General features: G+C 70.0%; 47 protein-coding genes and 4 pseudogenes (1 of these 51 only partly in view). 30 read left to right on the top strand and 21 right to left on the bottom strand.

Annotated features, from left to right (window positions below):
• From ACFV9H_RS12330 to ACFV9H_RS12275, 12 genes are all read left to right on the top strand, one after another.
• Window positions 1-2,003, top strand: partial view of a DUF4157 domain-containing protein gene (locus ACFV9H_RS12330; protein ID WP_385396781.1) — the 3' portion only. It extends 4,474 nt beyond the left edge of the window; only the last 2,003 of its 6,477 coding nucleotides appear in the window; the start codon falls outside the window, past its left edge; the stop codon is at window positions 2,001-2,003.
• A gap of 1 nt (window position 2,004) precedes the next feature.
• Window positions 2,005-2,769 (top strand): hypothetical protein, encoded by a 765-nt coding sequence (locus ACFV9H_RS12325; RefSeq protein ID WP_385396779.1) that lies wholly within the window; start codon window positions 2,005-2,007, stop codon window positions 2,767-2,769.
• Between the two features lie 17 nt (window positions 2,770-2,786).
• Window positions 2,787-3,062, top strand: coding sequence for a hypothetical protein (locus ACFV9H_RS12320; RefSeq protein ID WP_385396777.1), 276 nt, complete (start codon window positions 2,787-2,789; stop codon window positions 3,060-3,062).
• A gap of 26 nt (window positions 3,063-3,088) precedes the next feature.
• Window positions 3,089-4,135 carry a phage late control D family protein gene (locus ACFV9H_RS12315; protein WP_385396775.1) on the top strand — a complete coding sequence of 349 codons (1,047 nt, stop codon included), beginning with the start codon at window positions 3,089-3,091 and terminating at the stop codon, window positions 4,133-4,135.
• Between the two features lie 13 nt (window positions 4,136-4,148).
• Window positions 4,149-4,724, top strand: a complete 576-nt coding sequence (locus ACFV9H_RS12310; RefSeq protein ID WP_385396773.1) for a phage baseplate assembly protein V — start codon at window positions 4,149-4,151, stop codon at window positions 4,722-4,724.
• 1 nt (window position 4,725) lies between these two features.
• The gene (locus ACFV9H_RS12305; protein ID WP_385396771.1) at window positions 4,726-5,067 is read left to right on the top strand and encodes a hypothetical protein; all 342 of its coding nucleotides are present in this window, start codon (window positions 4,726-4,728) and stop codon (window positions 5,065-5,067) included.
• A gap of 31 nt (window positions 5,068-5,098) precedes the next feature.
• Window positions 5,099-5,491: a GPW/gp25 family protein gene (locus tag ACFV9H_RS12300; protein WP_385396769.1), complete on the top strand. Its 393-nt coding sequence runs from the start codon at window positions 5,099-5,101 to the stop codon at window positions 5,489-5,491.
• A gap of 1 nt (window position 5,492) precedes the next feature.
• The gene (locus tag ACFV9H_RS12295; protein ID WP_385396767.1) at window positions 5,493-7,943 is read left to right on the top strand and encodes a hypothetical protein; all 2,451 of its coding nucleotides are present in this window, start codon (window positions 5,493-5,495) and stop codon (window positions 7,941-7,943) included.
• Between the two features lie 94 nt (window positions 7,944-8,037).
• Window positions 8,038-10,656 carry a hypothetical protein gene (locus tag ACFV9H_RS12290; protein WP_385396765.1) on the top strand — a complete coding sequence of 873 codons (2,619 nt, stop codon included), beginning with the start codon at window positions 8,038-8,040 and terminating at the stop codon, window positions 10,654-10,656.
• Entirely contained in the window at window positions 10,653-12,881 is a 2,229-nt protein-coding gene (locus tag ACFV9H_RS12285; protein ID WP_385396763.1) for a hypothetical protein, read from the top strand. The genes ACFV9H_RS12290 and ACFV9H_RS12285 overlap by 4 nt, the downstream gene beginning before the upstream one ends.
• A gap of 18 nt (window positions 12,882-12,899) precedes the next feature.
• Entirely contained in the window at window positions 12,900-17,012 is a 4,113-nt protein-coding gene (locus ACFV9H_RS12280) for a DUF6519 domain-containing protein (RefSeq protein ID WP_385396761.1), read from the top strand.
• A gap of 159 nt (window positions 17,013-17,171) precedes the next feature.
• On the top strand, window positions 17,172-17,867 hold the full coding sequence (locus ACFV9H_RS12275; RefSeq protein ID WP_385396759.1) for an SMI1/KNR4 family protein: 696 nt from the start codon (window positions 17,172-17,174) through the stop codon (window positions 17,865-17,867).
• A gap of 104 nt (window positions 17,868-17,971) precedes the next feature.
• Here ACFV9H_RS12275 and ACFV9H_RS12270 read toward each other — a convergent pair whose 3' ends face one another.
• From ACFV9H_RS12270 to ACFV9H_RS12245, 6 genes are all read right to left on the bottom strand, one after another.
• The gene (locus ACFV9H_RS12270) at window positions 17,972-18,376 is read right to left on the bottom strand and encodes a DUF3052 domain-containing protein (protein ID WP_385396757.1); all 405 of its coding nucleotides are present in this window, start codon (window positions 18,374-18,376) and stop codon (window positions 17,972-17,974) included.
• A gap of 499 nt (window positions 18,377-18,875) precedes the next feature.
• Window positions 18,876-20,123 (bottom strand): hypothetical protein, encoded by a 1,248-nt coding sequence (locus ACFV9H_RS12265; RefSeq protein WP_385396755.1) that lies wholly within the window; start codon window positions 20,121-20,123, stop codon window positions 18,876-18,878.
• A gap of 916 nt (window positions 20,124-21,039) precedes the next feature.
• On the bottom strand, window positions 21,040-21,429 hold the full coding sequence (locus tag ACFV9H_RS12260) for a hypothetical protein (RefSeq protein ID WP_385396753.1): 390 nt from the start codon (window positions 21,427-21,429) through the stop codon (window positions 21,040-21,042).
• A gap of 403 nt (window positions 21,430-21,832) precedes the next feature.
• A complete protein-coding gene (locus tag ACFV9H_RS12255; RefSeq protein WP_385396751.1) occupies window positions 21,833-22,225 on the bottom strand; it encodes a hypothetical protein in 393 nt (130 codons plus the stop codon).
• Window positions 22,226-22,231: 6 nt separating this feature from the next.
• Window positions 22,232-25,798: a polymorphic toxin-type HINT domain-containing protein gene (locus ACFV9H_RS12250; RefSeq protein WP_385396749.1), complete on the bottom strand. Its 3,567-nt coding sequence runs from the start codon at window positions 25,796-25,798 to the stop codon at window positions 22,232-22,234.
• 193 nt (window positions 25,799-25,991) lie between these two features.
• Window positions 25,992-26,141, bottom strand: coding sequence for a hypothetical protein (locus tag ACFV9H_RS12245; protein ID WP_385396747.1), 150 nt, complete (start codon window positions 26,139-26,141; stop codon window positions 25,992-25,994).
• Window positions 26,142-26,323: 182 nt separating this feature from the next.
• Here ACFV9H_RS12245 and ACFV9H_RS12240 point away from each other — a divergent pair, with 182 nt between their 5' ends.
• On the top strand, window positions 26,324-26,983 hold the full coding sequence (locus ACFV9H_RS12240) for a hypothetical protein (RefSeq protein ID WP_385396745.1): 660 nt from the start codon (window positions 26,324-26,326) through the stop codon (window positions 26,981-26,983).
• Window positions 26,984-27,892: 909 nt separating this feature from the next.
• Here the strand turns inward: ACFV9H_RS12240 and ACFV9H_RS12235 are convergent.
• Window positions 27,893-29,086, bottom strand: a complete 1,194-nt coding sequence (locus ACFV9H_RS12235; RefSeq protein ID WP_385396743.1) for a hypothetical protein — start codon at window positions 29,084-29,086, stop codon at window positions 27,893-27,895.
• A complete protein-coding gene (locus ACFV9H_RS12230; RefSeq protein WP_385396741.1) occupies window positions 29,083-29,421 on the bottom strand; it encodes a hypothetical protein in 339 nt (112 codons plus the stop codon). Before ACFV9H_RS12230 ends, ACFV9H_RS12235 begins: the two co-directional genes overlap by 4 nt.
• 276 nt (window positions 29,422-29,697) lie before the next feature.
• Between ACFV9H_RS12230 and ACFV9H_RS12225 the strand changes: the two genes are divergently transcribed.
• From ACFV9H_RS12225 to ACFV9H_RS12215, 3 genes are all read left to right on the top strand, one after another.
• Window positions 29,698-34,548: an RHS repeat-associated core domain-containing protein gene (locus tag ACFV9H_RS12225; RefSeq protein ID WP_385396739.1), complete on the top strand. Its 4,851-nt coding sequence runs from the start codon at window positions 29,698-29,700 to the stop codon at window positions 34,546-34,548.
• Between the two features lie 17 nt (window positions 34,549-34,565).
• A complete protein-coding gene (locus tag ACFV9H_RS12220; RefSeq protein ID WP_385396738.1) occupies window positions 34,566-35,054 on the top strand; it encodes a hypothetical protein in 489 nt (162 codons plus the stop codon).
• A 166-nt stretch (window positions 35,055-35,220) separates the two neighbouring features.
• The gene (locus tag ACFV9H_RS12215) at window positions 35,221-35,382 is read left to right on the top strand and encodes a hypothetical protein (RefSeq protein ID WP_385396736.1); all 162 of its coding nucleotides are present in this window, start codon (window positions 35,221-35,223) and stop codon (window positions 35,380-35,382) included.
• Here ACFV9H_RS12215 and ACFV9H_RS12210 read toward each other — a convergent pair.
• Window positions 35,334-35,702 (bottom strand): hypothetical protein, encoded by a 369-nt coding sequence (locus tag ACFV9H_RS12210; protein WP_385396734.1) that lies wholly within the window; start codon window positions 35,700-35,702, stop codon window positions 35,334-35,336. The two genes, ACFV9H_RS12215 and ACFV9H_RS12210, sit on opposite strands and share 49 nt — an antisense overlap.
• Before the next feature lie 100 nt (window positions 35,703-35,802).
• Here ACFV9H_RS12210 and ACFV9H_RS12205 point away from each other — a divergent pair, with 100 nt between their 5' ends.
• The 6 genes and pseudogenes from ACFV9H_RS12205 (at window position 35,803) to ACFV9H_RS12180 (ending at window position 39,367) form a co-directional block, all read left to right on the top strand.
• Window positions 35,803-36,015 (top strand): hypothetical protein, encoded by a 213-nt coding sequence (locus ACFV9H_RS12205; protein WP_385396732.1) that lies wholly within the window; start codon window positions 35,803-35,805, stop codon window positions 36,013-36,015.
• Between the two features lie 42 nt (window positions 36,016-36,057).
• A pseudogene (locus ACFV9H_RS12200) lies at window positions 36,058-36,126 on the top strand (hypothetical protein); the annotation flags it as partial.
• Entirely contained in the window at window positions 36,126-36,575 is a 450-nt protein-coding gene (locus tag ACFV9H_RS12195; RefSeq protein ID WP_385396730.1) for a polymorphic toxin type 27 domain-containing protein, read from the top strand. The pseudogene ACFV9H_RS12200 and the gene ACFV9H_RS12195, both read left to right, overlap by 1 nt.
• A gap of 9 nt (window positions 36,576-36,584) precedes the next feature.
• Window positions 36,585-36,953: a DUF6193 family natural product biosynthesis protein gene (locus ACFV9H_RS12190; protein WP_385396728.1), complete on the top strand. Its 369-nt coding sequence runs from the start codon at window positions 36,585-36,587 to the stop codon at window positions 36,951-36,953.
• Window positions 36,950-37,534 (top strand): SMI1/KNR4 family protein, encoded by a 585-nt coding sequence (locus ACFV9H_RS12185; RefSeq protein WP_385396726.1) that lies wholly within the window; start codon window positions 36,950-36,952, stop codon window positions 37,532-37,534. Before ACFV9H_RS12190 ends, ACFV9H_RS12185 begins: the two co-directional genes overlap by 4 nt.
• A 1,293-nt stretch (window positions 37,535-38,827) precedes the next feature.
• Complete coding sequence (locus ACFV9H_RS12180; RefSeq protein ID WP_385396724.1) at window positions 38,828-39,367, top strand: SMI1/KNR4 family protein; 540 nt, start codon at window positions 38,828-38,830, stop codon at window positions 39,365-39,367.
• A 122-nt stretch (window positions 39,368-39,489) separates the two neighbouring features.
• Here the strand turns inward: ACFV9H_RS12180 and mobF are convergent, their stop codons facing one another.
• The 5 genes and pseudogenes from mobF to ACFV9H_RS12155 form a co-directional block, all read right to left on the bottom strand.
• Window positions 39,490-43,401: a MobF family relaxase gene (mobF, locus tag ACFV9H_RS12175; RefSeq protein WP_385396722.1), complete on the bottom strand. Its 3,912-nt coding sequence runs from the start codon at window positions 43,399-43,401 to the stop codon at window positions 39,490-39,492.
• Between the two features lie 180 nt (window positions 43,402-43,581).
• On the bottom strand, window positions 43,582-44,400 hold the full coding sequence (locus ACFV9H_RS12170) for a hypothetical protein (protein ID WP_385396815.1): 819 nt from the start codon (window positions 44,398-44,400) through the stop codon (window positions 43,582-43,584).
• Window positions 44,397-45,266 carry a hypothetical protein gene (locus ACFV9H_RS12165; RefSeq protein WP_385396813.1) on the bottom strand — a complete coding sequence of 290 codons (870 nt, stop codon included), beginning with the start codon at window positions 45,264-45,266 and terminating at the stop codon, window positions 44,397-44,399. The genes ACFV9H_RS12170 and ACFV9H_RS12165 overlap by 4 nt, the downstream gene beginning before the upstream one ends.
• Before the next feature lie 37 nt (window positions 45,267-45,303).
• Window positions 45,304-45,714 (bottom strand): annotated as a pseudogene (locus tag ACFV9H_RS12160) (AAA family ATPase); the annotation flags it as partial.
• On the bottom strand, window positions 45,715-47,295 hold the full coding sequence (locus ACFV9H_RS12155; protein ID WP_385396720.1) for a Mu transposase C-terminal domain-containing protein: 1,581 nt from the start codon (window positions 47,293-47,295) through the stop codon (window positions 45,715-45,717).
• 263 nt (window positions 47,296-47,558) lie between these two features.
• Between ACFV9H_RS12155 and ACFV9H_RS12150 the strand changes: the two genes are divergently transcribed.
• Together ACFV9H_RS12150 and ACFV9H_RS12145 are read left to right on the top strand one after the other, a co-directional pair.
• A complete protein-coding gene (locus ACFV9H_RS12150) occupies window positions 47,559-48,230 on the top strand; it encodes a recombinase family protein (protein ID WP_385396718.1) in 672 nt (223 codons plus the stop codon).
• An 8-nt stretch (window positions 48,231-48,238) separates the two neighbouring features.
• Window positions 48,239-48,400: a hypothetical protein gene (locus ACFV9H_RS12145; protein ID WP_385396716.1), complete on the top strand. Its 162-nt coding sequence runs from the start codon at window positions 48,239-48,241 to the stop codon at window positions 48,398-48,400.
• An 83-nt stretch (window positions 48,401-48,483) separates the two neighbouring features.
• Here the strand turns inward: ACFV9H_RS12145 and ACFV9H_RS12140 are convergent, their stop codons facing one another.
• Together ACFV9H_RS12140 and ACFV9H_RS12135 are read right to left on the bottom strand one after the other, a co-directional pair.
• On the bottom strand, window positions 48,484-48,912 hold the full coding sequence (locus ACFV9H_RS12140; protein WP_385396714.1) for a hypothetical protein: 429 nt from the start codon (window positions 48,910-48,912) through the stop codon (window positions 48,484-48,486).
• Window positions 48,913-48,944: 32 nt separating this feature from the next.
• Entirely contained in the window at window positions 48,945-49,244 is a 300-nt protein-coding gene (locus ACFV9H_RS12135) for a hypothetical protein (RefSeq protein WP_385396712.1), read from the bottom strand.
• A 1,040-nt stretch (window positions 49,245-50,284) separates the two neighbouring features.
• On the opposite strand from ACFV9H_RS12135, the gene ACFV9H_RS12130 reads away from it, so the two are divergent.
• The 3 genes and pseudogenes from ACFV9H_RS12130 to ACFV9H_RS12120 all read left to right on the top strand — a co-directional run.
• A complete protein-coding gene (locus ACFV9H_RS12130) occupies window positions 50,285-50,440 on the top strand; it encodes a hypothetical protein (RefSeq protein WP_385396710.1) in 156 nt (51 codons plus the stop codon).
• A 123-nt stretch (window positions 50,441-50,563) separates the two neighbouring features.
• Window positions 50,564-51,526 carry a prolyl aminopeptidase gene (gene pip / locus ACFV9H_RS12125; RefSeq protein ID WP_385396708.1) on the top strand — a complete coding sequence of 321 codons (963 nt, stop codon included), beginning with the start codon at window positions 50,564-50,566 and terminating at the stop codon, window positions 51,524-51,526.
• Between the two features lie 94 nt (window positions 51,527-51,620).
• A pseudogene (locus ACFV9H_RS12120) lies at window positions 51,621-51,839 on the top strand (IS982 family transposase); the annotation flags it as partial.
• A 16-nt stretch (window positions 51,840-51,855) separates the two neighbouring features.
• Here the strand turns inward: ACFV9H_RS12120 and ACFV9H_RS12115 are convergent.
• Window positions 51,856-51,981, bottom strand: a complete 126-nt coding sequence (locus ACFV9H_RS12115; protein WP_385396706.1) for a hypothetical protein — start codon at window positions 51,979-51,981, stop codon at window positions 51,856-51,858.
• A gap of 321 nt (window positions 51,982-52,302) precedes the next feature.
• Entirely contained in the window at window positions 52,303-54,081 is a 1,779-nt protein-coding gene (locus tag ACFV9H_RS12110) for a pentapeptide repeat-containing protein (RefSeq protein ID WP_385396704.1), read from the bottom strand.
• Window positions 54,082-54,326: 245 nt separating this feature from the next.
• Between ACFV9H_RS12110 and ACFV9H_RS12105 the strand changes: the two genes are divergently transcribed.
• Both ACFV9H_RS12105 and ACFV9H_RS12100 read left to right on the top strand, forming a co-directional pair.
• Complete coding sequence (locus tag ACFV9H_RS12105) at window positions 54,327-54,497, top strand: hypothetical protein (RefSeq protein WP_385396702.1); 171 nt, start codon at window positions 54,327-54,329, stop codon at window positions 54,495-54,497.
• A gap of 184 nt (window positions 54,498-54,681) precedes the next feature.
• Window positions 54,682-55,401, top strand: coding sequence for a DUF2625 domain-containing protein (locus ACFV9H_RS12100; protein ID WP_385396700.1), 720 nt, complete (start codon window positions 54,682-54,684; stop codon window positions 55,399-55,401).
• Between the two features lie 6 nt (window positions 55,402-55,407).
• On the opposite strand, the pseudogene ACFV9H_RS12095 reads toward ACFV9H_RS12100, so the two are convergent.
• The 3 genes and pseudogenes from ACFV9H_RS12095 to ACFV9H_RS12085 all read right to left on the bottom strand — a co-directional run.
• Window positions 55,408-56,015 (bottom strand): annotated as a pseudogene (locus ACFV9H_RS12095) (IS5 family transposase); the annotation flags it as partial.
• Window positions 56,016-56,211: 196 nt separating this feature from the next.
• On the bottom strand, window positions 56,212-56,469 hold the full coding sequence (locus ACFV9H_RS12090; RefSeq protein WP_385396698.1) for a hypothetical protein: 258 nt from the start codon (window positions 56,467-56,469) through the stop codon (window positions 56,212-56,214).
• Complete coding sequence (locus ACFV9H_RS12085) at window positions 56,466-56,774, bottom strand: DUF6247 family protein (protein WP_385396696.1); 309 nt, start codon at window positions 56,772-56,774, stop codon at window positions 56,466-56,468. The genes ACFV9H_RS12090 and ACFV9H_RS12085 overlap by 4 nt, the downstream gene beginning before the upstream one ends.
• Before the next feature lie 533 nt (window positions 56,775-57,307).
• Between ACFV9H_RS12085 and ACFV9H_RS12080 the strand changes: the two genes are divergently transcribed.
• Window positions 57,308-57,487: a hypothetical protein gene (locus ACFV9H_RS12080; protein WP_385396694.1), complete on the top strand. Its 180-nt coding sequence runs from the start codon at window positions 57,308-57,310 to the stop codon at window positions 57,485-57,487.
• Window positions 57,488-57,671: the final 184 nt, after the last annotated feature.

The raw sequence follows: 57,671 nt of genomic DNA, 5'->3' as shown, positions 1-57,671 counted from the left end.
TACGCGAACCCGGCCAGGTGGCGATCGAGGACGTCGACGCGGGCATGGTCGACACCGCTGAGCCAGCCCAGGCCGGGGCCCCGGAGGCGGCGCCGCGGCCGACGGGCCGGGGCCTGTCGGCCCGCCCGGGTGACCCGGTGCGGCTGCCCGCCGAGACCGGCCAGCCGCTGCAACCGCCGGTCCGGCGGCGCTACGAGCAGTGGTTCGGCCAGGACCTGCGCCATGTTCGGGTGCACACCTCACCGGCTGCGGCCCGTGCGGCCGGCGAGCTGGGGGCGCTCGCGCTCACTTCCGGCAGCCACGTCTACTTCGCTTCGGGCCGCGGGCTGGGCGGCGGCGGTCTGCTCGCGCACGAGCTGACGCACGTACTCCAGCAGACCGGCCCGCACCCGCTCGGCGTCCGCGCCGCCCCCCGGCCCCAGCCCGGCACCCCTGGCCGCGGCCTCACCCTGGACCCGTCCAAGGAATCCGCCGCCTACGCTTCCGAGCGAACCCCCGGCCCCCTCACCGCCGAGGCGGCATCGGGCGTACAACCCAAACTGTCGGCCGACGTCATCGAGAACCTCTTCGCGATACTCACCAGTCCGATGGAATTGGAGAAGTCCGCGCTCAAGACGGCCGCGCTGAAAGGAGAGGAGGATATCCCGCCGGAGATTCGGGCGCTTGTGCCGGAAACACACCTGCGCGCCGAGCTCGACCGGGGGATCGCGCACCTGAAGTTCTCCCACAAGCGCTTCAAAGAGCCGGATGTCTCGGAGGCGATCCGTCGGCACTTGGCACGCAAGACGAAGGACGAGGTGGACCGATCGCTCGACCGTATCCTGCGTGACTCGATCGTCGACAAGTCGAAGAAAGGCGCCCCCAAGCCCCAGTACGAGGTGGACGAAGCCAGGCTGGCGCAGGCCTTGGCCCGGGTTGTCTTCGGCCTCCGCGGTGTCCATCTGGACATCAAGATGGCCGACAAGGTAAGCGGAAAACCGCCTCGGATCACCACCGTGACGTGCCAGTTCGTCCACCTGGCACTGGTTCACGGCAATTCCGACCTGTGGCGCATCGCGCTGAGCGAGGTCGCGGATGCCAAGAAGCGCGCGATTGTGCTGCCGAGACTCAAGGCCCGTTTGGTCAATGTCCCCTTGACGGACATGTGGGAAGGGGGTCGATTCCGTATCAAGGCATCGCTGATTCAGGACGTGCTCAAGCGGGCGGAGGATAAGGGAGTCGTACTGACCCCGGCCGAACTTCCGAAGAAGGACGATTACCTGAAGACGGAGGGCGTCGACTCCAACGTTGGGCTCCGGCTCGCGACGTACGCGCAGCAGAGCCCACCGGGCAGGGACCGGGACTCGCATCACATCACCCAGTACCTGCTCCTGGAGTACTTCACACACAAGACCACGGATAACACCCAGCGGCCCTTTCCTCTGATCGGCAAGGGACCGGACGAGATCTACCCGGGACTGGCAGTGCAGCAGGGCGAACCCGTCAGGATGAAGGCCCGGAGCGACATGAACCTCAATCTTCTGGCGGACAAACGGGGTGCTCGGATGCCGACGATCAGCCTGGCCCGCGAGACACACCGCTCGGCGCGCCTGCACATCAGCGTCAAGGACGGAGACGAAGAGAACATCAAGGCGGAGTCTCAGAGCGATCTGGTGCACCAGGTGTTCCAGCAGGCCCTCGGGGGAGATTCATCCGAATACCTCAAGCGGCAAGCAAGCGGCCGTGCCGGGTTCGAGGCATACGTCAAAGGCCACCCCGGCGGAAAGCCGGGCGTGGCCGCGCATATCCAGGACGCGATGATCAAGACTTACCACTGGATGCGCGGGAAGATGGAGGAGCGCCTGCTGGGCGGACTGGTCGGCGCCGAGCGGCTCTACTTCAATGAGCTCGCCAAGCAGAAGTCCTCCCAGGAGGAGATCACGCAGAACGAGATGGTGTTCCGGGTATACGGCAAAGCCGTGGCGCACGCTCGGCGTGAGATGAAGAAATGGGGGTGGGAATGACGTGCCCGAGACCGGATACACCCGTACCCCCAAGCTCCTCAAAGGCGCGCTCATCCAGTTCTCCGCTCCGCTGCTCGTACCCGTGCCCAGTCTCATCGTCTTCCAGTACAACCCCGAGTCCCTGGCCCGCACCCTGCGGCCCTGGGCGCCGCCCGAGGCAGGGCCGGACGGAGCGGCCGCCTCGGGGCAAGGGCAGCAACAGCAGGCCGGGCTGGCTCAGCCGTACGACCCGCAAGAGGAGTTCACGGTCGTGCTGGAGCTGGACGCGGCCGACGCTCTGGAGTACCCGGAGTCGCATCCCGTCGCCGCGCTGTCCGGTGTCGCCGACCGGCTGGCAGCGCTGGAGATGCTGCTCTACCCCGCCCCTGACGCCGCAGACGGGCTGCTCTCCGGGTCCCTCGGCGTGTCGGTGTCCGTCTCGGTGGGCGGGCTCGAGATCGGTGCCTCCGCCGAGGTGGAGATCGTCCCGAGCCCCGAGGTGCCGGTCGTGCTGTTCTTCTGGGGGCCGGGCCGGATCGTGCCCGTGCGGATCACCAGCTTCGCCGTCGAGGAGCAGGCCTTCTCGCCGCTGCTCTACCCGATCCGCGCGAAGGTCTCGATGGGCATGCGCGTGCTGACTCCGGCGGCCCTCGCGGACCGCGAGGAGACCACGGCCGTGAAGATCGCGAAGACCGCGTACGAGTTCACCCTCGCGCAGAAGCAGTTGCTGGCCACCGCCAACCTCGCCAATTCCGTCGAGTCCGTCGCCGGGATGCTCCCGCTCTAGGCCCGAGAGAGCCGCCCATGTTCGAACCACCCAGCCGGTACGCCACCGTCGAGACCTACAACGTGCCCGACCACCGCGGCCGCCTGGTCCAGGTGGTCGCGGTGCCGCCCGCGCCCGCCACCCCCTCGGCCGGCATCCACCGCACACGGCAGGGCGAGCGCCTGGACCACCTCGCCGCCCGCTACCTGGGCGACGCCACGCTGTGGTGGCGTATCGCGGAACGCAACGACGTGATGCTCACGGCCGCGCTCGCGGAAGCACGCGAGATCGACATCCCGGTGCGGAGGGGATAACGGTGGCCCACGGGGCGGCCGTTCTCGTGAACGGTGCACGCGACGACGAGCTGACCGCGGCGGCCGTGATCGAGGTCGACCAGCGGTTCGGTGAACCCACCGTGTTCACCCTGGACCTGCCGCTCACCGTGCGCGGCGGCGACCTGCCCCTGCTCACCGACCCCCGGGTGGGCCCGGGCGGCGAACTGGCGGTGGTCGCCGCGGCCGGCGGACAGCGCGCCTGCCTGGTCTGGGGCCCTGTCACCGGCCAGCGCATCACTCTCGTGCACGGGGGCACCGGCTCCCGGCTGACCGTGCACGGCGCGGACGCGTCCGTCGTCATGGCTCGCGAGGACCGCGCCGAGGTCTGGGCCGACGGCAGCGACAGCGCCGCAGTGGCCACGCTGGCGGCCCGGTACGGCTTCACCGCCGACGTGGCGGCGACCGCCACCGTACGCCCCGAGACCGGCCACGCCCTGGTCCAGCGGGAACCGGACCTCGCCCTCGTCCGGCGCCTGGCCCGGCGCAACGGCTACTGCGCCTGGCTCACCTCCGCCGAACAGGGCACGCACACCCTGCACTTCCGGCCGCCACCCGTCGACCAGGACTCCGCCGCCGAGCTGAGCATCAACACCGACCCGCCCTCGGTGGAGTCCCTGGAGATCACCTGGGACACCGAGCGCCCTGCCGCGGGAGCGGCGGCCCAGCTGGACCCGCGCTCCAAGAAGCTGCTGCAGGGCCGGGTCGCGCAGTCCCCGCTCGCCGTGCTGGGCGCCCGCCCGTACGCCGAGATCGCGGCCGACGCCGCCCGTCGCACAGCCTGGCTCCCCGTGACCGCGGACGACTCCGCCGACCTGCACGGGCGGCTGACCGCCGAAGTGACCGCCAACTCCTTCTTCGCGCGCGCCACCGGCACCACCACCGCCCGGCTCGTCGGCGGCATCCTGCGCGCCCCTTCGGTCGTACGGCTGCGCGGCGCCGGATCGCGGCACAGCGGTCCCTGGCTGTGCGCCCGGGTGCGGCACCGGATCGACGAGACCGCGCACACCATGCAGTTCGAATTGGTCAGAAACGGATGGGGACGGAAGACATGAGCGGACGGGCATCGTGATCGGGCAGCGGGAGCCGCTGGAAGAGGTCTTGGAATTCCTGTACTCGCACTTCTTCGGGAAGTACCGGGGCACGGTCGTGAACAGCAAGGACCCGACGGACCGCGGCCGGATCCGGGTGAAGGTCCCGGCCGTGCTCGGCGACCAGCAGGTGTGGGCGCTGCCGTGCGTGCCGTACGCGGGGGCTGGCGTGGGGCTGTACGCACTGCCCGAGCCCGGCACCGCCGTGTGGGTGGAGTTCGAGGCGGGTGATCCCTCGTTCCCGGTGTGGACCGGCTGCTTCTGGGCGGACGGCGAGCTGCCGCACACCTCCGGCCCCGGCGTCAAGGTCCTGCGGACCGGCCGGACGACCCTGCGACTCGACGACGGCAGCGGCGAAGTGCGGCTCGCGAACGACCTGGCCGCAGCGGTGGCCCTCGGCGCCCGCGCCACTGTCGAGGCCCCTGCTGGCCTGGCGCTCGCCCGGCACGTCGTCGGTGGCACCGGAGTACGCAGCGAGTCCGGGAGCGGCGGCACCGTCGAGGTCAGCGGCACCGGAGTGGCCCTGAACGACACCGCCCTTCGGGTGGGCTAGCGTGCCCGGCCACACCCTCACCACCGCGTCCGTACTGGTCTGCCCGCACGGCGGTCAGGTACGGATCACCGCCGCGGCCGCGCGGGTCACGATCGCCGGGGCTGCCGTCGCGACCACCGCCGACACGTTCGCCGTGACCGGCTGCCCCTTCCAGATCCCGGCCGTCGTACCGGTACCCAGCCCGTGCGTACGGGTCCAGTGGCTGGTCCCCGACCTCACCGCCCGGGCCGGCGGCGCCGCGACGGTGTCGCGCGGATCGGCGGGGGTGTGCCTGGCCGCGACCGGCGCGCCCCAAGGCCCCGTCGGCATCGTCGCCGTCCAGCCACTGGTCAGCACTGCCTGAACCCGCCAGATCCCAACGTGAGGAGGCCCGTATGGCCGCCGAGTCCGTCCCCGCGCGGTTCACCGCGCTGCGCTGGCCCCTCGGGCTCAACGCCGCCCTGGGTGCCGTCGCGCGCGAGGACGACTACGCGCGGCACGTCGAACAGCTGATGCGGCAGGTTCTCCTGACCGACCCGGGCGAGCGGGTCAACCGCCCCGACTTCGGGTGCGGTGTACGTCGGATGCTGTTCGCGCCCAACGACCCGGCGGGCGCGGCGCTGGCCCGGGTCACCGTCGCGGAGGCGCTGCGCCGCTGGCTGGGCCCCGTCATCGAGGTCGACGACGTGGCCGTGCAGGCCGTGGAGGATCGCGTGGAGATCACCGTCGCGTACACGCTGCGCGCCAGCGGCGAGCGCCGGTACCTCAACGAGCAGACCGGTCTGTGACATGGCCGCCTCCGACCGAACCTCCGCGCCGGACCGGCTCGCCGCGCTGCTCGCCCAGGACAAAGTCACCGGCATCGACTTCGTCCATGTCCATCCGGCGCAGACCGTGCTCGACGTCTATTTCCTGCGGGACCCCGACACCCTCGCCCCGCCTCTGCCCGGCGCACTGCCCGCGAAGGCCGTCAGCGTCTACGACACCGACCGGCACACGCTCGTCCCCGTGAACGTGGTGTCACCCTGGCCACAGGGGGTGCAGGACCGTACCGTGCTGCGCCTCACCCTCCCCAGCCCCGGCCGGTTCGGACCGCACCGGCTGACCCTCGACAGTCCGCGCATCGACCCCTTCCACAACAGCACCGTCTTCTCCTTCAAGGCCGCCTGCCCGACCACCCTGGACTGCGACCCGCCGCATGCCGCGGCCCCGCCGTCGGCCGACGGCGACTTCCCCGTCGACTACCTGGCCCGTGACTTCGCTTCGCTGCGCCGGGCGTTGCTGGACTTCGCCGCCCGGCGCCACCCCGACTGGGAAGACCGGCTGGAGGCCGACGTCGGCGTGATGTGGGCCGAGCTGGCCGCGGCGGTCGGTGACGACCTCGCCTACACCCAGGACCGCTGGGCCCGCGAGGCCTTCTGGTCCACGGCTGTACTCCGCCGGTCTGTGCGCGGCCATGCCCGCCTCATCGACCACCACCTGGACGACGGCGAGAGCAGCACCGTCTGGCTGGACGTCACCGTCGCACCGGGTCCCGCCACAAAGGTGACCGTCGACGCCGGGACCGTCGTCACCAGCGCGGACGGCGGCGCCGTCTTCGAAGTCGGCCGGGGGCTGCACGACCCTCAGCCTGGCTACGAGGTACACCTGGCCCGCAACGAATTCCGCCCCCACGTGTGGGACAAGGACGCCGTCTGCCTGCCCTGCGGGGCCACGTCCCTGCACCTCGCGGGCAAGCACGCGAAGACGCTCGCCTTCGACGACGTGCCCGACGGGCGCCCGGCCGGCACCTGGCTGCTGTTGCAGCACACCCCTCCTGCCGGCTCCGCGCTGCCCGCTCGAGCCTGGCCCGTACGCGTGGTGGCGGCGGCCGACGCCCACGACCCGGTCCTGGCCACGAACGTCACGGCGATCCAATGGGAGTCGGCGCAGGCGACGCCGTACGAACTGGACCTCACGGCCCTGACCGTGCGCGGCAACCTGATCCCCGCCACGGCCGGAGAGAAGCGCACAGCAGACTTCCGCGTAGGGCCATCCGCGGTCGGCGGGACCGCTGTCGCTCCAGCCCTTGAGGACCGGACAGTGGAGCGGGCCGGGCCCGGCGGCGGGGTCTGCCACCGCTTCACCCTGCCCGGCAGCGACCGGCGGCAACTGGCCTGGCTGCCCGCCGGCGTCGGGCTCCGCCCCGAGGTGCTGCTGCAGGAGCTGGACGACAGCGGCACCCCGCGCGACCAACCGCGCTGGGTCTGGAAGCACTCCCTGCTGGGCGTCAACTCCTCGCTGCCGGACTCCACGGACTTCACCCTGGAGGACGGAACCTGGCAGCGGGTCGCCTCGTACCGGGTGCCAGGCGGGGAGGTCGTTCACCGCGACTTCGCCTCCGGGCAGGGTGTCACCGTACGGTTCGGGGACGGCGGGTTCGCCCAGGTACCCCGGGACGGTACACGCTTCCGCGCCACGTACCGGCTCTGCCACGGCCGTCGCGACGACATCGCCGCTGGCACCCTCGTGACCTTCCCGAAGGGCGTCCCGGGGGTCGAGTCCGTCACCAACCCGGTGCCCACTCACGGTGGCCGCGACCCGCAGTCGCTCACCGACGTCCGGATCGAGGCGCCCGACGCCTTCCACGCCATCGCGCTGCGGGCCGTACGCCCAGAGGACTACGCCGAGGTCGTTAAACGGCTGCCGTGGGTGCAGCGGGCAGGTGCCGTCGTGCGCTGGACGGGCAGCTGGCCGACGGTGTTCGCCACCGCCGACCCCCTCGGAGCCGCAGAACTGACGGAAAGTCAGCGAGATGAGGCGGCACGCCAGCTGGACCGGTTCCGGCAAGCCGGCCGGGAGGCACACGCCCGGCCACCCCGGTACGCCGACCTCGACCTCGCCATCCGGGTCTGCGTGGCACCCGACGCCTACCCCGGCCAGGTGGAAGCCGCCGTCCTGCAGGCCCTGCTCGGCAGGCCGGGGGCGTGCGGGGAGCGGCGCCGGGGCGGGTTCTTCGACCCCGACCACTTCACTTTCGGCACCCCGCTCTTCCGGTCACGGCTGGAGGCCGCCGTGCAACAGGTCCCGGGCGTACGGGCGGTGCGCGGGCTGCGGCTGCGCCGCCGGGGCCGGTTCGACTGGCGGGACTTCACCGAGCTGGAGTTCCGCGTCGCCCTCGACGAGGTGGTCCGTGTCGAGCAGGACACGACACGCCCAGAGCGCGGGTCGGTGCACATCATCACCGAAGGAGGGGCGTGAGGCTACGTTAGGTGACCGTGGCAGCCGATGCGCGGTGTCGCGGCGGGTTCGGTCCCCGCCCACCGGTCAGACGGCGGGTCATGGGAGTCACTACGTGAGCTGCGCCTGCGACGGGCTGCCACCGCCCGGCCGGCCGACGGCCATCGCGCCGGGCCGGGGCCGACTCGACCGGCAGCCGAGCACCTTCGCCGACTACCGCCGGTCCCTGTTCGCCGGGGCGCTGACCCGCCCGGCGCTCCAGGGCTGGCGCAGCCGCGCCCCCGGTGAGGCGGGCGTACTGCTCCTCGAACTGTGGGCCTACGTGCTCGACGTCGTCGGCTTCTACGACGAGACCATCGCGCACGAATGCTTCGTACGCACCGCCCGCCTGCCCGGCTCGCTGCGGGAACTGGTCGCTCTGCTCGGGTACGTGCCCCGACCCGCCGTGGCCGCAACGGTCGCCCTCGCGGCCCTCGCCGACGGCACCGACGCGGTACGGCTGCCGGCCGGCACCGCCTTCCGCTCGGCGGCCCTGCCCGACGGCGGACCGCCCCAGGTCTTCGAACTCGACACCGACATCATCATCCATCCCCGTTGGAACGCCTGGCCGCTGGCCGCCGTCCGCCCCGACGTGCTGCCCGCGCCCGCCGAGGCGGCCCTCCTCCTCGACCCGCGCGGCGCGGCCCTCACCCCCGGGGACACGATCCTCGTCACCCGGCCCGGCGGCGGCCAGGTCGTCACTGTTGTCTCCACCGGCACCTATACGGCGGACGACGGCGCCACGTACGCCACCGCCTCCCTCGACCGGCCTCCGGGGCTACCCGCCGGGACCTCGCTCGCCCAGGTGGAACTGCTGCGCCCTGGCGGCACGGTGGGGCTCTGGAAGCTGCCCGCCCCGGACGACATGCTGCTGGCTGCGGGGCTCGCTCACCTGGGCAGGATCAAGAGCATCGCCGGCGCAGTGTCAGCCGCCGGCTCGATGTCAGCCATCGGCCCGGCCGTGGACCACCTCACGGCGCCGAGCGCCGGCATCATCGGCCACCTGTTCGGATCCCGTGGTGACGGCCCGACGCTCTCCGTCGGCACCGACTCCACCACGCTGGTACTCGACGGACTGCACCGGCAGGTACGCGCGGGCGAGGCCGTAATCGTCAGCAAGGGCGACGAGCACCGCTGGTTCCGAATCGTGGCCGTTGCCGAAGAGCCGCGCACGGTGACTCCCGCGCTCACCACCGAACTCAAGGACGCCGCCGGCAAGAAGACGGGGTCCGTCACCAGCCCCGCCGTCACCGTCCCCGTCACGACCCTCACGCTGGACGCGTCGGCGAACGACCCGGCGCGCAAGCAGTCGCCTGCCGACTCGGACTGGTCCGTCGCCGACGCGGCCGCTCTGGTGGTACGAACCGGGCTGCGGCCCGCCGGCCGCCCGGTCCTCCCGCACCGGCCCGGTCTCGCGGCCGACGACCCCCTCGCCGTCGAAGCACCCGTCCTGCCCGCCCCAGCGGCCGGCTCTGCGAGCGGCCTGCCCGGACGCTTCCTGCTTGTACCGGCGGCAGGAGAGGGTGCCACCGTCAGCGGCGCCCTGGACCCCGCAACCCGCCACTTCACGCCCGACGCCGGCACCGGCTGGGCGGGCACGCTCACCGCCCCCGTCACGCTTCACGGCAACGTGCTCACGGCGACGCGTGGTGAGCACGTCGCCCGGGAAGTCCTCGGGACCGGTGACGCCACCGTGGCCTGGCAGCGGTTCACCCTGGCCAAGAAGCCCCTGACCCACCTGGCCGCACCGGGCACGGACAGCGGGGTACGTGCCGCGCTGGAAGTCTCGGCCGGCGGGCGCCGCTGGCGCGAGGTGCCTTCCTTCACCAACGCAGGCCCGCTGGACGAGGTCTACCTCACCCGCCCCGGGCCCGACGGCGCCACCGACGTCGTCTTCGGCGGCGGCGAGCGCGGCGCCCGGCTGCCCACCGGAGCGGTGGTGACGGCGCGCTACCGCTTCGGCGCGGGCGCGCAGAGCCCGTCGGCGGGCTCCGTCACCCAGATCGCCGGGCCAGTGCCCGGCCTCGCCCAGGTGCTCCAGCCGGTGGCTGCGTGGGGCGGCGCGGACGCCGAGGGCCCCACGAGCCTCCGGCAGCGGGCGCCGCGCTCCGCGCTGCTGCTCGGCCGCGCGGTGTCCCTGGCCGATGTGGCAGCGGTGGCGGCGGGCGTGCCGGGCGTCGAGAACGTACGCGTGGACCGGCGCTGGAGCGCCCGCCGCCAACGCCTCGTCCTCCGGCTCGCTTTCATCGGCCCTCCGGAGCTCGCGCCCTCGGTCGCGCGTGCGGTACGGGCCGTCACCGACCCGTGCACCCCGGTCGAGGCCGAGGCAGCGCCCGCGCACCCTGGCCGACTCGTGATCGATGTCGCCGCAGACCCCAGATACGAGTCTGCGACCGTGGCCGCCTCCGTGCACCAAGCTTTGGCCGGCGGCCAGGAATCCCCGCTGGCCCCGGCCCGGCTCGGGGTCGGAGGCCCGCTGATGCGCAGCGTGCTCTTCGAGTCGGTCCTCGCGGTCGAGGGCGCGGTCGCTGTACGGGGCGTGACGCTCGACGGCGTGCCCTGGGACACGGCGGCGCTGACGCCCCCCGACGGGCGGTGGCTGGACTTCCTGGCCGCCGGCGAGCTGACCGTGACGGCGGCCGCGACGGCGGCGATGCCCGAGGCGGCTGCCACGACCGCGGCGGTGGCAGGGTGAGCCGCCTCGCCGATGACGGCTACGACCGCGTCTACGCCGAGTACTTGTGGTCCCTGATCCCTGCCGTCCACCGCGAGGCCGACGCCTCACCCGACGGACGGGGCGTGCTGCGCGCCTTCACGGAGACGGTGGCGGCAGAACTGGCGGCCGCGCGCCGCAGCGTGGACCGGCTCGGCGAGGACCCGTTCGTGGAACGGGCCGACGACTGGGCGGTCCCGTACCTCGCCGACCTGGTCGCGACCCGGCTGGGATCCGCGCTCAACCCGCGCGGACAGCGCGTCGAAGTCGCGAAGACCGTGTACTACCGGCGGCGCAAGGGCACTCCGCGCGTACTGGAGGAGCTGATCTCCGACATCACCGGCTGGGACGGCGTGGTGGTCGAGATGTTCCGCCGGCTGGGCCGGTTCCGGCATGCCCTCGACCCCGCACCCGGCCCGATCGCGGGCCCCGTCACCGGCACCCGTCCGGGAGGCCTGGCGGATCTGCGCGCGCTCCGGGGAACCGAGCTCGCCCGGGGACCCTTCGACGAGTACCACCACACCCCGGACCTGCGCCGTCCCCGTGGCACCGCCGACGGGTACGGCGCGTCGGGCATCCGGGGCGTCCACGGGATTCACCAAGCCGCCTTCCACCTCTACCGGCTGCCCGCCTGGCGGATCACCGGGGCCGTGCCCGGGGCCCCTGGCACCGACGCGTCCCTGCGCACCTTGGACCCCTCGGGCCGTGCCGTGCCACTGTTCCAACGCCGCCGACGACCCGAGGACTGGGAGGAGTGGCGCTCCGCCCGGCCCTGGGAACTGGCCGCGCCGATGCGCTGCCGCGTGCTCGGCGACGCCGTCTACGTGATCACCGACAGCGTGCTCAAGACACTGCGGGCCGCGGGCTTGTCCGCCGCAGCTGCCAAGGACCTGGGCCGCCTTGCCGGGCGGCGGCTGGCCGGCGAGGCCGCGCTGCTGCGGGCGGTACGCGCGCTGCCCGCCGGCAGCAGCGCGGGCGTGCAGGCCGGTCCGGTCTGGGAGGCGCTGCGCAAAACCGCCCTCGACCCAGACTGCGGCAAGGCCGCCCTCCTGCCCGACTCTCTGCACCTGGAAACCGCCCCCGGCACCACCGTCCCGCCGCACCGGGTGGCCGTCGGCGCACTCGTCAGCCCTGCCGCCCTGCCCCAGGGCGCGGACGTGCTGGTCGACCCTGAGCACGGCCGGGTGCGTTTCGCGGCGCCTCCGTCGTCGTCCGCCGCGCTGCGGGCGACGTACCACATCGGATTCCCGGGGCCGGTCGGCGCTGGGCCGTGGGATCGCTCCGCCGCCGTTCTGCCCGCCGACGCGACCCTGGCCGGGGGAGGGGCCATCGCCTCCGGCTCGGTGCGACCGGACGGCGTGACCCGGATCGTGGACAGCCTCACTTACAGCGGCCTGCCGAAGGCGGCAGGAGTGCGGACGATGTGCGTCCAGGCGGCTGACCGGCAGCGGCCCTATGTGCGGCTCGGTGGGGCCTGGGAGCTCGAAGCCGAGGCCTCGACCCCCGCCGAACTCGTCCTCGACGGCCTCTGGCTCGGCGCCGGAAGCACCCCTGCGGCGGTGCGCCTGCGCGGCAGCTTCCGCAGTGTCGTCCTGCGGCACGTCACCCTCGACCCCGGTGGCACCGACGCCTGCGGAGGCGTCCTCGCCCCCGTGTCACTCACCGTCGAGGGCCATGTGGAATGCCTGATGATCGACCGGTCCGTCTGCGGGCCGGTCGCCGTCACCGGTTCGGTCGAGACCGTGGTCCTGCGTGACTCGATCCTCCACGCCAACGGGGGCGCGCCCGCGCTGGGCGCGCCCGGCGCCCTGCTCGACGCAGCGCGCGCCACGGTCATCGGGCCGATCGCCGTCAACCGGATGAAGGCCACCGAGCTGCTGGCCACGGACGAGGTCACGGTGACCGACACCCAGTACGGATGCTTCCGGTTCGGCGCAGCCCCGGCCGCCAGCCGACTGCCCCGGCCCTACCGGTCCCATGTCCTGGCTTCGTCGAAGGGCCTGTTCACCTCGCTGATCTTCGGCCGGCCCGGTTACACCCAACTGGCCCTGACCGCGCCGCGGGCGGTGGCGCGCGGGGCCGAGGACACTTCCGAGACCGGAGTGTGGTCCTCGCTGCGCGGGCCGGTCCGGCTCGACGGGCTGCTCGCGAAGGCCGGCGAGTACGCGCCGTTCGACCTCGTCCCCCACGTCGTCTTCGAAACCTAGTTCACCCCCGGGAGCACCGTGGCGATCGACCTCTCCCGCGCCGCGCACAGCGGGCGCAAGGGCTACCAAGGCACCCGTCTGCAGATGGGCCGGGTCCTGAGCGACGACGACTTCAACGCAGGGCACGAGATCGCCGAGGAGGAACGACGGCATGCCCTTGCCGACCTCATCGGCCCGGCCGGCACCCCGGACGGCGGGTTCCGGGTGACGAACCCGCAGATCACCAACGGCCGAGTGGACTTCACTCTCGCGCCGGGCACCCTCTACCTGGGCGGGCTGCGGCTGGAGACCGACGGGACCGAGACGTTCCAGACCCAGCTCGACTGGCTCCAGCAGTCAGCGGACGACCGGCCCGAGCCGCCCGCCGCGGGGGAGCGCTACGACCTGGTGTGGATCGAGGCCGTGCTCCAGGACGTCACCGCCGTGGAGGACGCCGAACTCCAAGAGACCGCCCTCGGGGCCCGGGACACCTCAGCCCGCACCCGGGTGGTACGACGGGTCAGGGTGTCCGCGGACAGCGGCTCCGCGATGTGCCAGGAGGGCTGGCAGAGCGTCTTTGCCGAACTGGGCGGCGAGCCCGGCGAATACCCGGAAGTGGCCGGCGACGCGGTGCTGACCGTCGGCTACGACCCCGGCGGCGACCCCGCGGACCTGTGCTCCCCGGCCGTCGAAGGGGGTTACCTCGGCCCCGACAACCAGGCGATCCGCGTCCAGCTCGTGGCCGACGGCACCGCGCTCACCTGGGGCTTCGACAACGCCTCCGCCCTGTACCGGGTCAAGCTGGGCACGGACGGAGACGGACAACTCCGGGTGGTCACCCTCGACACCGAGCCGCCCGACCAGGCGCACTGGCCAACCGCCGGACAGGTGGTTGAACTACTGCCGTGGGGCGCGCTGCTGCCCAACGGTCAGAAGATCGCCGAGCGTACGGGGCTGCTCGCGCGGGTGGACGGCTCGTACGACCCGGACAGCGGTGCGCTCACCCTCGCCACGCCCATCCCGGCGGGCTTCGGTGAGGCGTGGCAGGGCCGGCTGGACGCGAAGGCCCTGGGAGACCCGTACTACTTCCTGCGCGTCTGGGACCGGGGCTCGGACACCACCTCCCCGCTGGAGATCCCCTGCCCGGACGGCATCGCCGTCCCTCTCGCCCACACCGGCCTGCACGTCACCGTCAACGGGGCGCGTCGCCGGCCAGGAGACCACTGGACCATCGCCGCCCGGCCGCAGACTCCGACCCGCGTGGTGCCGTGGGACCTGGAACAGGGACGCGCGCCGCACGGCTTCACGCGGTGGGCGGCGCCTGTCGCGGTCATCCGGTGGACGACCAACGCGGCCAGTTGCACCGGGACCGTCGTCGACGCCTGTGTCCCGTCGTTCCCGCCCCTCACCCGCCGGGGCGGCTGCTGCACCGTCACGGTCGGGGACGGCGTGAACAGCCATGGCGACTTCATCTCCATCCAGGAAGCGGTCGACAGCCTGCCGCCCGGGGGCGGCGAGGTGCGCCTGCTGCCGGGCGAGTACTTCCAGCGGTTCTGCGTGGAGAACCGGAAGGACGTGCGCGTTGTCGGGTGCGGTATCCGCTCCCTGGTCAGAGAGCCGGACCCGGAGAACACCTCGGGCGCCGAGGAGGACGGAGCCAAGGACGCCTCCAAGCCCGTGGTCCTCGTGAAGGACGGCTCGCGGGTCGTCCTGGAATCCTTCACAGTGCAGGCCCGGCGATCCATCTGCGTCCAGGCCATCGCCACGCCCGGGCCGTTGTCCGCGAGCGAGGGCCTGGAACTGCGGGACATGCTCGTGGAAGCCTCCATGAGCAGCGCGCTGCGGGTGACGGGGTGGCGGCAGGTCCGCGTACGGGACTCGATGTTCGCACTGTTCAAACTTCAGGCGTCCTTCGTGCCGGGCGGTGCGGGCGCACACCCCACCGTGTTCATCGGTGCCGACGACGTGCTCATCGAGGGCAATTTCATTGGCGTGCGCCGCCCCCTACCGCTGCTCCGCCAGGCGCTCGGCGGGCTTCAGATCGGCGGGGGCAGCGAGCGGGTGGAGATCCGGCGCAATGTCATCGACTCCGGCAACGGCAACGGCATCACGCTCGGCAGCGTGGTGTGGGTCGGGGCAGCGGACTTCCAGCTCCTGTCCCGGGACTGGTACGCCGTACTCGCGCGGGCACTGCGGTATCCACCGTTCGTCGTGGTCGTCGACGACAGCGGCTGCCTGCACCTGGAACCGGGGGATGACGACAGCCCCCCGCCGGACCTGGGCGACGGCGAGCCGGCCGTGCCGCTCTCCGAAGGGCCTGTCACCGGTCTCCGCATCACCGGCAACCGCATCCTGAGGATGGGGGGCAGCGGCATCGCCAGTGTGCGCCGCCCGCGCGGCACCCGCGGAGCCCACCAGCTCGAAGACGTGGTCATCGACGACAATCGGATCGAGCAGTGCCTGCGCATCGAGGTCCGTGCGGCCCACGATCCGGCCGCCGTCCTGCGCACCGGCTTCGGCGGGATCGCCCTGGACCGGGTACGCGGGCTCCTCGTGCGCGACAACCTCATCGCCGGCAACGGGTCGGACCACGATCACGCGGTGTGCGGCCTGTATGCCGCCGCCGTCGAAGGGCTGGTCGTCCGGGACAACCGGATCGAGGGCAACGGCCGCTGGTCCCGGCGTCCGCTACCCGGGCCCCGGGACGGCATCTGCGTCCCATACGCCGTCCCGGACACATCGGATGCGTCTGATGAGTCGGCTTCGCCGACCCGGCCGGCTGCCCGGATCGAGCGGAACCTGGTCTCCCACCCGTGCGGCCGGGCCCTTCTCCTGTGGGCCCTGGGCCCGGCGGCGGTCAGCGACAACGCGCTGGCCGGGACGGCGATCCCGGCCATTCAAGTACGGGACGAAGTCCAGCCGGTCCGGGCCGGAACGAGCTCGGCCGACGAGTTCCGGAGATGGCTGCCTCTGGCCGACGAGGACCCCGCGCCGGCCGCGGCCCGGCTGACCGCCGCGCTGACCATCGTCGGAGGCGGGGCGGTCCTGATGCTCGGCCTGGCGACGGCACGGAACGCGGGCGGCGCCAGCTTCCGGCTGCACGCGGCGGGCCTGGCCGGCGGGTTGTCAACGTCCTTGTCCAAGGAAGGCACACCTCAACCCATGGGCGGACCACTGCTCTTCTCGGACAACCAGGTGTCCCTTGATTCCCGGGGAGCGCAGGACGTGGCCACCACGCTTGCAATCATCACCGGTGACGACCTGGTGGCCGCTGACAACCAGGTACGCACGGCCGACGACTTGGAGTCCCGCAACGCGAACAGCTTCCTGGGCTGGTCTGTGCGAGTCACCGCCAACCGCTTCCGCGAGGCACCTGGGCGGGCCTCGCTCTCGGCTTACAGCTTGGGCGCCCTGAACACCACGGTTCTCAATCACAGCACCCACTGCGTGGCCGCCGCCGGGAAGGTCGTCGTGGACCACTCGAACAGCAGCGAGCTGGAGCTCACCTCCGAAGATTCCTGCACGCGCGTCCGCACCAGCCTCGATCCCGTACGGCTGATCGGCGCGATCCTCGAACAGGACGACGAAAAGGGCGACGAGCAGATCGACGCGCTCGGTGACGAGCTGGCCGGGATCACCGGCGCCGCCGATGCCCTGCGGGTCGCCGCTCTGCTGGCGGCGGCAGACGCGGACGCGCAGCAGGCCGAAGGGCTGGCCTTCGACCTGGCCCGCCTGGCGGCCCGGGACGGCGCCGAGTCGCCCGCAGTCCGCGCGGCGCACGGCTGGAAGCAGGAAATCACCCGGCGCCGGTACACATCCCTCACGGAGGCGGGGCGCATCTCGGTCCCGCTGCCTCGGCCCGTGGAGGGTGCCCTGGTCATTCACGGCCGGGTGGCCGGCGAGGACGGCCGGGGCCTACCGGGACTCACCGTCCGGGCCCGGACAGAGTCCGCCCGCTCGGTATCCACGACGACGGACGACGTCGGCGGGTACGCGCTCGTCGTGCCCGAGCAGCACCTGCCCGTACACCTCGCGGTGCTCCGGGGACGCACGGAACTGTACGAGGAGAGCACGCCCGTGCCGGGTCAGGCGGGCGGCACGACCTGGTGGGAGATCACTTTGCGAAACGACGCGAAACAGGCACCTTCGTGAGTCTCGCGAGGCGGTCAGCACAGCAGTGCTCCCGACTGGCGGCTGCGCACTTTTACTTGGAATGGCTTCAAGCTACGGCAGAAGGCAGCGTGCACTGGGCCCCATGCTCCGCGGGAAAATCCCATGCCGGTGCAGTGCGCCTCTCACTAACGTGGGGCCATGAGTGAGGACACGTGGGCAGGGGTGCGGGAGCGGGTGCTCCGGCTCGCCGAACATCCCAGAGCGGACAAGGTCTTCGGGGCTCGGGGGCATGGCTTTCGCCTTGGTCCGGTCATGGGTGAGGAACAGCTCCGGGCGCTGGAGGCGGACCTGGGCGCTGGTCTGCCCGCGCAGTATCGGAGTTTCCTGCTCCGTGTCGGAGGAGGGGGCGCCGGACCCTACTACGGCCTGATGACACCGGTCTTGGGCAACAGTGGATGGCAGTGGCTCGGCATCGGGCTTGCCTTCGCCGCGCAGCCGACCACCGCCGAGTTCGCCGGAAGGCCCTTCGTGGCCGAGGCGCTGCAGAGGGAGCTCGCCGCGCTCGAGGCAGAGGAGCCCACGAAGGAAGCCTTCACGGCCGACGCCGAGTTCCGACGCGCATACGCGGCCTGGGATGCGCGCTACGAGGAGCTGTATGACGCTCAGGAGGCGGGCGCGGTGTTCCTCAGCGAGCAGGGATGCGGCTATGCGTCGCTGATGGTGATGACGGGTCCGCACCGAGGTGCCATCTGGGATGACCTGAGACCGGCAGGCCGAGGGATCGAGCCGACCGGGCACGACTTCGCACATTGGTACCGGAGTTGGCTCGAGCGCACCGAGCAAATGCTCGATACCACACCACCGGCGCCAACCCACCAAAGGGACACGCTCTAGCGGTCCCAACGGCCCCACCAAGTGCTCCTTCGCATGCGAACCGCCGTGCCTCCGACCGGTCAGCCAGGGACCACGACCCTCGCTCGGAAGGAGGACGTTGGCTTTCAGCGCGTGGTCTTGACTGTCTTGGGGGAGACGACGCGGATGCCGGACCAGTTTTCGCCGACGCCGATGGCGGAGGTCTGCGTCAGGCCGGCGGTGAGGACGGCTTCGGCGATGTCGGAGGGCTCGACGTACCCGTCGCGGCCGGGCTTGGGGGTGAGTACCCAGATCACCCCGTGTTCTGCCAGCGGGGCGACTGCGTCGACGAGCGCGTCCACCAGGTCGCCGTCACTCTCCCGACACCACAGCAGGACCACGTCGACGACTTCGTCGGACCCCTCGTCGAGGAGCTCTGATCCGGCGCGTTCCTCCACCGCGGTCCGGACCTCATGGTCACAATCCTCGCCCCAGCCCAGTTCCTGGACCACCTGGTCCGGTTCGATGCCGAGCCTGTCCGCGATGCTCACCCGTGCTTGTCATCTGGCGTTCCCTTGCCTGTCGTGGGCGACCGTGCGGTCGCCAGATCACAGTCGATCAGCCCCGACGCAGCAGAGCGATGACGCCAAGGACAAGATCACCCGGATGTGTTAGCGCTCGGACGGCGCGGGGCTGTGCCTGGTGCTGAGCAGGCCGTCAGCGCTCTGGGTCCCCGTCGCCAGATCGCGGCAGGGGCGTGCGATCACAGGAGGGTCGCGGTACTTGAACCGCTCCTGAATCTCCGCCGCATGCTCGTAATCGTCGACCGGCGCTCCGGGTACCGTTTCACGCATGAGGCGTCCGCAATGCCGAGCTGCCCGGCCAGATAGTCCACGGCGCTGACGGCGTCGGCTCAGGTGTGCGGTGCGCCACGGGTTCGGGCGGCCGCCGGGTACTGCCGGGAGCGGCGCCGGACCGGCGGCGGCCCGACAAGTCATCGACCAGCAAGTCCTCCCACCCACAGCCAACCTCCTTGCCGAGGTTACTTACTTACGGAAGCTGAGGCTGCTGGACCGGCACCTTGGCGAGGGGATCGCTCGCAGCCAGGCCGTGCGGGCGGTCGTACACGGTGTCGGCGGTGTGCGAGCCGGGGGCCCAGCGGCCGGCCCGGTTGCGTTCGGCGAGCGGGACCCCGGCCGCGGCCATGTCGGTGTTGGCCCCGGCGCGGAGGCTGTGCGCGGTCACCTTCCGGTCGTCGATGTACGGGAGGCCGGCCTTTCCGGCGAGGTGCTGGATGCGTTCGTTGAGGGAGCCGGGACGCATCCGGGTACCGCGCTTGCGGCCTTCCGGGTAGGTTCGGGGGTTCCCGCCGGCGGTGAGGGAGCGGAAGACGGGCTGGTCGGGCCCGTCGGCTCCGAGTTCCTCCAGTACCGCGAGCCAGGCGCGGGCGCGGGCGACGAGCCGGAGGTCGGGACGGTCCTCGATGAACCGGGAGGAGCCCTTGCCCTGTTGGTCGGTCTTGGAGGAGGCCGTGCCGACGTGAATGCCGGTGGGGTGGATCCTCAGCCGCCGCACGAGCAGGTCGGCGAGCTCCATCTCGCGGTGGAGGTTGGCGTAGCCGAGCGCCACGAGAAACGCGTCGCGCTTGCCGATGTTCGTGTTCTCGTCACAGGCGGCGATGAGGGCCAGGCTGTACTCGATGGTGAGCGCGGCCGACCGCTCGACCTCGCCGCCGGCCTCCGCCCAGGCCTTGCGCCACGTACGGAGCTTGCCTTTGACCCGGGTGGCGTCGGGGCGCAGGTCCACCGGCTGCCAGGACGAGATGCGGGACATGTACGCCTTGACGGTGTCCGGCTTGAACTCGCCGGCCTTGCCCCGCCGGATGAGGTGCAGCCCGTACGCGGTGTACGTCGCGGTGGTGCACGGCCGGGCCAGGCGCGGCGGATCCTGCGCGGCGCACCACGCCTGGAAGGCCCGGACGGTGGAGTCCCGGTTGACGCGGGTGTTCTCGGCGAGGTCCTCTCCGTCGAGCTCTTCGGCGTCCTCGGCCGTGACGTAGAAGTCGGCCGTCGACCAGGCGGGCCGCTCGTCGGTACGCGGCGGCAGTTGACCGGGGGCGAGCACGGTGTGCTGAGTGACCAGGTACGGCGCCGCGTCTCCAGCTCCGTACTCGACGAGCTCGGCGTCGAACACCGGTGCCTCGGTCTCCTCGTTCAGGTGGTGGTCGTGCGCCAGCTCGTCGGCGACTCCGGGTGGACTTGGCTCGGTGAGGGCGACACCGGAGGGCTGTTCGGTCATTTGTACGACACATCCTCAGGCTACGGGCGCCCGCGGCTAGTTACCGGTTATTCCAAGCAGAATAACCGGTAACTAGCAGTAACACGCGGGATTGACCCGACCAGGCTCCGCCCGAGGCGCCGGAAGCCACTGGTGCCCCTCTGGCGGCCTATCGCACCATCAGGTATCCCACCACACCAACAGGTTCGCGTTCGGCGGCGAGAAGGCCCTTTCTGCGGGTCGAATTTTAGGCGCCCTGCCCGAAAACCGTGGCGGTGGCGCCGGCGGGCCCCGTCTTGGCGCCGCCGGGGGACCCGCCCGCGCACTGGCGCGATGCCGACGGCGGCGTCGCCAGCCAGCCCATCTACACCTATGTCGCCCTGGCTGTCGCCGCCGAATCCCCGGCGGACGTGGGCACTGGACGCGGGTGGTGCCCGAGGAGGGAGCAGGGCGTCGCACTCGTCGTGACCAAAGACTCGTCGTTCGGGTACGTCCCGACTTCTCCGCGCTTCCGGCACAGCGCTGTGCTGTCCCTGTGCGGCCTGGTCGCTGGCCGGCCCGCGGCGGCGGAGCCGAGAGCGGGCCGGGTGGGCGGCCGTGCGCGACCTGCGCCAGCGGGTCGCCTTGAGCAGTAAAGAAAGTCTGAAACAGCTCAGTCCGTCACACCGTGTCGCGGGCGAGCGGACAGCGACGACCCTCCGCCGCTCCAGGCACCCAAGTCCGTGCGCGTTGCCGCCAAAGACTGCCGTCAGACACCCCGGCGGCCCCGCCGGAAACAGATCCGGAGGGGCCGCTGGGGCACTTTGAAGCTGTGAAGGGAGCGACCTCAGACGCTACGCTAATTACTTCTCATCGATCCTGTCGAGCCTCAACTGAGGCCGCTCAGTTGAGCAATCCATTTCCGACAACACAACGAAAGTGGACCAGCGTCGCCAGCTCAGATCTGCTCCACGTCCACACCGTACGCATCTCGGACATCGATTAGGAATGTCCCCCCGCCGATGCGAGGAATTCGACGTTCCCACCAACCCCAACCACCAGTCACATCAAATCCGCCTGCAATCAGCGCCGAAAACCTCGCGTCAATGACTGCAACTTCCGCGCTGAACCACTGCGCTTCTGCAGATTGCTGAACCTGCGGGTCGTCGATCACCGCCTGCAAGAACCGCCGGATGCTAAGTTCATTTCTGTACTCAGCGAGGCTATCCTCGTAGCCCTCCTCGCAGTTTTCGACGAACTGACGCCAGTATCCAACGGCTCGACTAGGCGTCAAGGAGGGCTTGCCGAGCGTTCGCGCTATGACGCTGAAAATCTCAGAGAATGTCAACGCCCTCACTCCCTTAATTAATCGATCGACGGAAGTACGAGAGCCCATCGGTCGGGCGGAAGAACGTTGAGATCGTCCCCCCACTGTTTACCAGTCCATAGTATCCGCTAGCCGGGTCGAACCGATGGATTGAGCCACTTGGAGCAACATGAGTGATCGAGCCATCAGGACCATCTCCGTCCATAAAACTACGCGCGGCTTCGCGATACGCTCGGCGTCCACCGACACCTGAGAATTTCGGCATATCTACTTCACGAAGCTGGACTGGCGTAGACTCTCTTGTTGCTCGAAATAGCCCTTTCAAGCGGAAGTCCAGCCCGCGCACGTGCTTGACGTAATGATCGACCGCAGATAAAAACAAACATTGCCGGGGAGTGCGTACACGCACTCCCCGGCAATGTTTCTATTCTACAGACCAGCTGGCCCCGAGTCCGTCAGGAAAACCATTCAGGAAATCTGAGACTGCTTTGATCGCTAGCTGCTGCGTCACCAACTCAGACCGCTCGAAGACGCCCAGCTGCCCCCCACACACGAGGCTCACTTCCTGTGAACCGGAGCCAGGTTCCTTTAGCTGGAGAATCTCCCCCTCTGCCGACTCACCCGTAACTAGATAGAGGTCCGGCCCGCCCGCAATGGAAAGATAGCGAAAAGGGTCATCCTCCGTCACAGAAGTCTCGGTGCGCCGATTTCCATCTAGATCCACAATCGATTCGGAGATCCGATCCAGCGTGGGATTCTCGACTTCCCAATCGCGCGTCTTGGAACCGACTCGATTATCTCCTGCCAGCCTGATCACAGCGGTCTACCCCAGCCGTCTTGGTGTTGATGGTCGTCGAACTGCATTGATGGTGAATATTCCGGATGGCGTATGGACAAGCAGCTCATCGACACCCAGGCCGCGCATCAATGAACCCACTCCGCCTGTCGCGCCACACGCCCTACAGAAATCTCGGTCTACGTGCAGGACCGCTCGGGTTCCGGTCGCCCCTGCGTCTTTCGCCTGCTGAAACACATCCGCTTCCGCATGCGTCTTCGTCTGGGCGTTGACCCGGATGTTTATCGGCCTGCCGTGTGCGTTCCGCCCGAAGAACACTTGCCCACCGACCTGGAGACGCGCAGCCGTGAACGTGTCGTCGTCGGGATTCCCACTCGATCCGCCACGGGCAGGCATTCCTTCACGAGCACGATAATCTGCGAGCTCACTCCAACCACAGTTATGAACCAGGACCGGAGTAGCGCCCGCCAGCACATAGTACGTGTGGATGTCATCGACGGTCAGGTTGTGGACCTTGGCCTGCTGGGTCCAGCGCTTGACCGCCGTTACCTGGACGCGCGTGCCGGCGCCGGTCTGGAGCCAATTGCCCGGCTCCAGGTTTGTCGCATCCAGCCACTGGCCGAGTTCGGGCACCCAGAAGGGGTGGCCGTCCGTCGCCGTGACTTCCGCAGTCGCGGAACCCGCATCGCCGTCGGTGTCAATGGTGACCTCGGCGAGGTTCTTCGAGCCCTCGCCGGTGATGGTCGCAGCGACGTCCTTGGGTGCCGTTTCGCCCGTCTCGGGGTCAGTGGCCAGGACCTGGTCGCCTACCTCGAGTTCCTTAATGGCTTTGGTGGTGCCATCTGCCATGAGGACGGGGGTGTCCGGAGTGAAGCTGTTGGTGACGCAACTCGTCCCGTCACCGCCGCTCCCGCCGCTGTCGGCCTGTCTCGCGGCTGGGGCTTCGACCTCGTCGGCCTTCTTCGCGGCCGCTGCTGCGTCGGCTTGCTTCTGCCAGTCGGCCATATCCTCCTTGTACTTGGCCATGGCCTTGGCGTCCGCATCGGAGCGCCTGAGGAGTCCTGTCGCCCAGGAGACCTCGTCCTTCCACTTGTTGAACATCGTCCAGGCGCGGTCCAGCGCCTTGATGACGCGCTTCCCCTTGCCCCAGGCGCCGAGGAGTTGCTCTCCCGCCAACATGAGGCAGGTCTTCTTGTTGCCGCCGAGGCAGTCGGCGATGTCCTCCCAGCCGATGAGGCCCTTTCCGACCTCCTTGGCGATGCTGATGGCGACGTCCATCTTGGACTGCTGTTTGATCTTGGTCGCCCTGTCGACGTCTTCCTTCGAAACCGTCGGTTTGGGCCTGCCAGGGGCCGGCGGGGCCGAGCTGCCGGCAGCCAGGCGCCTGAGCAGGTCAGCGACGAGCTCGACCGCCGCGCGGATCAGCGGGCCCCAGAACTCGCCCGACGGGTCGCTGAAGGTGACCGGGCTGTTGTTCGCGTAGGCGTACGGGTTCATCGTCTGGGACTCGGCCATGTCCATCTTCGGGTCGACCGAGATGAACCTGCCGAGTGCCGGGTCGTACTCGCGCGCGCCGAGGTGCGTCAGGCCCGTCGAGTCGTCGACGGTTCCGCCGACGAAGCCCTTCTGCCCCGGCCACACCGCCGGCTTCGCGCCGCGCGCGTCGCCGTACGGGGTGAACTTGCGGCGCGTGACCGCCTGCGTGGCGGCGTCCACGGAGGTTGTCGCCGAGCCGTTGTGGTCGGCCAGCAGGTAGGAGGTGGTGGTCTTGCCGCCCTCGGCGACGCGGACCATCACCGGCCCGCTCACGGATGAGTAGTAGCGCGTACCCTTCACGGCTCCGGTGGCCTTGGCCACGTGGATCTCGGTACCCGGCAGGTACAGCGTGGTGCCGGTGGGATCGCGACGGATGAGGCGGTTGCCTCCGGCGTCATAGAGGTACTCGGTGTCCTTGGCCGTGTCACCCGAGGCCGGGGACACCTTCTTCAGTCGGCCCTCGACGTCCCATTCCAGGTTCTGGGTGTCACCCTGGATGGTCCGCTGGGTGGTGTTGCCGGCCGCGTCGTACTTGTAGCTCTCGGTGCGCGTGCCGCCGGGGCCCGACGTGTCGACCTTGAGCAGCCGGTTCTTGGCCGGGCCGGAGGCCGGGTAGCTGTAGTTGCGCGTGACGTCCTTCGCGACGTCACCCGTGGCGTCGTGCTTGACCTCGGTCTTGCGGTTGCCCACTGCATCGAAGGTGTACGAGTCCCAGTACGGGTCGGGCCCGCCCACCTTGGGCACGGAACCGGGACCGGAGGCGCCCGGCTTCGCGGCGCAGTCGTCCGTCGCCGTCCAGGCGTCCTTCATCCGGCGCAGGTAGTCGTACGCGAAGCACTGGGTGTCCGCGGAACCGGACGCGCCGTCCCGCAGGTCCGTGATCTTCAGGATGTTGCCCGAAGCGTCATAGCTCGTGCGGACGTCGCTGATCTGGTTGTATCCGGTGGTGCCGGCCTGTTGTGAGTGGTATGTCCGGTTCACGCGCCGGGTCTGCTCGTCGAACTCGTAGGTCGAGACGATCTGCTTGTTGGCGTCGCCGACGTTGGTGCGGACGAGGTCGCCGAGCGGTGTGAACTCGGAGCTCGTCAGGAAGGCACGACCGTTGACTGACGTGCTGGCCGGAAGGTCGAGGCCGTTGTAGCCGTTCGCCACTCGGTCGGCCGGCAGTCCGCCGGCGGCAGGGAACAGCGTGGAGGTCGGCAGCCCGAGGGTTGCGCTGTAGGTGTTCGAGTAGGTGTACGTCCCGGCCAGCTTGCCTTCGTTGGCCGGGATGACGACCTTGCTGCCCAGCGGTCGATACTCGGGGTCGTAGCCCGTGACCGCCTGCGTGTACGCATTGCCGTTCGCGTCGTACCGCGTGGACGTGACGGCCAGTCCCAGTGCTCCGGGGAGCGTGTCGTAGGTCTGCTCCGTGAGCTTGCGTCCCTGGAGCGACCCCTCGTGCGTGGCCGTTGTACGGCCGAGTACGTCGTATGCGAACGCGATCGTGTTGTTGCGGCTGTCGGTCGTGGATTCGACACGGTCACCGACACCGTACGTGGTCTTCGAGACGCCCTTGTCGGGGTCGCTCGTCTCGTACGCACGGCCGCGCAGGTCGTACTTGTACGACCAGACGTTGCCGCCCTGATCCGTCACCGAGCTGAGCTGCCCCTTGGGCGTATAGCTGTACTTGATGGTGTTCGCGGGGGTTCCGACCGGTGCGTCGCCGTTGAACTGCTGGAGCTCGGTCTTGCGACCCTGCCCGTCGATGATGGCCTTCGTCAGCATGTCGCCCTGAGGGGGGTCCACCGCGATCCAGTCGCCGCCGTACGAGGTCGTCGTACGCCAGGTCTCCTGCCCGTTCTTCCGGGCGATGGTCGCCACCGGACGGCCCATGCCGTCGTATTCGGTACGGCTGGAGGAAGGGATCTTGCTCTCGACCGGGAGCCACATCTGGTTGGACGGAGGCTGGTCGTTGAAGTACCCGCCGTTCTCCATCCGGACCTGGCCACGACTGTCGTAGAACGTGTCCGTGATCACCCGGCCCTTGTCGAGCGCCTGCTGCTGCGTCTGCCTCATGCGCAGTGAGCCGTCGTAGAAGTCGTACCGGGTGCGGTAGTTGCAGGTGGCGCACCGGCTGTCCCAGGGCGCCGAGCACCCCGGCGCGGTCGATGCCTTCGACGAGGCCAGGAACTCCCTCGACCGCGCCTCCGTCTACGCACGGACAGCGGCCCGCGACGCCGATCACGACCTGGCCGGCTTCCCGACGGCCTTACCCGTCGAACCGGTCCAGGCCACTGCGGCGGACACCCCCGACGCCCTCACCACCCGCCTCGCCGAGGACGCCGAACGGCTCTCCCGCGCCGCGTACGCCGCCCTCCACGACCGCGCGGAACAACGACTGAGCGGCTCGGACCTCCAACAGATCTCCCGCTGGAACGCGATGGGCCGTCTACTCGCGGGGGCCGGGTACTACTGCACGTCGCCGAAGACCCGTCGTACGCGGCGGACGACACGACACGCGACAGCCTCAAAGGCGCCGCCCAAGCACTGCGGGAATCCTCGCGGGCTTGGAAGGACGCGGCCGGGGCCTGGCACCGCATCGTGGACACCGGCGACCCGCGGGAACACCCGCAGCTGCCCCCGCCGGGGTACGCGCAGGTCCTTCAGGGGAAGGCCGTACGGATGCCGTCGCCCGACCCCCATCCCGCCGCAGTGATCTCCCGTACGAGCGTCGTACGGCTGGGCCGACTGCTGTTCGGCCCGCAGTGGACGCCCGAGCAACCGCCCGGCGCGCCCCGCCCCGCCGCCGACATCCTCGCGGATGCCGGGGGCGCAGGCGCGTTGGCCGCAGTCGCGTACCGGCTCTCGGCCACCGGCTGGCAGATGGCCGCCGCCGCCCCATGGGTCGTCCGGCGGGCAGAAGCCGGGCTGGTCACCGACTCCATCGGCCATCGACCCCCCGGCCTCGACCAGAGCCGGCGCTTCTACCCCGCGCACCCCCGCCAGATCGAGTCGCTGACCGGGGCCTACTCGACAGTGATGGGCGCGGAACAGAAGAGCGCGGCAGCCCTCCTGACCGCCGCACACAGCGCGGGCACCCCCGTACCCCGCGCCGCGCTGGACGCGGCCGCGCATCGGGCGATCGCCCAGGAGCAGCAATGGATCACAGCCCAGCCGGTCCGGACCCCGGCGCGCGCCCTGCCCCGAGCACACGTCCCGACGGACCTGGTACTCGGCCGCAGCCCGGGCCTCCGACAATGAGGCCGAAGGGACGGAAACACCGGTCCCTGTAGGGGTGGTTCAACGGTTCGTCCCCGCAAGCGCGAGGAGCAGCCTTCGGCCGGGTCCTTGTCGGCCTTGGCCCGGGGTTCATCCCCGCAGGCGCGGGGAGCAGGCTTGCTGACCTGCCACATTAGGTGGGCGGAGCGACGGCATAAAGCAGTTTCATCGAAACCGACATATCCGGCACCATGCTTGGCCAAAACTGAACTAGCCTCTTCTCCGCTGCCGGCCTCCGCGTCATCGCGGACCTTAGCCTCCTCGCCGATGCCGACCGAGCACGACCGCCCCCAAGGCGCTTAGCCACAGAATGCGCGCCCCGTCGATAGCCGCACGCGATATCCGGTACACAGGAACTACTCCGCACCACGGACGGCAGCAACCACCCTGCCGCTTGTCTACAACAGCAACCACACTCCACGCGCCACCTCCCCACAGGGCTCATACGACGAAGCGAGCACCGGAGCGAAGCGCAGGGCGCAGCAGAACCGCGGGACCCGGGCTGAGACAGCGCGCACCAGCCAAAGACACACCTGTCCGTATCTGGTCCCGATCTCTCGAGAATGGCGCTTGGGTACGCCTCAATAGCAGGCGCCTCGATCAGGCCATGAACGATCGATCGGTAGCATCCCCGGGTCGAACCGCTGTCAGACCAGTGGAAGGCCCACAGAGCCGCCCGGCATGCGCCGACAGACCGCCGCCTGGGGCGCTCCAGCGTTCCAGCAGGGTCATCCCCGCAGGCGCGGGGAGCAGAGTCGTCGGCCTCGGGAGCAGCCGCGAGCAACCTGGTCACCGGCGAGAATCCAGACGCGAAGCACCGCGCGCCGGCGAACTCCGATGCACCTTGCGCAGCTCACCGGGCCCACGAAGTCCGGGTGCCGTTGGCGCCGGTCAGCGCTGGGCGGCCCCCGGCGGGGTGGCGGTGCCGTTCAGGCAGTGGTCGAGGAGTGCGTGCATGCGCGGAGCGGGGAGGGACGGGTTGGACGCAGCGCCCTCGGCGGTATGGGGGTCGACGAGGGGAGTCTCCAGGGCTTCCGGTGACAGGTTCGGGTTGGCGACCGCTGCCCGGCGCACCGACGCGTCGGGGTCCTCCAACGGGGGGTCGGGCAAGGCGGGATCGGCTGCGGCCCGGGCCCGTACCTCGGGAACCGGGTGGTCGACGAGGTGAGCCCAGCCGGTACGGGGGAACGCGGGCAGGTCCATCAGGTACTGGCGGTGGGCCGGGCGGGTGACGAAGACGTCCAGGAGGAGGTGCGGCGGAGCCAGTGGGTGGTGGCAGGCCAGCCGGATCCTCACCTCCTCGTCGTCGTCCTGCGCGAGCGTCCCGGCGAGTTCCGCCGGCAGGCCGGGCCAACTTGCCGCAACCCGGCGGAGCCCCGGTTCTTCGGACACCGCACAGGCGGCGAACCAGTCGGGTGACGGCCCGACGTCCGGCTCAATGTCCGACTTGTTGAACGGCTCGCCGATCGGGCAGGTGCAGTCAGGACCATGCCCGATGACCTGATCGATCGCCCAGTACTCCGCCCAGGTACGGGGGAAGGGGTGGAGGCGCGCGCACATCCGCACGTAGCCGTGCGGGTCCTCCCTCAACTCCGCCACCATGTCCGGTCCCACGTCGGGCCGGGCGGCGACCGACGCGCGGACCTCCGCGTCGGGGTGGCGGGCGAGCCGGGCGAGGGCGTAGGCCGGGGTGTGGGGGTTGCGGGCCAAGGGGAGCACCGTGCCGTCCGCGAAGCACTGCTCGACGAGCGCGGGGGACAGAGCGCACGTGTCGAACACGAATCCGTTGCGCGAGCCGAAGGACGGCAGCATGGCCGCCACCCGTTCCGGGTCCATCCGCCAGTTCCTGTCCTGCGCCGTTTCACGGATCGCGGGGTCCGGATCGTCGAGCAGCCCCGCCCGCTGTGCCGACGTGAGTGACTCCCACCTCCACGTAGCCCGTATCCGGAGTTCGGGGTTCTCGTGGCCGGCGATGGCGCGGAAGAAGGACAGCGGGATCTGCCGGGACGAATCGAGCCCCGCGATGATCTCGTCCTTGGTGATCTTGCCGTCCTCGCCCGCGTCCTGGGCCATCAGGAGGGTCACGAGGATGTCGTCCGGCAGCGGTCGGACCCGTCGGGGGAAGTGACGGGGGCCGGAGGCGAGCCACACGCGGACGACTCCCGACGGGTCCGCCGCCAAGGGGGGGCGAGCCGCGCCGGGTCGACGTACTGGTTGCGGGCGAGCGCGCGGCGGATGACGTAGTCCGGATGGTGCAGGGCAGCGTCGATGACGGCGTCGGGCAGGTCACGGCCCTCGCACATCAGCAGGCCTGCCTCACCGGCCGCTCGATCCAACAGGCGTATCAATACGTCGGAGGGCGCCGCCGGATTGAAGGCGATGCCGCGCAGCCACGGTTCACGCAGAGAGTCGTCGTACACCGTGTCATCCTGCCACCTCGCCTCCTCAACCAGGCCGCTCGACTACGACCGCGGCGGCGCTTCCGCGGTCCGTCCGCAGGGCTTCGGACCACCGCGCCACAACAGCCCCCGGCGTGCGTTCGTGAACATCTGCATGCGTGTCGCACGCCCGGATGCAGCTGCGATCCCTTCCCCGGCTGACCGAATTTGCGGGTGCGGATTATCTGTCAGATCGGTTGCGTGATAGGACTGTTCGACTATTTGATCGGTTTTGACTCGCGGGGAGATGAGGTTCACGTGGCTGTCACGGTGCCCGACTGGGCGGACACACTGCTGGACCTGATCGGTGTGGCCTGGCCGAATGTCGACGAGGACGCCTACCGGGCCATGGCCGACTCGCTCCGCGACTTCGCCGAGGACCTCCTCGACGACGGCCAGCTCGCCAACAACCACGTCGAACGCCTCCTCTCCGCCAGCAAGGGCGAATCGATCGAGGCCCTGAACCGGCACTGGAACACGGTCAAGGGCAAGCACTTCAAGGACATCGCGGACGCCGCCCGCACCATCGCCGGCGCGATGGACATGGCAGCCGACGCCGTCGAGGCCATGAAGTACGCGGCCCTCGTCCAGCTCGGCTACCTCGCCGCCGAAGCCGGCATCGCGCTCTCCCTCATCCCCGTCACCGCGGGCCTGTCCGCCCTCTTCGGCGCGGCCGCGATGCGCGCCACGCAGGAGGTCGTCAAGCGCCTCATCAAGGAGTGCGTCGAGGAAGCCGTCGGCTACATCGTCTCCGCGATGACCGAGCCGGCCGTCGCCGCCCTCGAGGGCCTGGCCGCCGACCTCGTCGTCCAGCTCGGTTCCATGGCCCTCGGCTTCCAGGACGGCGTCGACCTCGACCAGGCCAAGCAGGCGGGCAAGGACGGCTTCAACGACGGCGTGAAGTCCGGCAAGGAAGCCCTCCACCTCGCCTCCGCAGGCGGCGCAGGAGCCGGCAGCGGTAGCAGCCCCGGTGGCGGCGGCACCGGCCTGACCGACCTCCACATCGAGCACTCCGAACACACCCGCGCCGGCACCAACCTCAACTCCGTCAGCACCAACATCCACGGCAAGACGACCACGCACCTGACCAAGGCCAAGTCCCACCACGGCCGCACCCGCGGCCGCGACTCCATCGCCCAGGCCATCGACCCCGTCGCCGACAAGGCCATGGCAGCTCTGGTCAAGGCCACCAAGGCCATGGGCGACCACGTCGGCACCACCCTCCCCAAAGCCGTCAAGAAGATATCCACCGACCACAAGAAGAACGACGACGCAATCCACGACGCCTTCAACCGCCTCAAAGGCAAGAACTCTGGTGACGGCAACAGGACGGGCCCCGGGCATGACTCGGGTGGAAAGGGCAAGGGCAGTGGCGGCGCAGACGGATCGGCCGCCCGGGGCCCCAAGTCCACCCGCGATGTCAAGGACGATCCGCGTCTGAACGGTGTGCCCCTCAACACGCGTCGCTGCGCCACCGATCCGGTCGACGTGGCCAGCGGTCAGATGGTGCTCGCCCACACCGACCTCGCCCTCCCCGGTGTGCTGCCGCTGCTGCTGCGCCGCACCCACGTCTCCGGGTACGACTACGGCCGCAGCTACGGCCCCGGCTGGGCCTCCACCGTCGACGAGCGCATGGACATCGACATCGACGGCCTGGGCGGGAGTGTCTGGGCACGTGAGGACGGCTCGCTGCTGTTCTACCCGCGGCTGCCGCGAGACGAGCGCGACGCCGTCCTTCCGGCGGCCTGCTCCCGGCTTCCGCTGCGCCTCGTGGAACGCACCGAGTTCGGCGATGTGACATACGCGGTATCGGATGCACACTCCGGCCTCACGCGTACATTCACCGGCAACCCCTACCACGGCAGTGCCTGCCACTGGCTGAGCTCCATCACGGACCGCAACGGCAACGCCGTGCACTTCGACCGGGAAGCGGACGGCCGCCCGATCTCCGCCACCCACGAAGGGGGCTACCAGGTCGATTTCACCACCGACCCCACGGGCCGCCTCACGGCGCACGCCCTGCGCACGCCCGCCGGACCGCAGACGCTCCACACCTTCGGCTACGACGGAGCAGGGAACCTCCGGACCGTAGCCCACGCCGACAGCGCTCCGCTGGTCTTCGCCTACGACGGAGCGGGCCGGATCACCTCGTGGACCGATCGCCACGGAGCGACGTACTCCTACGCCTACGACGCGGCCGGCCGCGTCGTACGGACCACCGGCCCGGACGGCATGCTGTCGTCCCGCTTCTCCTATGCGACCGATCCGCACCACCCGGACCTGCGCATCACCCGGTTCACGGACTCCACCGGCGCCGTGACCACCCACCACATCAACGGCCTCGGCCAGGTCGTCGCCGAGACCGACCCGCTCGGACACACCGTGCTGCGGCAATGGGACCGCTTCGACAACCTGCTCGCCAGGACCGACCCGCTGGGCAACACCGCCCGGTTCACCTACGACGACCAGGACAACCTCACCGTCCTCGACTTCCCGGACGGCACCCGGTCCACCGCCCAGTACAACGGCCTGAACCTGCTGGTGGAGCTGACCAGCCCCGACGGCGCCACCTGGCGACAGGAGTACGACGAACGCGGCAACCGGACGGCCGTCCTCGCCCCGGACGGCTCCGTCGCCCGCTTCGGCCACGACGAGAACGGGGCGGTGATCAGCCGTACCGACCCGACGGGTGCGGTCGAACGGCTCACCCGCGATGCCGCCGGCCTCGCCCTCACCCTCACCGACTCCCTGGAAAACACCTTCTCGGTCGTACGGGACCCCTTCGGCCGCCCCCTCGAAGGCACCGACCCCCAGGGGGCGGTGACCCGGACCGAATGGAGCCCGGAGGGGTGGGCGCTGCGCGCGACCGCGCCCGACGGCGGTGTGGAGAGCTGGACCTGGGACGCCGAGGGCAACTGCACCGCGCACACGGACGCGGCGGGCGACACCACCCACTTCGAGTACGGCCCGTTCGACCTGCTGACCGCGCGCACCGGGGCCGACGGCGCCCGCTACGAGTTCCGGCACGACACCGAGCTGCGACTCGTGCAGGTCCGCAACCCGCAAGGCCTCACTTGGGACTACACCTACGACGCGGCCGGGAACGTAACGCGAGAGACCGACTTCGACGGCCGCTGCCTCCACTACGCCTACGACGCTGCGGGGCGGATCATCTCCGTCACGACCCCGACCGGCGAAGTGATCACCAGCGAGTACGACGCCTGCGGCCGCGTCACCGGCAAGCACGTGGGCGCCTCATCGACCCGCTATCGGTACGACCCGGCGGGACAGCTCGCCTCCGCCGTCTCGACGTCCCCGTCCGCCACGGATCCCGCAGGCGAATCCGTCGCCTCCGTCACGCTCGAACGCGATCAGCTCGGCCGGATCGTCGCGGAGACGGTGAACGGGCGCACCATGCGATACGCCTACGACGTCGCAGGCCGGGTCGCAGCACGCACCACACCGGGCGGGACCGTCTCCCGGGCCTCCTACGACACGGCAGGCCGACGCAGCAGCCTTCTGGTGGGCGGCCACCACATCGGCTTCGACCGGGACGGCCGGGGGCGGGAGCTGACGCGCACCATCGGAACGGATGACCGACCGCTGGTCATCGGTTCCACCTGGGACACCGCCGGCCGGCTCGCCACCCGCCGGGTGACGGCCGGAGACCGGACCTTGCGGTCCCGTGCCTACGGCTACCGCGCGGACGGCCACCTCGACCACCTCACCGACGAACTCGACGGCGTCACGGTCCGCTTCGAGATGGACCCGGTCGGCCGCCCGCTCCGGGTCACGGCAGCGAACTGGCAGGAGTCCTACGCCTACGACCTGGCCGGCAACCAGACTGCCGCCGACTGGCCGGACCGCGCGCACCGCACCGAGGGGCGCGGCGAGCGCACGTACCGAGGGACACGGCTGCTCGGCGCGGGGAACATCCGGTGCGAGTACGACGAGGCGGGGCGCACCGTGGCTCGGCACCGGACGACCCTGTCGGGCCGGAAGGAAGCGTGGCGGTACACCTGGGACGCGGAGAATCGCATGACCTCCTGCCGGACCCCCGATGGGGTCCTGTGGCGGTACGAGTACGACCCGTTGGGGCGCCGGACGGCAAAGCACCGTATGGCACAGGACGACCGAACCGCCGTGCACTCCGTGTACTTCGCCTGGGACGGCACCCGTCTTGCCGAGCAGGTCGACACCGCGCACGCCACGGTCACCACGTGGGAGTACGACGGATACCGCCCGTTGGCGCAGTGGGAACGGCGCCTGCTCGCGCCGGAGACTCCGCGGACCGCCGAGCCGCAGGCCAATCAGCACACCGACGCGCGGTTCTTCGCGATCATCACCGACCTGGTGGGCGCGCCGAGCGAGCTGGTGGACGAGGACGGCCACATCGCCTGGCAGGCTCGGGCCACCGTATGGGGCGCGACGACCTGGAACCGCAACGCGGCCGCCTACACGCCGCTGCGCATGCCGGGACAGTACGACGACGCCGAGACGGGCCTGTACTACAACCTCCACCGGCACTACGACCCCCAGACCGCCCGCTACGCCAGTCCCGACCCTCTGGGCCTGGGCGCGGCCGCGAACCCCGTCGCGTACGTGCTCAACCCGCACCGCTGGTCCGACCCCGAGGGCCTCATCGCCAAGGGCTGCACGGAGCACGGCGGCTGGTACAGCGGCCTGAGCCCGGCCAACCTCAAGAACGACGACGGTACGCGGCGCACGGAAACCAACATGGAGGTCAACCACATCCCGGCGAAAAATGCGTACGCGCACCTGGACGAGCCCGGCTTCAAGACCAACAAGGACGGCGGCGGCGCCGGCATGGGCCCGGCGATCCGGATGGAGTACGACGATCACCGCGGTGTGACGAGCACCGGGTCCAGCGCGGAGTCCATCAAGTGGCGGGCCGATCAACGTGCGCTGATCGATGCCGGCCGGTGGGATCTGGCGATGAAGATGGACATCGACGAGATCCGAGAGCTGTACGGCGACAAGTACGACACGCACATCGCGGACATGGTCGAGAGCCTCAAGGTGAACAGGAAGTTCCAGAAGATGCTGGAGAAACGGGGTTGGGAAATAGACTACGAAGTGCTCAAGTAGACAATCGGAGAAACGACATGGATCTGCTCCTGGCACCACCTACCGCCGCCGGGCCCGTACACCTGGGAAGTCCGTACGAGGAGGTCCTGACCGCGCTCCGGCCCTGGGGAGAGCCGCGGGTGATCGGCCCCACCTCCCGGCGGGCGCGTCGGCTCATGGGCGACTTCGACGGGGTCGGCTACACGGTCTTCTTCGATGCGGAGGACAACACCACGGCCGTGGAACTGTGGTGGCCCGGCGAAGGCCAACAGAGCAGCACGCGTGTCCTCCTGGACGGGCACGACGTCTTCACGACCCCCGCCGACTCACTCCTCGCGGAGCTGCGCGAGCGCGGGTGGACCGTGGACGCCGAGGACCCGGAGAACGTCGTCGTGCCGGGCGTCTCGCTGGGCTTCACCCGCCAGACCTCCCAGGAAGTACCGCGCGACGGGCAGGGCCTGCCCGTCTCCTTCACCTCGGTCCTCGTCGCAGGCAAGAGCTACTACGACTTCCGCTACGCGCAATAGAGCCGGCAAGCAGCCGCTCCCGATCCGGCGGGAGCGGCGGAAGCCCGGTCGGCAAGCCGGCAGCAACCCGCCGCGGAACGCCCCGGACTGGACCTCCTGCAGCAGTCCTCAAGCTTCCGCCCAGGGACCACGCGACGGTCGCCTCCTGCGCTACACGCACGACGCGATGGGTCGACTGACCAGCCGTACCAACGGCGCAGGTCAGACGGTCCGCTACGAACGCGACGCCGCCGGCCGGGTGACGGTCAAGGACTCGGAAGGCGCGCTCACCCATTTCGCCTACGACACCTCCGGCCACCTGGAACGGGCGACCGGCCCCGACGCGTAGCTGTTGTACGTACGCGACCAAGCGGACGGGGTCCTGCCCGAGCTGTGCAACGGCCGTGAGCTCACCCACGTCCACGACGAGGCGGGCCGCCGCATCCGCCGCACCACGCCGACCGGAGCCGTCAGTACCTGGGCCGTCCCCGCAATCGCAGCGCCGTGCTCAACACCTCCGGCCGGCAGGTGACCTTCGAGTTCGACGAGGCGGGCCGCGAGACCACCCAGCGCATCGGCGACGCGCTGACCATCGACCATGCGTACGACGACCAGGGGCGCCTCACCGACCAGCATGTCCGAGTCGGCGGCGACCAGACCGTCCAGCACCGTGTCTATGGCTACCGCCCGGACGGCCACCTGACCGGTCGACGACCATCTCGCCGGCCGGCGTCGGTTCGACCTGACCCGCGAGGGCCGGGTCACGGGGGTGACCGCCGAGAACTGGAGCGAGCAGTACGCCTACGACGAGTCCGGCAACCAGACCTCCGCCGCATGGCCTGCGGACGACCACGCCGCAGGGCCCCGTACGTACGTGGGCACCCGCCTCGTCGGGGCGGGCGCGATCCGCTACGAACACGACGCGCAGGACCGGGTGGTCCTGCGCCAGAAGCGTCGCCTCTCGCGCAAGCCGGACACCTGACGGTACGGCTGGGGCGCGGAGGACCGCCTCGTCTGGGTCACCACTCCGGACGGCACCCGCTGGCGATACCTGTACGACCCGCTGGCCGCCGCATCGCGAAGCAGCGCCTGATGCCGGACGGGGCGTCGGTCGCCGATGATTCCGATGATGAGGACAACAAACCCGTCTGGATGACCAACGTCATGGCCGCCGTCGGTGACAGCAACACAACCCTGTCCTTCACGCTCGACGGCATGCCCGATGCTTCAGGGCGTAGAAGCAACTGGAACACCCCGGAGACCATCGTGGCGGCGTTCCAGCAGGCCGTCAGCGACGGCCAGGGGTTCTCCACTGACCGAAACAACCGGCCGATCAACTTCGGGACGGCCTGGGAGATGAGTGTCGTTGCCCGCAACGTGCGCATGCACGAGGCGGAGGTCGCCGATGGGGACCCCAATCCCATGGGCCGCTCGTGGGACTCCATCCATTGGTACTCGAACAATGAGAGGGTCCACGTCCCGAGACCGGACATTCCAGAACTCAGCCCTCCCGATACCACCAACCCGCCGAAGAGAAGGTGACTCCGCCGGATGACGACCGCCGAGACCCCTGGCAACGCCGCAGAGATCGTGGCCGACAAATGGCAGTCGGTCCTGAAGTACGACGCGGACCTGATCGATCCCGCCGTGGTTCGCGCCGCGTACGCCCAGCCGCGGCTGCGGGAACTCTTCCCGACGGTCAGCCACGGCAGTCTCTACCTCAGCCGGTGCATCAGCTTCCCGAGGACGACAGATGTCGGCACGGTGATCCGGTCGGATGGCCGCCTCCTGGTCTTTCGCCCTTCGGATGGCGCCACCCTTGGCATGCCCGCGAACCTTGAGCAAGCGATCGAGATCATCGTGGCCAACCTCCCCGAGGGCTGCGGCCCCGCCATCCTCGGGACGAAGGACGACTTGTGACCACGGCCGCCGATGCCGTGTCCGGCGGCGCCGGACCGAGGTCGACTGCGATCGTCCACCTCGTGCAAGCCATCCCTCCATCCGACGCTCCCCGTGTCCACGACTGGGCACAGATCGAGCAGGCGCTCGGAACGGTCCTGCCAGGCGATTACAAGCAGCTCGTCGACCTCTACGGTGGTGGCCTCTTCGACGACGCCATCTGGGTACTGGAGCCGGATTCCCCCAACAAGTACTACGACCTGGTGACGGAGAACCGCGATCGAGCCGAGGCACAGCAACGGCTCTGGCTGGGCGGAGAGCCCAAGCCCACCCAACTCGAAGTGGAAGGGTCCCGCACCCTCGCCTGGGCCGTGACCGAAAACGGCGACTGCCTCTACTGGCTGGCCCGACCCGGTCAGGAACCCGACGAATGGCCAGTCTTGGTCAAGGAGGGGCGCGGACGAGAATGGGAGCTCCACCCCCAGTCCTGCTCCGAGTTCTTGGAGTCCATCCTCCTCACGGGAGGCCTCGAGTCCGAGATCTTCTACGACTTCCCGACCGAAGAGGCGCACGAGTTCCGTTCCAGCGCCGGTTTCGTGTGACTCCTCCCATCAACGGCGCCTTCTTGCTACTCGGGGGCCGCAGTTCACGGGCCGAGCCTGCGCCACGGGCTTGTCTGCACGGGGACACTGCCGGGTCGTCGGTAGGTAGGCACGTCAGGCTGTCGTATGCGCTCTCTTTACACGCCCGTGGCAACCGAAGTTGCGGTTCACCTGACTGCGTAGGTGAGAACGAAGAGCACTTGTTGGTGAGTGCTGACAACAGTTCGTCGTTGATCAGCGGTCCAATGTTGGCGAATACCAAGAACACTCGCACATACCGGGTGGAAGCCAGGCGTTGGCAGCGGCGGGCTCACGTCAATGGCCGGGGCATGAGGAACTTGGGGCGCCACGCCGAGCGCGATCTGGCGGCCGCCGCATCCATCTGGGGACTGGGCGAGTCCTGCCTTGTGGTGCGGCAGAGGCAAGCACGGCGGCGCGGCTGTGGGCGGCGCGGACGGGCATGTGGTTCTCGTTCGGCTGCGCAGGGGTCGGCGGCGAGGGAGGCAGCACGCCCGTCAGTTGCGCGGACTCTTCGTCTTGCCGCTCTTGTGCCCGGCCGCCGCTAGCTGGTTGTGGCCCACGCAGTAGGGGGAGCCGTCCACTGCAGGCCCCGTACAGCGGGCGAACCCGACGGCGCGGCTTGACCGCTCACTCTGGATCGCGTCAACCCAACTGCACTTGATCGGCGGCTTTCCCGTGCTCATCTGGTCCTCCCATCGGTCGACACGGACAGCAAGTCGCACAGGTGATTCCACTGCGCTTCGCCGAACTCGGGCACTGCGGGCACGGCAGGCGAGTACAAGGGGACGGGCGGGGCGTACGGGTTGTTCACGGGGGTAGTTCTCCTAGTGGTGCGGGACGCCGGGCAGGGCAGTGCGGGGCACGACTGCGCGCGGGGCGGGGTAAGGGGTAGGGCAGCCGTGTGGGCTGTAGCGGGGGCGCGGCTGGCTGGGCCGCGCCCAGGCAAGGTGATGATCGTGGATCAGGCCGCGGACGCGGTACCGCTGTCCGGGATCTGGTCGGTGGCGGCCATCGGGGCGTGCACGGCGGAGCACCACGACGAGCCCCTCGTCGTGCAGAGCACAACCATGGTCCCCAAGCAAGCACCGCGGTGTTCGCGGAACTCAGCGACACCACTCTCCCGTGAAACCGGGCGTTCCTGCCGCTGAGCAACAGACGTTCCTGAAACTCACCAACAAAGCCATTCACCCCTTACGAGAGCGAAAGCCCCACCGAGCGCACCACCATCTGAACGTCCCCACATACTGATCTGCCCCCCCCAGGAGCACCGGCATGAATCCCGCTGTGGAACGCCTCACCAAGCTCGTCCCCCCGCTCTCGGTAGCGGCGCCGCGCGACTGGGCAGACGTCCAGGCCCGCCTTGGCCATGCACTGCCCGAGGACTACAAGCAGCTCGTCGAGGCGTACGGCGGTGGAGTCTTCGACGAGACGGTCTGGCTGCTTGAGCCGGACTGTGCAGCCGAGGATTACGACCTCCTCACCCAGACCAAGGAATGCGACGAACTGCTTGCCATGTTCTGGAAGGGCGGCCAGGCCAAGCCTGTCCAACTCGAAACCGAGGGCGCGCGGGTGGTCCCCTGGGCCTATATCGAAGGAAGTGGTCACCTTCTCTACTGGTTCGTCCAGCCGGGTCAGAAACCGGAGGAGTGGACGGTCGCACTGAATGAAGGGCGTGGGCCCGAGTGGGAGTGGCACGATCAGTCGTGCGCAGAGTTCCTGGTAGCCGTGCTCACAGGCGAAGGCACTTCCCTCTACTTCGATGACCTCCCGCTCGGTGACCACCAGTTCGAGTCCAACAGCGGCATCCTCTAAGAATCCGATCAAGGCGGCGGACGGCAGACGAACGTGCGGGCACGTCGGCCTGGTACGAGACCAGGCCATCGCTGATCCGTCGGGCCAGTCGGATGTCCCTGTGCTTGGAGCAGCGGTGCGTGTCAGCGGCCCTGCGGGCGGGCGCTGAGGTCGGGGTGGTCCGGGATCGGCGCCAGCAGAGTTCGGGAGGGCGGGAAGGGAGCAGGAACGGGCGCCTGCGCGGACGGTGTCCGGTACTGCTGTCCGCGCCGGGCGGCGGCGCGTTCGTCGGTCTCGCGGGCATGGCGGACGGGGGCCGTGGAGCGCATCTCCTCGCGCAGGGTCGCCTCCTGCTCCATTTCGGTCGCGCTTTCACGATGGCGTGCTGCCGTGGCGTGCTGCGCGGCCGCCTCGGCGCGCAGTTGTCGGGCGTCCTCGGCGACCCGGGCGTCGAGGCGGGCGGCCAGTACGGGGACGCGCCGGCGCATCGCTTCCAGGACGGCGGCCAGCTCTTGCGCGTCCCTCGGTGGGTTCCAGGTCCCGCCCGGTGCGAGGTGGGCGATGTGCGGGTGGGTGGTGAGGGTCTCGGAAGCCTCGCGCAGGGCTTCGGCCGCGGCACGCTTCGCCCGGGCGGCTTCGGCGGTCGCGGCCTCGTACTGCTGCTGGTACTGCGCCGTGAGCGCGAGGGCCTCGCGCCTGCTGGTGCCGGCCAGGCGGAGTGCGAGTCGGCCCTTCTGCCCGGACGCCTCGATCCGCTCGCGGATCCGGCGTACCGACTCGGCGTGCCGTTCTGCCGCCGCGCCGCGTCCGGCTTCCTCGCGGGCCCGGTCGGCCCAGGCCCCGGCGCGGGAGAGGAGCTCGTACGCCGCCGAGGCGAGGGCCTCTCCCGGGGTGATCGGGGCGGCCGACCCGGCCTGCTGTTCGGCGGCCCGGCGCTCGTAGGTGTCGGCGAGTTCCTCGGCGCGCTGCGCGGCCGCGCGCTCCTCGGCCTGCCGGGTCGTCAGGTGCTGTGCGGGCAGGTGGCCGTACGGGCGCTGGTGCCACGGTGCGTACGACGGTTCGTCGGCGGCCCCGGCAGGGATGCGGGTGAGCTCGTCGGTGACCATGTGGTCGTCGGCGTCGGCCCGCAGGATGCGGCCGTACGCGGCGACCGCCCGGTCGAGGCGGTCGGCGTCGGTGCGGGCCGGGCCGAGCGCGGCCCGGGTGGGGTGGTCCTCCAGCTCGTGCAGCGGCAGGTAGAGGTGGCTCTCCCGGCGGGCGCGGGACATGGCCGGGTAGAGGGTGCGGGAGTCGGCGTGCAGCCCGTAGGCGATGGCGACTTCGGCCGTCAGGCCCTGCGCGGAGGCGACCGTCATCGCGTACGCGTGGGTGAGGCGGCCCTCGACGATGTCGCGTACGGACATCCAGGCCTCGCGCAGCGCGAACCCGCCGGCGGCCGTCGGGCGGGGCCTGCGCCACTGGACCAGTACGCCGCGGCGCTCGTCCAGCGCCAGGACCACACCGCGGAAGCCGCCCCGGACGTCGGCCGCGGCCGGGTCCCGGCGTGATCGGTGGTCGTTGCGGCGGATGTGGACCAGGTCCCCGGGGGCGAGGGCGATCCGTTCCCCGCCCGCGACCGCGTACGTACGCCCCTGCGCCAGCTCGCCGGAGGCGACGAGCGTCGCGCGGGCGCCGGCGTTGAGGGCGGCGACGTCCGCGCGGCGGGCGGCAAGCAGCAGGAGTTCTGCGACCTGGCCGTGCGGGTCGCCGGTCCAGCGGGTACGGGCTTCGTTCCAGGCGCCGAGCATGGAGGTCAGGGTCTCGGCGGCGGTGTCCTCGGCGTGCACGCGGCCGTGTTCGGCGAAGGTGGCGAGCGCGCTGGTACGGGCGCCGGTCCGCCAGTCGTGCAGGGCGGCGCGCTCGACGATGTCGCGCCGGCGGTGGTTCTCGGTGAGTTCCAGGCCGCCGACAAGGCGGTGGACACGGGCGAATCCGCCGCCGATGCCGACCGCGCGGAGCTGGAGCGGGTCGCCGACGGCGACGACCTTGGTGCCGGTGCCGGCCGCGTGCCGCAGCAGGGCGGCGAGCGCCCGGTCGTCGACCATCGCGGCCTCGTCGATGACGAGTACGCCGACCCCGTGCAGGCCACGGCCGTCGCCGATCTGCTGGGTCCAGGCGGCGACGGTCCGGGAGTCGATGCCCGCCTCGGCGGCCAGGTTCGCGGCGGCCACGGCGGCCGTGGAGGCGCCGACGACACGCAGCCCGGCGGCCTCCCAGCCGGTGCGGGCGGCCTGCATGAGGGTCGTCTTGCCCGCGCCGGCGACGCCGATGACCGCGTCGACGGCGTGACCGGCCGTCAGCAGCCGCGTCACCACGGCACGCTGCTCGGCGCCGAAGGCGAAGGGCCGGTCGACGGTGGAGTGCGCGACCTCGACGGCGGCGAGCGTCATCTCGGCGGCCTCGGCGGTGAGCTGCGCCAGGCCCCGGTCCAGCCCGGCCGTGGCGCACTCGATCACGGCCTGCTCGGCGGCCACGACCGTGGTGTGCGTGTAGCGCTGCCGGTGGGTGTGGTGACCGCGGTTGGAGTCGGCCAGGCGAACCGCGTGGCCGCCGACCGCGAGGACCTCGTCCGTGAGCGCGGTCAGCTGCTCCACCGACCGCAGGTACGGCAGCGTCTTCGCGACGGCCGCCAGCACGTGCGTGTGCGAGACCGTCTTTCGGGAGGCGGTGAGCCCGTGTTCGGCGTCCCAGATCAGGTCCGCGATCTCGGCCGGTCCGGGCACCCTGGGGCCGCCGCCGTCGGCCGACAGTGGTGCGGATCCGTCCCAGCCGGGCAGGGCGGCCGCGACCATCGCATCGACCGCGCGCTCGCCCCCGCCCAGCACGGCGGCTGCCCGCGTACGCCAGGCCTCCCTCGGCGCGCCCGGCTCGGCGTCCTCCTTGGCCTCCGCGCTCTTGCGGGCGGCAGCCTTCTGCTGCTCGCGCGATGCGCCCTCGCCCGCGAGCTCGACGACCTGCCGGTGGCGCCTCGAGAACGCCTCACGCAGCCCTTCGTCGATCCCGGCCAGCTCCCACGCCCCGGTCCGTTCCGAACGCCCGAACCTGGCACCGTACGACTCCGCCAGGCGCGCCCGCAGCCGGCCCTCGGCGATCTCGTTGACCAGGTGGGCGTACCGGTGGAGGTCCTCGCCGCCGCCTGCGATGGTGCGCCACTTGCCGTCCGCGCACTTCGCCATGTGCGCGATGTTCACGTGGACGTGCAGGTGCGGGTCGCCGGGCGAGCCGTCCACCGGCCGCGCGGAACGGTGCAGGGTCGTCCAGCCGATCAGCCCGGACGTCTCCATCCGCTCGGCCTGCCGGCCGTCCCCGTGGTGGCCGGCCATGCCGTACGCCGCCCACTGCTCCAGGGCGTGAACGGCCTCGGCCACGGAGGCCAGCCAGTCCTCCTCGATCCGCCCGGCGAGCTCGGCGCCGGCCAGCCCGTAGGCGGCGGAGACGCTCTTCGGCAGATCGAGGGTGATGTCCACGCCGCGCAGGCCGACATCGATGTGATGCCGCATCCACTGACGGGCTTCGGCGGTTGTGTCCGCGCCGTACAGAGCGTCGAGGTCGAGCCCGGCAGCCGCGGCCAGCCGCTCGGCGTCGGCCAGCGGCAGCAGGTGGGTCTCACCGTCGCGCAGGATGCCGCGCTCGGCCTGACCGAACCGCTTCGCCAACGCGGGCCGACCCAAGTACTCCGAGACCGTTCTCCCCGCCGTGGCCGCGGCCTCGGAGACAGCGTCGACGAGCACGCGCGCGGTCACCTTCCCCCGCGGATCGAGGGCCTTCTTCCTCGCGACCAGCTGCTCGCCGGTACGCCAATCCCGACCGTCCATCAGCACGCGAGCGGCGTCCGGATCAACGCGCCCACCGGCGACCAGATCCAACTCGGCCAGGCCCCCGCCGATCCACCGAAGGGTGCTCTCACCGGCGAGCCGGTACTCGACCTGGGCATCCTCGGCCCGGTCGCATCCGCAGTCTTCGCTCAACCGGTAATCGACCTGCTCGGGGGCGTAGATGGGCGTCGCGTACCCCAACTTGCCCGCCCCTCCTTCGGTATAAGGTCCGCCATCATCCATGATCGCGTATCGAAGATACCTGGAGTGCTAGTAGACCTTCTTGATAGACCTTCTTGAGTGCTAGACCTTCTTGACGTTGGACATCGAGATGTCAGCGGGGTTGGACACCGGATGTCACTGGGTTGGTCATCAGGGGTGTCAGTACCGGAGTGGCAGCGCGGAGGGGGTTCCGGTGCCTTCCGGTGGCGGTTCGGAGAGCATCCGCAGGCTGTACGCGACGTTGTCGTGGAGCTGGTCGACGATGTCACCGCGGGTGACCATCTCGGCGGCGGCGAGGTCTTCGAGGGCCTGGCGCTGAGCGGCGTCGTTGGTGTCGATACCGCCGTCGACCCAGACACGGAGGAGTACCTCGGCCTCGGCGGGCTGGATGCAGCCGCGTACGGACGGACGGGGGTTCTTCCGCTCGGCGAGGCCGTCGACCTGATCGGGTCGGAGCATGTCGAGGCGCGGGGTGGCGGTGAACGCGTCGGGCGGGACGCGGCGGACGACGAGCGCGCCGCCGACGTTGGGGTGGGCGCGGGCGTAGTCGAGGGCGGCGTCGAGCCGGTGGCGGGTCCAGGACAGGGCGAGCGCGAGGGTGTCGGCGGTGAGGGGGCTGTCCGCGTGCGCGAGGGCGGTGATCACGGTGAGGGCGTCGCGGTCGGCGCCGGCCGGGCGGCGGTCGGTGATTTCGCGGTGGCGGGGGCGCTCGAAGAGTTCGTCGGAGCCGGTCAGGAGGTCGGCGGGGTGGATGTCGAGGCGCCGGGCGAGTTCGAGCAGGACGTGGACAGGCAGGTCGGGGAGTTCGTCGAGGTCGGTCTGGTGCTCGTGGACGCCGAGGAGGTCGGCGAGCTGCCAGGCGGTCATGCCGGCGGCGAGCAGGCGTCGCTTGAGGACGTGGGACCTGTGGGCGGTTTTGTACCTGCGGGGGCCCTGACGGCCGGGGCCGGGTCCGAAGGCTTCCGCGTCGCTGATCACAGGCGGCTGCGTACGTCGTCGCTGAGGGCGGTGAGGTCGAGGCCCCGGAGGTGCATCCATCCGGCCTGCTGGGCGTCGCGCTGGTCCTCGTCGCCGTGGCGGCAGTGGGAGCGGTGGAGCCAGGCGGGGTTGAGGTGGATGCGGTAGCAGGTCCGCATGACCGCTTCGCGCAGGCCGGGCTCGGGGCTCTTGCTGCCGGGGGCATCGGGGTGGATGAACAGCGGGTCGGTGTCGGTGGCGCCCTGGTGGCGGCGGTAGGCGAGGTGGGCGGCGATGAGCGGGGCGGCGTGTTCGGGCAAGAGCACAGGCTCGTCGGATTCGAGGTGGAGGACCTGGAGGGCGCTGAGCTCGGTGGGGATGTGACGGTGGCTGCGCCACTGCCAGGGGACGGTGAGGTAGCGGGTCTCCTCGTCGGAGTACGGGCTGCCGGTTACGGGGAGGCGGACGGAGCTGCCGTCGGGGGCGGTGTTGCCGCAGGTGATCAGACCGAAGCCGGTGGGGCCGTGGGAGAGGTGGATGGACAGGGCGGTGGCGGCGGCGTCTTCGATCGTGGCCGTGGCCCGGAGCTTGTCGCAGGTGCGCGCGGTGAGCTGGCTGAGCAGGCGGGTGGTGAGGCCGGCGCCGAGGGTTTCCATCTGCCAGCGCAGGAGGTAGCCGCGGAAGAAGAGGGCGCTCTGGATGGCGCGCAGGCGTACGAGGGCGTGGGCCTGGTCTGGGGCGGAGCCGATGCGGTGGTCGCGCAGGTGGAAGGTAGTCCCGCATGAGGGTGGGGATCTCGTCGGCTGCCAGGGGGCGGAAGGGCAGGCGGCGGAAGACGCGGGAGCGGAGCATCGGCTCGCGGGAGAGGACTTCCCAGCAGCCGTCACCGCCGACGTAGAGCAGGGCGAACTTCGTCTTCGGCTCGTCGTGCAGGTGGCGGAGCAGTTCGATGCAGTCGCTGTTGAGGCGTTGGGCCTCGTCGACGACGAGCAGGCGGCGGGGGTGGGAGAGCAGGTCCAGGAGCCGGTTGGTGATGTGGAAGCGGTTGCGGGATTTGGGTGCCTCGGTGCCGGTGAGGGCGGCCAGGAGGTGGTCGGCGACCAGGCGCATGGTGGGGCGGGCGGTGAAGGCGAGCGTGCATACCGCAGGTCCGCCGCGGCGGGCCTGGTCTTCGAGGGCGGCTTCGACCGCGTATGTCTTGCCGGTGCCGGCAGGGCCGTGGATGACGCCGGTGGCGTTGTTGGCGACCAGGTCGTCCACGACGCGGTGCGTGAGCTGGAAGGTGCCCGTCGGCAGGGTCGTGGCGCCGGTCAGGTCGGCGAAGTGCCGGGGCATTCAGCTCTCCTCGTTCTTGGTGATGGGGGTGATGCCGAGCAGGGAGGTGGAGGAGCGGGCTCGTAGGGCGGCGTCCAGTGCCTGGCGGGAGGCGCCCCGGCCGGTCTTCGCCGGCACCAGCCGGGACTCGGTGGCCGGGCTGGTGCCGGTCATGGGCGCCAGTTCGCGGCGGGCCCGCCGGGAGGCGCGGCGGCGCTCGCGCCCGAGGCGTTCGGCCTCGTCGCGCTGCTGCTGGCGGAACGCCTCGGTCTGCTCGGCCGTGAGCTGTCCGGTCGGGGTCGCGGTGCACAGGTGGCGGCCGTCGAGGTAGACCTCGACGGTCCGGTCGTCGTGCGGCATGTAGCGGACTTCGACGCTCTGGCCGCCGCGGCCCTGGATTTCGGGGGCGACGTAGTCGAGGCCCTGGAAGCGGATGCCGTCCTTGCCGATGATGCGTTCGGTGCTGGCCAGAAGCAGGTGCCTGAGCTTGTCCGCGGGGATCCGGGCCAGCGGGGCCTCGTCCTCCTCCCACGCCGCCAGCGGGGTGCGGCCGTGAAGGGCCCGGTGGGGGCGTTCGGTGTTGTACCAGGCGACCCAGTCGGCCAGACGTTTCACGAAGTCGTCGATGCGCATCGGTCCGATGCCGGTGTGCTCGGCGATCCGCAGGGCGGCCGGGCTGTCGTCGACCGGGCCGTACAGGCGGCCGGCTGCGTCACGGGGGCCACCGGTGAAGCCGGGCAGGTGGGAGATGAGGGTCTGCTCGATGGTCAGGTTGACCCGCTCGACCTTGCCCTTGCGGTGGGGCTGGTACGCCGGAAGCCGGTGCGGGACCACGGCCAGCGCGGCCAGGACGTCGCGGACGGGGCCAGCGGCGAACTCCAGGCCGCGGTCGATCCGTACCTTCGAGGGCACCGCGCCGAACGGGGAGACCTCGGGGTCGTACAGCAGGGCCATGCGCATCGCGGTCAGCACGGTGCCCGTATGCGGCGTGACGGCCAGCGCCCAGCCCACCAGCGCGCGGGTGCCGTCGTCGACGATGGTGGTCATCCACGGGCAGACCGGCTTGCCCTTCGGCCGGGAAAGCAGGATCGGCAGCTGCTTGTGGTCCATTTCCCACACCCGGCCCCGGATCTCCTCCGGCCGCCGCAGGTACACCGACTTCGCCCGGCGCCCGGCCTCCCCGGTCTTCCACGCTTCGCGCTCGGCCGGGGTCATCTCCGCGTCGAAGGCCCGGGCCAGGGTCCGCCGGTCCACCGCCCGCGCGCCCTTCCAGCCCTGGGTGAGGAAACCGGGCACCGGCGCCCCGGCCGTCGTGCCGGTGCCGTCGAGGACGGCGGTGCGGGCCCGGTGCACCGCCGAGACGTTGCCCCGATAGAAGGCGTACGCCTCCCGGTCGGCCTCGGTGAGGATGTAGCGCGGGCGGGCCTGCCGCTCAGTCGGCTCATCGCCCGCGTCGGCGAGCCACCGCCACACCGTGCGCGTGGAGACCCCCAGCCCGTCGGCGACCAGCCGTACGTGCGCGGCGCCCAAGTCGCCGTCGGCCCGTAGCTGCACCAGCCGAGCCACGGCCGCGCGCCGCTTGTCCTCCTCCGCCCTCCCCATGGCCCGAAGTGTCATCGGGGTGTCCAACGCCCCGCCCGAACACCCGCGCGCATCCACACGACCGCGTGAATCGATCGCGAACCGCCCCCCACATATGGGCGCGATGCGCTAGCGATCACGCAGATCTCCCTCATCAAAGGGTGGTCGGACGTTCTTGAGGGGCGGAGGTTTTTGAGGGAGTTGTTGAGGGCCCTCAGACCCCTTTCGGTGATCGTCGGCCGATCCTCATAAAACGTTGGTTAGATGACGGCACACTGGCGTCCGTGACCACCCTGACCGACGTGCTTGGCGCTGGCGACGACCTCCTCGTCGCCTTCCCCGCCCACCCGAGCGAGATCCGCATCGGCTACGCGCGCGTCTCCACCGCCGGGCAAAAACTCGACCGGCAGCTCGACGCCCTCACCGCCGCGCAGTGCCGGCGCATCTTCTCGGACAAGAAGTCCGGGAAGAACGACGCCCGTCCGGAGCTCAAGGCCTGCCACGCCTTCCTCCAGCCCGGCGACACCCTCGTCGTCCCCTCCCTGGACCGGTACGGGCGCTCGCTCCAGGACCTGGTCAACATGGTCGCCGCACTACGCGAGCGCGGCATCGGCTTCACCTCGCTCCACGAGCGGCTCGACACCACCACCCCCGGCGGCCGCCTCATCTTCCATGTCTTCGCAGCCCTGGCGGAGTTCATCCGGGAACTGATCGTCCAGGGCACCCACGAGGGCCTGGCCGCCGCGCGGGCCCGCGGCCGCGTCGGCGGCCGGCCCACCGTAGTCACTGACGAGCTGTTGCGCGCCGCCCGCGACATGCTGCCCAACCCCCAGAACAGCATCGAGACGATCGCGGGGCTCCTCGGTGTGTCCGTGGGCACCCTCTACAACCACATCCCCGACCTCAAGGAGCTGAGGGTCTCCCGGATTCCTGCCCAGCTCGACCGAAGGGTTTGACTCTTACCGTGCCTGCATCTCGTAAGCAGTCGATGACGAACCGCATGGAGCCCCTGGGCCAGGTAGCCCGGGAACTCTGGCTCCTCAGCGGCAATGAGTGCACCTTCACTGGCTGTGATGAGCGACTGATCTGCGAAGACGGCTCCTTCATCAACAGCCTGCTGGACTGAGTACCTGAACCTGCCGGGCGGGGGGAGCCGTCCGGGGCCGGTGCGACCATCGGCCACCGCCCGGCGGATGCGGTGGCCGTGGGTCACCCCGCGCCGTTGCCGCTCACAACCGCGCTCCAGAATGCGGCCACAACAAGCAGCACAGCGCTGAGGATGATGAGGACGATGGCGGCGCGTACGTATCGCTGAATGATGGGTGGCAGTTCCTCGCAGCCGCGGGAGGCAGTGAGCTCGTGGCCATGCTCCCGGTCAATCACGGCGTCGAGTAGAAGGCATTTCACCCAGGCCTTTGCCAGGGGCACGCCAGCGGCCATGGCGCTCAGGATGAAGAGAGCGCGCAGCCACGGCAAGCCTGTGAAAATCGTGCTGCCGAGGTCGCCAGCCCCAAAGAGGCCGAGGCCAGCCAGGCCTCCGGCCAGGTACGCCAGCCGGGTGAGCTGGTAGTGCGCTTGGCGCTTCAGCCACGCCCAGGTCTGGGCAGTCGGAACCACATTCCGCCGTCTTCTCAGCACGGCTCGTCCACCTTTACCTGCTGGGGCTGCCGCTATGGCTCGTCGGGGGAAACCGGCAGACCGTCCCACCAGTCATCCATGAACACCTCGAACGAGGCCGCAAAGCTCTGCAGATCCTCAGCAAGCAGCGGCTGCTCACCGTTCACAGCCCGCGATGCCGCCGCCACCACGCTGGTCTCGATGAACAGTTCCACCGCCCGTGCCGAGGGCCGCCTGCGCAAGTTCGCCAGCACGTCGAGAGCAACGCCGACGCTGTCGTGCACCTGTGGCACCGGCACCTCCAATCCGTGCCGGACAAGGCGTGCGAAGGCAGCGTAGAGGCCGAGCCGCACCGGCCCGTCACCTTCGTCCCAGCGTCCTCCGCCACCTCCTTCATCACCTCCACCGCTGTCGCTGCCGCCCCCGCCTGGGGGTGGGAGCCACGTCCTCAACACTTCAATCCAAAGATCTTGGTCGGATGCCTCAGATTTATCGGATTTAGAGGGAAAAGAAGACACGCCTCTGGCCATGATCCGCCCTTCCTACTCGCGGCCTTGTTGGAGTCTGGAGTGACGCACTCGCGCCGCGCTGGCACCAGCCTGCGGCGTTGACTGGACGGTTGGCCTTAGCCACGCGGCGGAATCGGGGTACCCGCCGGGAACTTGGCCCGTGTGGAGCCCGGTGAGAAGAGCGGGAGGGAGCAGGGGCCAACCGCGGAAGCCAGCGGAATGCTGTACGAGCGAAGGGCGGGGGTGGGTCCCTTGCGACCGCCCAGACCGATGCGTTGGGTCATGGGCCGAGCACAGAGGCACAGGCCACTGTCACTCTGCTGTCCAATCCACTGACGTTCCCGTGTCCACCGACATGTCGTGCGCAGGGTGGATATCAGCGGGATGCGCAGGGTTATGACAGTGGGATCGCAGAGTCCGTGTCAGTAGGCGGCGACGGCTCGGAGAGCATCCGGAGGCTGTAGAGCACGTTGTCGTGGAACCGGTCGATGATGTCGCCGCGGGTGACCATCTCGGCGGCGGCGAGGTCTTCAAGGGCCTGGCGCTGGGCGGCGTCGTGCGGGTCGATTCCGCCGTCGACCCAGACGCGGAGGAGGACCTCAGCCTCGGCAGGTTGGATCGGCCGCGTGCTGACGCGTGGGGCCTCTTCCGCCCGGTGAGGGCGTCGACCTGGTACGAGTCGAGGACGTCGAGGCGAGGGGTGGCGGTGTACGCCTCGGGTGGCACGTGCCGCAGGACGAGCACGCCGCCTGCGTCGGGGTGAGCTCGGGCGTGGTCAAGGGCGGCGTCGAGCCGGTGGCGGGTCCAGTACAGGGCGGCCGCGAGCGCGTCGGCGGTGAGGGGCCGTCCGCATACGCGAGCGCGGTGAGGAAGGTGAGCGCGTCGTGGTCGCCGCCGGCCGGACGGCGGTCGCCGCGCACCTCGGCGTCGGCCGATCCACCCTGTACCGCACCTTCGCCGCGTACGACGAAGCCGCGGCCACCGCAGACGCGCCACGGATCACTGACCCCCGCGTCGTGCCGCCCGACAATCGTCGGTGACCAGCCGAGAACCCAGCCCCGCCGATCGGGCAGGTGCCGGAGTCGCCGAAGGTGTCACCTCAGCCATGTTGTCTACTGCAAGGTCTTGTTCATGTTGCATTTGGTTGCCAGGAGGTCTGGAAGATGGACGAGCTATACCCGCCGGTCGAGCCGTACGAGAAAGGGATGCTCGACGTCGGCGACGGCAACCTCGTGTACTGGGAAGTCTGCGGAAACCCGGACGGCAAGCCCGCCCTCGTCGTCCACGGCGGACCGGGATCAGGATGCGGGACCGGGGCACGCCAGTACTTCGACCCAGACCGCTACCGGATCGTCCTGTTCGACCAGCGCGGCTGTGGCCGCAGCACCCCCCACGCAAGCGAACCCACGACCGACATGCGCCACAACACCACCCGGCACCTGATCGCCGACATGGAGCGGCTTCGGAGTCTCCTGGGTATCGACCGCTGGCTGCTCTACGGAGGCTCGTGGGGATCCACGCTGATCCTGGCCTACGCCGAGACCTACCCGGAGCGGGTGTCGGAGATCGTCATCGCCGCCGTCACCACCACCCGGCGCTCCGAGATCGACTGGCTCTACCGCGGAGCGGGCCGGTTCTTCCCCGAGCAGTGGGAACGCTTCCTCGAAGGAGCCGGCGGCACACCACGGGACGGTGACATCGTCGCGGCCTACGCACATCTGATGGAACATCCGGACGCCGCGGTCCGGGAGAAGGCCACGGCCGACTGGTGCGCCTGGGAAGACGCGGTCCTGTCCGGGGAAACGAACGGCTCCTCCAACCCGTACGGCGACCGCCCGCCGGCCGCGCAACTGGCCCTGGTCCGCATCTGCTCGCACTACTTCTCCCACGGCGCTTGGCTGGAGGAAGGCGCACTGCTGCGCGATGCGCACCGCCTGGCCGGTATCCCGGGCGTGCTGGTCCACGGCAGGCTCGACCTGGCCGGCCCACTCGATACCGCATGGGAGCTCGCCCGCGCGTGGCCCGATGCCGAGCTGACCGTCGTCGGTAACGCAGGCCATCTGGGCAGCGACACGACCCGCGCCCATGTACTCAAGGCCCTCGACCAATTCGCTCGCCAGCGATGAGATCAGACCGTCCGGCCATCCGGAGTCTGCGTGGCCAGCAGGTCCCGGTCGCCGGTGAGCATGTCGACGAGGACTTCACGTTCGTCGGCAGCCCCGGCCGGGTGAGCATCTGCTCAAGCCGATCCGGCAGCTGATCGAGTCGGTCAACGACACCCTCAAAGGGCAACTCGACCTCGAACGCCACGGCGCCAGGACCCCCGCCGGGGTCCTGGCCCGCGTCGGCCAACGCATCCTCACCCTGACCGCGGCCATCTGGCACAACCGGCAGACGGGAACACCCACCACCCGCTCACTGATCGCCTACGACCACTGACCCGAGCACTTTGGACTTACTCGTCTAGGTGCAGGTGGACCAGCCAGAACAGGTACTCGTCCAGGAGCTCGGGCTGGTGGCGGAAGGGGCCTCCGTCATAGCCCGGGATCCGGGCCGGAGGCGTCTGCGGGCTGTTCGTCACGAGCGGCATCATGTCCCCAGCCACCTCAAGAGCGCCTGCTGGGGTGCCCTCTCAGCCGCCTCGGCCAAGCAAGTAACCCCAGCTCTGGCACCCGTGACGTGCAGGAACACTTCACTGACAGATGTACGTGTCGTCATGCACTGACATTCTCGTGTGCGTTTGACATGAGCATGCCAAGATTCCCCCATCCCTGTCGGACGACTGTCGTGCGCAGGGTTGATGTCAGTGGGATGCGCAGAGTCCGTGTCAGTAGGTACCGGCGGCTCAGGAAGCATCCGCAGGCTGCAGAGCCCATCGTCGTGAAGTCGACGACAGGGTCGGCTACCGCTTCACGCGGCCGCGGATGGCGAGCACCGCAAGCCCCAGCAGGATTGGCTCGCCAAGACGGGCTGCCATCTCGGTGTAGGTGCCCTGTGTGGTCAGGACTTGGCCGGAGGAGCGGAACACCACCGAGTTGATGACCACTCGTAGCGACTTCTCAAATCGCTCGGCCGACAGGCGTTTCTGGAGCGGTCCGTCGGGGTTGACCGGATCGGGGGTGTCGGTGGTCAGCGTGACGCGGGAGCCGTTGACCGTACCGGTGGACGTCGGCTTCGGGGCGTCCTTCGGCAGTCCCCACAGCATCATCACGAGCATGGTGCTGGTCATGGCCAGCAGCAGCCACCCGAGCGCACGCGAGGCCCGCAGCCCGTACCCGGACATGGCCCAGTAGACGGCCAGCAGTGCCCGTTCCGCGCGGGGAGTGTGCCGGTTGTGGCGGCGCATCTCCATCTCGCCGTAGTAGAAGTCGGCGGCACCGGGCTCGTCCTTGCTGTCCTCGAAGGACTTGCGCAACTGCCGGTACACCGGTGCCAGCGTGGTCGGCTCCAGGACCCTTGCTCCCTGCTCAGCAGCAATCCATCCGTGCGCGCCCGTGCTACGCGAGGCTCGCCAGTGATGCTCTTCCGCCAACGTGAGCCGGGGTGTCCATCGAGTCGGCCGAATTCCCTGCCACCGCACGCCAGTGGGGGTGGCTGGCAGGGGACATCGCCCTTCCGTTTTCAGCTGATCGAGATGGATGGCACCTGTGAACAGGCAGTCGGTGAGATCGACGTCGGTGAGCACCAGGTGGGAGGCGTCCGCACCCCGCAGGGACGTGACGCGTACGCGAGGATCTCTCAGCCCGGGTTCGGCCAGTCGTTCACGGCCGTACGTGAAGGGCTGGGTATGAGCTGCGATGGTCACCGGATGTTCAGTGAACGAATCGCTCAGGTCGACGGTGGCGTATCGCAGACGCAGCTCAGCCTTGGCTGCCCAATGGGTCCGCTGGCAGGTGAGGGTGGGGGCGGCCACCTCGATGGTCACCGGGTTGTGGAAGGCAGCACCGGAGAGGGAGATGCCGCCCCCGCAGACCACCGGGCCCAGTCCTGACGCCTTCTCGAACGTGGCCCCACCGAAGTCGGCGTCACCGGTGATCGTCACAGCGCCGAAGCCAGCGCGTCCGGAGAATCGGGCCTCGGTGAACCTCGCTCCGCTGTGCATCTCGGAGGACGAAAATGATGCGTCACCGTCGAACCGAGCACCGATAAAGCCAGTGTCGCCGGAAAACGTCGCATGGTGGAACGAGGCATCGCCGGAGAACAGGGCCTTGTGGAACGCAGCATTGTCACGGAACCGGGTGCTGATGAACACGGCACCCTGCTCAAACCTGGCGCTGTCGAAGGCAGCATGGCCCTCGAACTGGGCGTCGAAGAACCATGCATGGCCGGAGAAACGGGCGAAGTAGAAGCCGGCGAGGCCTTCGAAACGGGAATGACCGAACTGCACGGCGCCGAAGTGAGGGGCTCGATCCCCGGCAGGGACAAGCGGGGCAAGTAGCTCCGCAAGAAGGTCCTCGCTCAAGGTTGTGCCGCGGTGATCGATATCAGAGCCAGGCTGCAAGCCGGCCAGGTACGTGGAGCGGTCGGTGTCACTGAGGTGGGACAAGCATCCGGTATACGGCTCGACCCGGCGGCCGCGGCAGCCGACGGGGTCGGCTGCCGGGTCGGCCCCGTGCCCGCAGTGCGGCCAGTCGGGGGCGGTGGAGAGCAAGGGACGTATGACCGGATCGTTGGATGTCATGTTGGCAAGGACGTGGACAGAGTGACCGCCGGTTGCCGGAGGGCCCGGAAGCATTCCGCGCTGACAAAACTACGAAGACACCCCACCCCCTGACAAAGCCCTGCGCCGCACTGACATCTACTCTGCGCACAACATCCGTTGCGGGACGGCTTCGGAGCTCCGGACGACGTGGCGGGCGGCCGTCCCGGAATCGTTCGTTTCCGAGACCCGAGTGTCCCGTCGCCACAGCGTGCGCTGATCACGACATGAAGACACGCACACTGCTCGGAGCGGCCGGGCTCGCCGTCGGTCTGTCCCTGTTCCTCGCCGGCCCTGCCTCCGCATCACCCCTGCTCCCTATCGTCAACTCGGCCTTCGACGTGATCGGCGACGCCGGAAACTCTCTCGCTCAGTTCGTGAACCGCCTCGGAATGTGAACCACATCGGAACCGGAGGGCCCTCCACATGGAGGGCCCTTGTTCATGCTGACAATCTCGCGTCGTCCGGCAGAAGCTGCGGCTACCACTGCCACAACTCGTGTCGCCGACCACTGACACTCTCGTGTCGTCCGACAGTAACCCGGCGGACTGAGCCTCTGGGCACTGGTGCGACGATGCCAGGATGCGCGAGGACAATGAACTGATCAACGTCGACGATCCAGCCTGGCCGCTCCTCCTTCAGGAGCTGTCCGGCACCGACATACCAGTTGAAGTGCTGCCCGGCGATGTCCGGAAAGGGCGAGCCTCCCTGCTGCAACTACAGGTCTCCGCCCGGTCGAATTTGGGTGGCATCGTACTGAACTGCGGCGGTCTCCTCGTGGACGGTGGATGGCTGCGGATCTTCGGAAGCCCGAGTGACGCCAGAATGCCTGGCCTGGCCGAGGTCAACGCGATGCCCTCGACATTCGATCCCGCATGGCGGCCTGGTGCTGGTCTCGTGGTTGCGCACGACGTGGTGGGCGGGGTCTTCGCCCTCAACGGGGGCAACCCCCGTGAGTCCGGTCGGCCTGGCGAGCCGGGCGAGATCCTCTACTTCGCCCCTGATGCGCTCGGGTGGGAGGCCTTGGGCGCCGGCCACTCGGCGTGGCTGTCCTGGATCTTCTCCGGAGGACTCCAGGAGTTCTATGAAGGCCTGCGGTGGGACGGCTGGCGCAGTGAGGTCTCCGTGCTGGACGGTCGGCAGGGACTGTCGTTCTTCCCGCCGTTGTGGTCAGCCGAGGCCCGCCAGGATCTGTCGGCGACCAGCCGTCGTGCGGTGCCCATGGCGGAACTCCTTGGCGTGAGCCGCGACTCGTGCCTTCAGTTCGACGGCACCGACCCGGGCTTCCTCGGAGTCGCATGAACCGGCTCACCCGTCCAGACGCCGACAGCAGATGAGGGTGGCGGCGATGCTGGCGAACGCGAGGAAGTGTTCGGCCTTGCGCTCGTAGTCGGCGGTGCAGACGGCGGCATGCAGCGAGCCAGGCCACGGTTCGCTCCACGGCCCAACGGTGCCGGCCCAGGCGCTGAGAGGATTCGATGCCCTTCCGGGCGATACGCGGGGTGATGTTGCCAGAGCGCAGCCACCTTCGCAGGTGGTCGTAGTCGTACCCCTTGTCGCCATGGAGTTTGGCGGGCCGTCGTCGACGCGGTCCACGGCGGGAGCGGATGGGCGGGATGCCGCGGACGAGAGATTCTAGGCCCTGACTGTCGTGAGTGTTCGCGCCGGAGATCTCGATCGAGAGAGGCAGACCGGACTCTCGGTGATCAAGTAGATCTTTAAGCCCTTATTGCCGCGATCTACGGGATTCGGACCTTTCAGGTCCCCCCTTTGAGGGCCCGCATATTCACCGAGTCGACCGCGCACCGCAACCAGTCCCGATCCCCGCGTGCACCGAGTTCGTCCAAGACCACGCGGTGGAGCTTGCCCCAAACCCTGGCTCGGCTCCACTCCGTGAACCGGCGGTGCGCCTTCACGAAGCCGGGGTCATCCCCGCATGCGCGGGGAGCAGATGGCGTTCCGTTCGGCGTGGTCGGCCACGCAGGGGTCATCCCCGCATGTGCGGGGAGCAGGGGGACGTCGGTGCCCAGGTCATGCCGTTCCTCGGGGCATCCCCGCGTGCGCGGGAAGCAGACTTCGTGGCCTGCAGACTCAAGTGCTCGGTGTGCGACGTCAGCCGGCCCAGACGATGGAGAGGACGCGGAGGTGGCCGAGGCTGCGGTTGACCCAGTAGACGACGGTGAGCGGGCCGATCGACGCCCGCCGTACGTCCTCGCCCTCCGGGTCGGTGCGGTCCCACTGGGGCCAGGACCACGGGGACCGAGAGGCGATGTCGAGAACGTCGCGGACCATTTCCTGGACGGTCGGATCGAGCTCGGCGAGGTATGCGGAGGCCTGCGGTGCCAGTCGGGCGGGCCAGGCATCGCTCACTTGCGGGCCCCGATGATGTCCTCCAGGGCGACGCTGTCGGTGTCCTCGAACCCCGAGGCGATGAGTGCTGCGACGGCGGGCGCGGTGTCGAGCCGACCCTGCCATTCACGGAGCACCTCGTGCAGCGCCGTGAGGTCGAAGGTCTGCCGGGACTCCTCCAGGGCAGCGCCCCAGTCACGCTCGAACGCGGGAAGCCAGCGTTCGGCGGCTTCGTGCGCGGCGATACGGGAGCGGAGTTTGGCGCCGGCCGCCGGGGCCGGTGGGGACGGCTGGGCCTGCAGGTGATGTACGGGTTGTGCACTCATACGGCGGGTTCCCTTCTTCTGTGCCGAGTTTGCCGCCTGAGGACGGTCCAGGTCGAGTACGCAGTGGAGCAAAGGCTGTTGATCTCAAGGCAGTGGTGTCGCCGGGCGGGCGGGAAAGCACCGGGGACTCTTCGTTCCAGCGACAGGCGAGATGCCCGACGGGCCCCCGCGTCGACCTCGCGGACTCCGTATGCGGGGAGACCGTATCGAGCCGGCTGGATGGCAGCGCGCGCACGCTGACACGTGTCCCAGTCGCCCGCGAGCCATGGCCGCGCGGTGGGCTGCTCCGAGGATCAATGACGTCGGAGTGCCGGGCCAGGCTCGGCACTTCAGCCCCCTCCGCCAACTGCCCTGTCTCCACCCCCTGTCCGGCGACAACTTCGCCGGAATCCTCGTCATATCCCGTTTGACCAGCGCACTTCCGCTGCTTCCAGCTGTCCGGACATCGCCGGACAGCCTCCCGTCAAGGGATACCTGTGGCACCGAAGCCCCGCGGGCAAGACCGCCGGGGCGAACTGCCCGAGGGGGATCCCATGCCCGTCCTGCCGTCCATACTCCACGACGCGGCCGTGCTGACCGCCATCACCGGCTTGACCTACACCGGAGCCGTGGTCACTGTCGCCGCGTCGTCGGTGCTCTCCCGCAGCCCGGAGCGCCGGCGCGACGCCCGGGCGACGCTGACGATCCTGCTGCGGCGGCGCGGCGCACGGTAGGCGGGCCGCCGGCCAGGCCGCGCCCTCGCCTACAACTGTGAGCTCGTCCTGCCCGCTGAGCGACGCGCCTCGGGACGCCGACATTTTTGCGCGGGGGAAAGAAGGCGCCGCCAACGGCGCCGGGCGGGTGGGCGCGCGCCCCGCGCGCTGGTGCTGGTTGTAGTGGGGTGGGGGGAGTGTGTGG

It is taken from the genome of Streptomyces sp. NPDC059874 (genome assembly GCF_042731135.1).
GTDB lineage: Bacteria > Actinomycetota > Actinomycetes > Streptomycetales > Streptomycetaceae > Streptomyces.
The sequence above is the reverse complement of the archived record's forward strand: the minus strand, read 5'-3'. Positions and strand labels throughout refer to the sequence as shown.

Bases quoted from the DNA above. Each gene is read 5' to 3' on its own strand.
- ACFV9H_RS12320 (WP_385396777.1), top strand. From the start codon at position 2,787: ATGTTCGAACCACCCAGCCGGTACGCCACCGTCGAGACCTACAACGTG.
- ACFV9H_RS12300 (WP_385396769.1), top strand. From the start codon at position 5,099: ATGGCCGCCGAGTCCGTCCCCGCGCGGTTCACCGCGCTGCGCTGGCCC.
- ACFV9H_RS12295 (WP_385396767.1), top strand. From the start codon at position 5,493: ATGGCCGCCTCCGACCGAACCTCCGCGCCGGACCGGCTCGCCGCGCTG.
- ACFV9H_RS12275 (WP_385396759.1), top strand. From the start codon at position 17,172: ATGAGTGAGGACACGTGGGCAGGGGTGCGGGAGCGGGTGCTCCGGCTC.
- ACFV9H_RS12265 (WP_385396755.1), bottom strand. From the start codon at position 20,123: ATGACCGAACAGCCCTCCGGTGTCGCCCTCACCGAGCCAAGTCCACCC.
- ACFV9H_RS12250 (WP_385396749.1), bottom strand. From the start codon at position 25,798: ATGAGGCAGACGCAGCAGCAGGCGCTCGACAAGGGCCGGGTGATCACG.
- ACFV9H_RS12220 (WP_385396738.1), top strand. From the start codon at position 34,566: ATGGATCTGCTCCTGGCACCACCTACCGCCGCCGGGCCCGTACACCTG.
- ACFV9H_RS12215 (WP_385396736.1), top strand. From the start codon at position 35,221: ATGGGTCGACTGACCAGCCGTACCAACGGCGCAGGTCAGACGGTCCGC.
- ACFV9H_RS12195 (WP_385396730.1), top strand. From the start codon at position 36,126: ATGCCGGACGGGGCGTCGGTCGCCGATGATTCCGATGATGAGGACAAC.
- ACFV9H_RS12190 (WP_385396728.1), top strand. From the start codon at position 36,585: ATGACGACCGCCGAGACCCCTGGCAACGCCGCAGAGATCGTGGCCGAC.
- ACFV9H_RS12180 (WP_385396724.1), top strand. From the start codon at position 38,828: ATGAATCCCGCTGTGGAACGCCTCACCAAGCTCGTCCCCCCGCTCTCG.
- ACFV9H_RS12155 (WP_385396720.1), bottom strand. From the start codon at position 47,295: ATGGGGAGGGCGGAGGAGGACAAGCGGCGCGCGGCCGTGGCTCGGCTG.
- pip (WP_385396708.1), top strand. From the start codon at position 50,564: ATGGACGAGCTATACCCGCCGGTCGAGCCGTACGAGAAAGGGATGCTC.
- ACFV9H_RS12110 (WP_385396704.1), bottom strand. From the start codon at position 54,081: ATGACATCCAACGATCCGGTCATACGTCCCTTGCTCTCCACCGCCCCC.
- ACFV9H_RS12105 (WP_385396702.1), top strand. From the start codon at position 54,327: ATGAAGACACGCACACTGCTCGGAGCGGCCGGGCTCGCCGTCGGTCTG.
- ACFV9H_RS12100 (WP_385396700.1), top strand. From the start codon at position 54,682: ATGCGCGAGGACAATGAACTGATCAACGTCGACGATCCAGCCTGGCCG.
- ACFV9H_RS12085 (WP_385396696.1), bottom strand. From the start codon at position 56,774: ATGAGTGCACAACCCGTACATCACCTGCAGGCCCAGCCGTCCCCACCG.
- ACFV9H_RS12080 (WP_385396694.1), top strand. From the start codon at position 57,308: ATGCCCGTCCTGCCGTCCATACTCCACGACGCGGCCGTGCTGACCGCC.